The 57671-nt window shown below is 70.5% G+C and carries 51 protein-coding genes and 1 riboswitch (1 of these 52 running past the window's edge); of the genes, 16 read left to right on the top strand and 35 right to left on the bottom strand.

All coding sequences use genetic code 11. From position 1 onward, the window contains the following. The 13 genes from VF092_22095 to hutH all read right to left on the bottom strand — a co-directional run. Positions 1 to 1126: the 5' portion of a tyrosinase family protein gene (locus VF092_22095; GenBank protein ID HEX6750001.1), read on the bottom strand. Its footprint begins 347 nt before the window's first position; the window shows 1126 of its 1473 coding nt (coding positions 1-1126); the start codon lies at positions 1124 to 1126; its stop codon lies off the left edge, out of view. 451 nt (positions 1127 to 1577) lie between these two features. Further along, positions 1578 to 2372 (bottom strand): ADP-ribosylglycohydrolase family protein, encoded by a 795-nt coding sequence (locus VF092_22090; protein ID HEX6750000.1) that lies wholly within the window; start codon positions 2370 to 2372, stop codon positions 1578 to 1580. Next, a complete protein-coding gene (locus tag VF092_22085; protein ID HEX6749999.1) occupies positions 2369 to 6019 on the bottom strand; it encodes a M1 family aminopeptidase in 3651 nt (1216 codons plus the stop codon). Before VF092_22085 ends, VF092_22090 begins: the two co-directional genes overlap by 4 nt. Continuing rightward, complete coding sequence (locus tag VF092_22080) at positions 6016 to 7344, bottom strand: ATP-binding cassette domain-containing protein (protein ID HEX6749998.1); 1329 nt, start codon at positions 7342 to 7344, stop codon at positions 6016 to 6018. Before VF092_22080 ends, VF092_22085 begins: the two co-directional genes overlap by 4 nt. 111 nt (positions 7345 to 7455) lie before the next feature. Further along, entirely contained in the window at positions 7456 to 8166 is a 711-nt protein-coding gene (locus tag VF092_22075) for a hypothetical protein (GenBank protein ID HEX6749997.1), read from the bottom strand. Between the two features lie 134 nt (positions 8167 to 8300). Then, a complete protein-coding gene (locus VF092_22070) occupies positions 8301 to 9083 on the bottom strand; it encodes a methyltransferase domain-containing protein (GenBank protein ID HEX6749996.1) in 783 nt (260 codons plus the stop codon). A 14-nt stretch (positions 9084 to 9097) separates the two neighbouring features. After that, positions 9098 to 10042 carry an alpha/beta hydrolase gene (locus VF092_22065; GenBank protein ID HEX6749995.1) on the bottom strand — a complete coding sequence of 315 codons (945 nt, stop codon included), beginning with the start codon at positions 10040 to 10042 and terminating at the stop codon, positions 9098 to 9100. A gap of 285 nt (positions 10043 to 10327) precedes the next feature. Then, positions 10328 to 10603 (bottom strand): hypothetical protein, encoded by a 276-nt coding sequence (locus VF092_22060; protein HEX6749994.1) that lies wholly within the window; start codon positions 10601 to 10603, stop codon positions 10328 to 10330. Between the two features lie 233 nt (positions 10604 to 10836). Continuing rightward, positions 10837 to 11043, bottom strand: coding sequence for a hypothetical protein (locus VF092_22055; GenBank protein ID HEX6749993.1), 207 nt, complete (start codon positions 11041 to 11043; stop codon positions 10837 to 10839). A gap of 149 nt (positions 11044 to 11192) precedes the next feature. Continuing rightward, positions 11193 to 12869: a urocanate hydratase gene (hutU, locus tag VF092_22050; protein ID HEX6749992.1), complete on the bottom strand. Its 1677-nt coding sequence runs from the start codon at positions 12867 to 12869 to the stop codon at positions 11193 to 11195. 79 nt (positions 12870 to 12948) lie between these two features. Next, the gene (locus VF092_22045; protein ID HEX6749991.1) at positions 12949 to 13512 is read right to left on the bottom strand and encodes a Uma2 family endonuclease; all 564 of its coding nucleotides are present in this window, start codon (positions 13510 to 13512) and stop codon (positions 12949 to 12951) included. Between the two features lie 175 nt (positions 13513 to 13687). Further along, positions 13688 to 14260: a Uma2 family endonuclease gene (locus VF092_22040; GenBank protein HEX6749990.1), complete on the bottom strand. Its 573-nt coding sequence runs from the start codon at positions 14258 to 14260 to the stop codon at positions 13688 to 13690. 99 nt (positions 14261 to 14359) lie between these two features. Further along, complete coding sequence (gene hutH, locus VF092_22035) at positions 14360 to 15883, bottom strand: histidine ammonia-lyase (protein HEX6749989.1); 1524 nt, start codon at positions 15881 to 15883, stop codon at positions 14360 to 14362. Between the two features lie 407 nt (positions 15884 to 16290). Here hutH and VF092_22030 point away from each other — a divergent pair, with 407 nt between their 5' ends. Then, positions 16291 to 16413, top strand: a complete 123-nt coding sequence (locus tag VF092_22030) for a hypothetical protein (GenBank protein ID HEX6749988.1) — start codon at positions 16291 to 16293, stop codon at positions 16411 to 16413. Between the two features lie 77 nt (positions 16414 to 16490). Then, positions 16491 to 17384: a hypothetical protein gene (locus tag VF092_22025; GenBank protein HEX6749987.1), complete on the top strand. Its 894-nt coding sequence runs from the start codon at positions 16491 to 16493 to the stop codon at positions 17382 to 17384. Between the two features lie 104 nt (positions 17385 to 17488). On the opposite strand, the gene VF092_22020 is transcribed toward VF092_22025, so the two are convergent. The 7 genes from VF092_22020 to VF092_21990 all read right to left on the bottom strand — a co-directional run bounded on the left by VF092_22020 (position 17489) and on the right by VF092_21990 (position 24836). Beyond that, the gene (locus tag VF092_22020; GenBank protein ID HEX6749986.1) at positions 17489 to 18145 is read right to left on the bottom strand and encodes a TonB family protein; all 657 of its coding nucleotides are present in this window, start codon (positions 18143 to 18145) and stop codon (positions 17489 to 17491) included. A 134-nt stretch (positions 18146 to 18279) separates the two neighbouring features. Continuing rightward, entirely contained in the window at positions 18280 to 18714 is a 435-nt protein-coding gene (locus VF092_22015; protein ID HEX6749985.1) for a hypothetical protein, read from the bottom strand. Between the two features lie 119 nt (positions 18715 to 18833). Next, a complete protein-coding gene (locus VF092_22010) occupies positions 18834 to 19880 on the bottom strand; it encodes an MBL fold metallo-hydrolase (GenBank protein HEX6749984.1) in 1047 nt (348 codons plus the stop codon). 129 nt (positions 19881 to 20009) lie between these two features. Beyond that, positions 20010 to 20498, bottom strand: a complete 489-nt coding sequence (locus tag VF092_22005) for an HXXEE domain-containing protein (GenBank protein HEX6749983.1) — start codon at positions 20496 to 20498, stop codon at positions 20010 to 20012. Between the two features lie 191 nt (positions 20499 to 20689). Next, complete coding sequence (locus VF092_22000; GenBank protein HEX6749982.1) at positions 20690 to 21115, bottom strand: hypothetical protein; 426 nt, start codon at positions 21113 to 21115, stop codon at positions 20690 to 20692. Between the two features lie 13 nt (positions 21116 to 21128). After that, positions 21129 to 23801: a hypothetical protein gene (locus VF092_21995; protein ID HEX6749981.1), complete on the bottom strand. Its 2673-nt coding sequence runs from the start codon at positions 23799 to 23801 to the stop codon at positions 21129 to 21131. Positions 23802 to 24065: 264 nt separating this feature from the next. After that, a complete protein-coding gene (locus VF092_21990; GenBank protein ID HEX6749980.1) occupies positions 24066 to 24836 on the bottom strand; it encodes a glucose 1-dehydrogenase in 771 nt (256 codons plus the stop codon). A gap of 366 nt (positions 24837 to 25202) precedes the next feature. Between VF092_21990 and VF092_21985 the strand changes: the two genes are divergently transcribed. Further along, positions 25203 to 26162 (top strand): class I SAM-dependent methyltransferase, encoded by a 960-nt coding sequence (locus VF092_21985; GenBank protein HEX6749979.1) that lies wholly within the window; start codon positions 25203 to 25205, stop codon positions 26160 to 26162. Beyond that, positions 26159 to 27589: an AMP-binding protein gene (locus VF092_21980; GenBank protein ID HEX6749978.1), complete on the top strand. Its 1431-nt coding sequence runs from the start codon at positions 26159 to 26161 to the stop codon at positions 27587 to 27589. Before VF092_21985 ends, VF092_21980 begins: the two co-directional genes overlap by 4 nt. A gap of 130 nt (positions 27590 to 27719) precedes the next feature. Here VF092_21980 and VF092_21975 read toward each other — a convergent pair whose 3' ends face one another. From VF092_21975 to uvrA, 5 genes are all read right to left on the bottom strand, one after another. Then, positions 27720 to 28352, bottom strand: a complete 633-nt coding sequence (locus VF092_21975; GenBank protein ID HEX6749977.1) for a hypothetical protein — start codon at positions 28350 to 28352, stop codon at positions 27720 to 27722. Positions 28353 to 28435: 83 nt separating this feature from the next. Next, the gene (locus VF092_21970) at positions 28436 to 28645 is read right to left on the bottom strand and encodes a hypothetical protein (GenBank protein HEX6749976.1); all 210 of its coding nucleotides are present in this window, start codon (positions 28643 to 28645) and stop codon (positions 28436 to 28438) included. Between the two features lie 216 nt (positions 28646 to 28861). Next, on the bottom strand, positions 28862 to 30517 hold the full coding sequence (locus tag VF092_21965) for a caspase family protein (GenBank protein ID HEX6749975.1): 1656 nt from the start codon (positions 30515 to 30517) through the stop codon (positions 28862 to 28864). A gap of 32 nt (positions 30518 to 30549) precedes the next feature. Continuing rightward, complete coding sequence (locus VF092_21960; GenBank protein HEX6749974.1) at positions 30550 to 30915, bottom strand: hypothetical protein; 366 nt, start codon at positions 30913 to 30915, stop codon at positions 30550 to 30552. Between the two features lie 200 nt (positions 30916 to 31115). Next, positions 31116 to 33995 carry an excinuclease ABC subunit UvrA gene (gene uvrA / locus VF092_21955; GenBank protein ID HEX6749973.1) on the bottom strand — a complete coding sequence of 960 codons (2880 nt, stop codon included), beginning with the start codon at positions 33993 to 33995 and terminating at the stop codon, positions 31116 to 31118. 517 nt (positions 33996 to 34512) lie between these two features. Then, positions 34513 to 34587, top strand: a riboswitch (cyclic di-GMP riboswitch). Positions 34588 to 34645: 58 nt separating this feature from the next. Between uvrA and VF092_21950 the strand changes: the two genes are divergently transcribed. Next, complete coding sequence (locus tag VF092_21950) at positions 34646 to 36106, top strand: S8 family serine peptidase (GenBank protein HEX6749972.1); 1461 nt, start codon at positions 34646 to 34648, stop codon at positions 36104 to 36106. A 116-nt stretch (positions 36107 to 36222) separates the two neighbouring features. On the opposite strand, the gene VF092_21945 is transcribed toward VF092_21950, so the two are convergent. The 4 genes from VF092_21945 to VF092_21930 all read right to left on the bottom strand — a co-directional run bounded on the left by VF092_21945 (position 36223) and on the right by VF092_21930 (position 40070). Further along, entirely contained in the window at positions 36223 to 36720 is a 498-nt protein-coding gene (locus tag VF092_21945) for a DUF4149 domain-containing protein (protein ID HEX6749971.1), read from the bottom strand. A gap of 273 nt (positions 36721 to 36993) precedes the next feature. Continuing rightward, positions 36994 to 37449, bottom strand: coding sequence for a hypothetical protein (locus VF092_21940; GenBank protein ID HEX6749970.1), 456 nt, complete (start codon positions 37447 to 37449; stop codon positions 36994 to 36996). Between the two features lie 44 nt (positions 37450 to 37493). Further along, the gene (locus VF092_21935; GenBank protein ID HEX6749969.1) at positions 37494 to 38618 is read right to left on the bottom strand and encodes an ATP-binding protein; all 1125 of its coding nucleotides are present in this window, start codon (positions 38616 to 38618) and stop codon (positions 37494 to 37496) included. Positions 38619 to 39065: 447 nt separating this feature from the next. Then, on the bottom strand, positions 39066 to 40070 hold the full coding sequence (locus VF092_21930; GenBank protein HEX6749968.1) for a cation diffusion facilitator family transporter: 1005 nt from the start codon (positions 40068 to 40070) through the stop codon (positions 39066 to 39068). 446 nt (positions 40071 to 40516) lie between these two features. Here VF092_21930 and VF092_21925 point away from each other — a divergent pair, with 446 nt between their 5' ends. From VF092_21925 to VF092_21885, 9 genes are all read left to right on the top strand, one after another. Then, positions 40517 to 40744 (top strand): hypothetical protein, encoded by a 228-nt coding sequence (locus tag VF092_21925; GenBank protein HEX6749967.1) that lies wholly within the window; start codon positions 40517 to 40519, stop codon positions 40742 to 40744. Positions 40745 to 40863: 119 nt separating this feature from the next. Beyond that, positions 40864 to 41388 carry a 2-amino-4-hydroxy-6-hydroxymethyldihydropteridine diphosphokinase gene (gene folK, locus VF092_21920; protein HEX6749966.1) on the top strand — a complete coding sequence of 175 codons (525 nt, stop codon included), beginning with the start codon at positions 40864 to 40866 and terminating at the stop codon, positions 41386 to 41388. A 115-nt stretch (positions 41389 to 41503) separates the two neighbouring features. Then, positions 41504 to 42661 carry a YbdK family carboxylate-amine ligase gene (locus tag VF092_21915; GenBank protein HEX6749965.1) on the top strand — a complete coding sequence of 386 codons (1158 nt, stop codon included), beginning with the start codon at positions 41504 to 41506 and terminating at the stop codon, positions 42659 to 42661. Continuing rightward, a complete protein-coding gene (gene aroB / locus VF092_21910) occupies positions 42658 to 43785 on the top strand; it encodes a 3-dehydroquinate synthase (protein ID HEX6749964.1) in 1128 nt (375 codons plus the stop codon). Before VF092_21915 ends, aroB begins: the two co-directional genes overlap by 4 nt. 438 nt (positions 43786 to 44223) lie before the next feature. After that, positions 44224 to 45153, top strand: coding sequence for a hypothetical protein (locus VF092_21905; GenBank protein HEX6749963.1), 930 nt, complete (start codon positions 44224 to 44226; stop codon positions 45151 to 45153). A gap of 357 nt (positions 45154 to 45510) precedes the next feature. Next, entirely contained in the window at positions 45511 to 46353 is an 843-nt protein-coding gene (locus tag VF092_21900; GenBank protein ID HEX6749962.1) for a methyltransferase domain-containing protein, read from the top strand. Between the two features lie 306 nt (positions 46354 to 46659). Then, on the top strand, positions 46660 to 47880 hold the full coding sequence (locus tag VF092_21895; protein ID HEX6749961.1) for a M24 family metallopeptidase: 1221 nt from the start codon (positions 46660 to 46662) through the stop codon (positions 47878 to 47880). Beyond that, a complete protein-coding gene (locus tag VF092_21890) occupies positions 47877 to 48665 on the top strand; it encodes a GvpL/GvpF family gas vesicle protein (GenBank protein HEX6749960.1) in 789 nt (262 codons plus the stop codon). The genes VF092_21895 and VF092_21890 overlap by 4 nt, the downstream gene beginning before the upstream one ends. Positions 48666 to 48957: 292 nt before the next feature. Beyond that, positions 48958 to 49989: a dipeptide epimerase gene (locus tag VF092_21885; GenBank protein ID HEX6749959.1), complete on the top strand. Its 1032-nt coding sequence runs from the start codon at positions 48958 to 48960 to the stop codon at positions 49987 to 49989. A gap of 78 nt (positions 49990 to 50067) precedes the next feature. Here VF092_21885 and VF092_21880 read toward each other — a convergent pair whose 3' ends face one another. From VF092_21880 to VF092_21870, 3 genes are all read right to left on the bottom strand, one after another. Further along, positions 50068 to 50265 (bottom strand): hypothetical protein, encoded by a 198-nt coding sequence (locus VF092_21880; GenBank protein HEX6749958.1) that lies wholly within the window; start codon positions 50263 to 50265, stop codon positions 50068 to 50070. Between the two features lie 106 nt (positions 50266 to 50371). Further along, complete coding sequence (locus VF092_21875; protein HEX6749957.1) at positions 50372 to 50569, bottom strand: hypothetical protein; 198 nt, start codon at positions 50567 to 50569, stop codon at positions 50372 to 50374. A 51-nt stretch (positions 50570 to 50620) separates the two neighbouring features. Continuing rightward, entirely contained in the window at positions 50621 to 50800 is a 180-nt protein-coding gene (locus tag VF092_21870) for a hypothetical protein (GenBank protein HEX6749956.1), read from the bottom strand. A gap of 203 nt (positions 50801 to 51003) precedes the next feature. Here VF092_21870 and priA point away from each other — a divergent pair, with 203 nt between their 5' ends. Further along, the gene (priA, locus tag VF092_21865; protein ID HEX6749955.1) at positions 51004 to 53487 is read left to right on the top strand and encodes a primosomal protein N'; all 2484 of its coding nucleotides are present in this window, start codon (positions 51004 to 51006) and stop codon (positions 53485 to 53487) included. Positions 53488 to 53782: 295 nt separating this feature from the next. On the opposite strand, the gene VF092_21860 is transcribed toward priA, so the two are convergent. From VF092_21860 to VF092_21850, 3 genes are all read right to left on the bottom strand, one after another. Continuing rightward, complete coding sequence (locus tag VF092_21860; GenBank protein ID HEX6749954.1) at positions 53783 to 54256, bottom strand: hypothetical protein; 474 nt, start codon at positions 54254 to 54256, stop codon at positions 53783 to 53785. Between the two features lie 541 nt (positions 54257 to 54797). Then, on the bottom strand, positions 54798 to 55598 hold the full coding sequence (locus VF092_21855) for a hypothetical protein (protein HEX6749953.1): 801 nt from the start codon (positions 55596 to 55598) through the stop codon (positions 54798 to 54800). Between the two features lie 105 nt (positions 55599 to 55703). After that, the gene (locus tag VF092_21850) at positions 55704 to 56501 is read right to left on the bottom strand and encodes a carboxypeptidase regulatory-like domain-containing protein (GenBank protein HEX6749952.1); all 798 of its coding nucleotides are present in this window, start codon (positions 56499 to 56501) and stop codon (positions 55704 to 55706) included. 487 nt (positions 56502 to 56988) lie between these two features. Between VF092_21850 and VF092_21845 the strand changes: the two genes are divergently transcribed. Next, a complete protein-coding gene (locus tag VF092_21845) occupies positions 56989 to 57573 on the top strand; it encodes an HNH endonuclease (GenBank protein HEX6749951.1) in 585 nt (194 codons plus the stop codon). Positions 57574 to 57671 lie beyond the last annotated feature (98 nt).

Here is a 57671-nt window from a genome sequence, read left to right as displayed (position 1 = left end):
CGATCAGCGCGTTGCCGCCGTTCGAGTCGTTCGCGAACGCCTGCAGCGCCTTCTGTCCGTCGGCGGAGACGGGGATGGTCACCTGCACGGGGTTCGACGCCAGCGTGACCGGCCCCTGCACGCCGACGGGGATCGGGTCGGGAAGCACCGGGCGCGAGCGGATGGGGTCGAGCACCATCATCGTCGATCCGTCGGGCTGGTAGGCCAGCGTCTCCGGCGTAGCCACCGTCAGGCAGGGGACCGAGCCGTAGCGGTAGCAAAGCTGCATGGCGGTGTCCACCACCTGCGCGCCGGTCAGCTTCACGATGTGGCCGAACTCGTCGTAGAACTCCCAGCTCGTGTTCAGCCAGGTGGGATCGGTGGGGTTCGCCCGCCCGCCGCCCATGGCCAGCCACACGTTCCACAGCCGGTCGATCTGCGCGTGGTGCAGCCAGAAGATGGGGTCCTGCGCCGCGGTGTTGACGAACCCCATCAGCCCGCCCACGGCCACGTGCACCGCGCCGTGCGGCGTGCCCTCCAGCAGCGACGAGAAGCTGTTGAACGCGATCTGCGCCAGCGCCACGCCCGGATCCACGATGCCCGCGGAGAGCGGGTTGCCGGCGTTGACGCTGGGGTCGCGGCTGGACTCGTACAGCACGTTCGACGGATCGGCCGGCACGCGGAACGGCTTGGGAAGGTTGCGCGTCCCCGACGGCGTGTAGCCCCAGAACGGGAGCGCGAAGTTCGGCTGCCCCGACACGCAGCGGATGATGCGCTCGAAGTAGTAGAGGTACATCCGGTGCCAGGAGAGGAAGAAGAAGTTCCCGTGCTGGCAGAGGTTGGCCAGCATCCCCGGCGGGGGGCTGCTGGTACCGTGGATGTTGGCCTGCGCCATCCAGCTGGTGGGGAAGGTGGCGGGCCAGGTCTTCATGGTGGTGATGGCGTTGCGGTACGCCACCAGGTCCGGGTGCGTGTCGCCCAGGCAGTAGATGTTCTGCCGGATGTGGATGCCCGCCGCATCCACGTCCGCAAGCAGCCCCGTCTGCGGGCCGAAGATGCGCGGCACGTCGTCGCACCCGGACAGGGCCGCCCCGCCCAGCCCGCCGAGCGCCGCCAGCACGAAGCTCCTGCGATCCATGTTCGCCATCGACGCGCCCTCCTGCCGTGGGTTGCCGAGCCATGCCGCCCACGCACGCGGGCGGCGGCGGAAATGAGCCGTGGATATCCTGCCTTCCGCGACTCAATAGGATCTATGCACAGGATGGTCAGGGAGATGCCGAGTTCCGGCGCGCTCCACGACGAAGCACGCCCGCACCCGGGTCAGAAGTTCATGGAGAGCCGGGACGGAGTCAAGCAGATTAATTGATCGTGCTGACGATTATCGGCTGGAAAGATGGATTACGATCTACAACCGCGCCCTTCGAATCGTCCCCACGATCATCCCACGGCTCATATTTCCAATTTCGCATTCAGGATCACACGGAGGAAACGGAGGGAGCGGAGGACTGACAGAAGTTCCTCCGTTACCTCCGTTTCCTCCGTGTGATGCCAATTCTGTTGAGGAATTCGGAGTGCACGGTCAATCGGCCGAAACGGTATCACTGCGATGTGCTTTGCGCGGGACGGACGTATCGCGTCTCGAACTCGTCCAGCACCGCGCGCAGATTCGGCGTGAGCCGCTCGAGCACGGGCACACGCACCGGTTCCGGGATGCCGCGGTAGAACGCCTCTGCGACGGAGCCGGCGATGGCGGCCTGCGTGTCCGCGTCGCCGCCGAGCGAGATAGCGAGGCGGATGGCGTGCTCCGCGTCGCGGGAGTCGAGGAACGCGACGAGCGCCTCGGGGACGGACTTCATGCAGGAGACGTGGAATCCGTACCCGGGCCGGATCTCGTCCACCGTGCGCGAGAGGTCGTAGCCGAACCGGCCCGCGATCTCCCGGCGGATGTCCTCCTTCCCCGCCCCGCGGCGCGCCAGGAAGATCGCCAGCGCGACCGCCTGCGCGCCCTTGATCCCCTCGGGATGATCGTGCGTGACCGCGGCGCTGCGCCCGGCCTCGCGGAGCACGTCCGACTCCGAGTGGAACGCCCAAGCGACGGGGCTGACGCGCATCGCGCTCCCATTCCCCCAGCTGTTGTAGGGTCCCGCGCCGGGGGTGAGCAGCCACTGGCGGAACGTGCCCCCGTACCCGGCGAGCGGATGCCTGAGCCCCCATTCGCGGTACGCGGCCGCGTAGTCGCCGCCGCGCAGGATGGCCTGGGCGGTGGCGGCGGTGAGCACCGTGTCGTCGGTGAACACCGCATCGTCCGCGACCAGCGGCTGGAAGCCCGGGTCCTTGCACGGACGGGCCTCGTAGACCGAGCCGATCACGTCTCCCGCGATGGCGCCGATCATCGCCGCCGCCCGGCCGGGGAATCGGCGCGCGCTGGCGTGGGCCGCCGCCGCGGCAGGACGGGGGCGGGAGAGCCGTTCTCGCCCGTGACCCGGATCACGTTGTTCTTCAGGTCGCGGTCGATGAGCTTGTGCTGCGGGTCGATGCCGGCGCTGTCCGGGGGCGTGGGCACGACGATGCGGAAGGTCTCGCGCGGGCGCGTGAGGTGCTGCTTCGCGAGGTACGCCACCCGCGAGCCGGCGAACACGCCCACGTCCACCCAGTCGTCCACGCGCAGGGGCTCCTGCGCGCCCAGCGAGTCGGCCAGCAGCTTCTTCGCCTCCACCGTCAGCGTCACCTCGTACCCGCCACCGGGAAGCGGGCGCGAGCGCGCGGAGACGGCGCGGTTCTCCCAGAGCGTCACCTGCTCGAACAGGTTCGTCACCACGTACTGCAGCGAGTCGGGTGTGGCCGCGCGCAGGTGGCGGACGAGGTCGATCGACGTGGGGTACGGCGGTCCGCGGAAGCGCCACTCCGCGAGAAATGCCCGTAGCGCGCCGTTCACCGCCGCCTCGCCGATGTAGTCGCGCAGCGCGTACATCGCCAGCGCGCCCTTGTTGTAGTAGATGTACTGCTGGTTCTCGACCAGGACCAGCGGCTCCTCGGCGCGCCCCTCGAATCCCCGCCCATCGAGGTACTGGTCCAGCTCGTAGCGCAGGAAGCGGCCGATCTTCTCCCGCCCGTACTCCTTCTCCATCACCATCAGCGCGGTGTACTCGGCCAGCGTCTCGCTGAGCATGGCCGCGCCCTGCACGTCGGCCGGCGCCTCCTGGTGCCCCCACCACTGGTGCGCCACCTCGTGCGCGGTCACGAAGTACGGATAGTCGATGTCGTCCCTCCGCACGTCGGCGATGAAGCCGATGGCCTCGCTGTAGGGGATGGTGTTGTCGAAGCTCTGCGCGAACTCGCCGTAGCGCGGGAACTCGAGGATGCGGACCTGGCGGTGCTGGTACGGCCCGAACTCGCGCGTGCAGTAGTCCAGCGCCGCCTTCGCCGCGCGGATCATCCGCGCCACGTTGTACCCGTGCGGGGGGTGGTGATAGACCTCGATGGACACATCGCGCCAGCGGTCGCGCCGCACCGCGTAGCGCGCGGAGAGGAAGGCGTAGAAGTTCAGGATCGGCGCGTCCATCGTGTAGCGGAAGTAGCGCCGATCCCCCTCCCTCCACGTGCGGCGGAGATACCCCGGCGCGATGGCCGTCTGCTCCGCCGACGTCCCCAGCGTGACGTCGAACGCGATCCAGTCCGCGTCGCTGCTGACGAAGTTGCGCGTCCGCGCGCGGGGATCGTGGATGTTCGCGGCGCGCGGGCGCGTCCGCAGCCCGTACTTCGCGCGCACGCCCTCGTCCATCAGCTCGCCCTCGGCGTTGTAGCCGATGTGCGGAAGGAACTGGCTGTTGAAGAAGGTGCCGTTGTTCACCGCCGGCTGATACGACGGCTCGTTCTCGAATCCGCGGTTCACCTGCCGCAGGTCGAAGCGCAGCCTCGTCGAATCTCCCGGCGCCAGCGGCGTGGCGAGGCGGAAGACGTAGTAGCCGCGCGCGGAGTCGGCCACCACGCGCCGCGCGGGCCGCTCCGGCGCCAGCAGCCGCACGCCCAGCGAGTTGGGGATGTCGACGTGCAGCGAGTCGATCCGGCGATCCGTCCGGTTGACCAGCGTGTAGGCGCCGCGCAGCCGCACGTCGCGCGTGCCGGGATAGACGTCGATGTTCAGCGCCGCGGCGGTGATGCGCGGCTGCGGCGCCCACTCCCACCGCTTGTACAGCTTCTCGTAGTCGGCCTGGACGCGCTCGCCCTCCTTCTTGCTCTCGAAGTGGTTGAGGACGTTGGTGTTGTAGAAGATGAACCCGCCCGTGGCCGCGACCAGCGCCATCACCCCCGCGGCCACGCCCAGCAGCCCCGGCGTCAGCCGCCGCCGCGCGAGCCGGAGGCGCCACCGCAGCCCCGTCTCCTGTCCCCGCACCCAGAACAGGCTCGCGATCACCAGCAGCAGCACGCCCACCAGCAGCCAGTAGAGCGCGAACCACGCCCACGCGCCCTCGGCGTGGCCGAAGCCGTTCATGTCCGAGTAGACCAGCGTGGGCGTGCTGCCGTACATCAGCAGGTTGTGCTGGATGCCGAGCAGGAAGTAGACGAGCCCCTGGCCCACGAACACGAGGATGACCACGAGGTGGCCCACGTACTTGTGGTTCACCAGCGTCTGCACCAGCAGCGCGAGGAAGACGACCGGCAGCAGCGTGCCGAACAGCTGGTGCACGAAGAGCGAGCGGAGATACAGCCCCGGCTCGAAGCGGAAGTAGCCGTATCCCGCCTGGATGGCCATCCCGCACGCCATCGATGCCGCCTGCAGGCCCAGCACGACGGCGAGAAGCGCGAAGAGCCGGGCGAGGAACGGCACCCAGGTGGGCACGGGGAGCGCGTCGTGGATCCCCGCCGCGCGGCTCTCGCGCTCGTTCCACACCAGTTCGCCCGCGTAGAAGGCGATGATGACGACGATGAAGAGGAGGAAGGTGCCCGTCACCAGCTCCAGCACCTTGTAGGTGACCGGAAAGGTGCGCGTGCCGTAGATGCTGCCCACCTGCGTGCCGCCGATGGCCACGAAGGTCAGGCAGATGCCCAGCAGCAGCGGGAACCAGACGTTGAACACCACCTCGCGGATGGACCTGCGCGTCTCGGCCGCCAGCTGCTGCAGCCGCGCGCGGGCGGTGAACGCGCGCGTGGCCGCGGGAACAAAGAGCGGGTGCGGCGGCGGCGCGTCGTCGATCCCCGGGCGGAAGGCGGGGACGCGCCCCTCGCTTCCCGTCTGGCGGAAGCGGAAGGTGAGCGCGCCGAGCAGGAACATCAGCGCGCCCAGGCCCACCCAGATCGCGCGGTTGGCCACGAGGACGCCGTCGATCGGGATCGGCGACAGGTTCTGCTCGACCACCGTCCAGTAGCGCGTGGCCTTGACCACGGTGGTGAGCGCGAACGGGTCGGCCAGGCGCTGCACCGTGTCGTCGCCCACCAGGCTGACGAACGCCTGGGAGACAGCCCAGCCGAGGAGCAGCGTCACCCCGCCCACGTACGCGGGGAGCATGCGCCGGGTGAGCGCCGTCAGCGTGGTGAAGATGGCGGCGGTGGAGAGGAGGTTGGGGACGACGAGGAGGGCCAGCGGGAGCACGAAGTCCATCGCGTGCAGCGGGCCGATGCGGTCGCGGTGCACGGTCGGCCACACGCACGCCAGCAGCATCCCCAGGATACCGCCGGCGAAGCAGACGAGGTTGGCCAGCACCGCCCCCAGCCATCGCCCCGCCAGGTAGCTCACGGGCTTGATGGGGGTGGTGAAGAAGAGCGGATACGCGCCCGTCTGGAAGTCGCGGTAGACGGAGTTCCCCGCGAACGCGGCGGTGACGGGGACACCCATCACCGACAGGAGCAGGAGGAGCCGCGCGATGCGCATCGGCGAGTTGACCACCATGATGGCCGAGCCCGTGTCGCCGCCGAAGGCGCCGCCCGCCGCCGCCATCACCGTGAACGCGATGGCGCCGAAGATGGCGAAGTACACCCAGGTGGCCACGCGCCGCAGCTGGTAGCGCAGGTCGAACCACGCCAGCCGGAAGACGGTGATCACGGCGCCTCGCCGCGCTCGGTATCGGCATCCGCCGGCGGCACGGCGTCGCGGTTCTCGCGCGAGACGCCAGCACGCGGATCGCCGAAGAAGGGCACGTGCGCCGCGCCGGGTCCGGCGCGCTCAGGAGCGGGCGGCGGCGCGTCCGACGTCACCTCGGGCGCTGGTGACGATGACATCGGCGCGGGCGGGATTACCTCGGGCGCTGGTGATGATTCCACCGCCGCGGTCGGCGTCTCCATCCCCGGCGAGGATGGCATCTCCGCGCGCGCCGCATCCGTCATCTCCGGAGAAGGAACGTCGCGCGCCTCCTCCGGCGGTGGTGCGGATGACATCTCCGTCGCCCCAGCAGACATCTCCATCGCCCCGCTATCTTCATCCCCCATCACGCGGGAGACGAAGGGCGGCGGCGGCATCCCATCTCCCGACGGCTCGACCCTCAGGCCGCGCGCGTCGACGGGAATCCCCCGGATCACGGTGAAGTAGACGTCCTTGAGGTCGGGCTCCACCGGCTCGAAGGTGGGGTCGGGCGGCGCGTCGCCGTGGACGTGGATGACCGTGCGCCCGCCGACCAGCGTGGTGGAGATGACGGGGAGCGCCTGCTCGAAGACGGGGAGCTCCGTGCGGTCGACCTGCCGCCGCCAGATGCGGCCGCGCACCGCCTCCACCGCGCGCGCCGGCGCGCCCTCCAGCAGGATGCGGCCGCCCTGGATGACGGCCATGCGCGTGCACAGGTCGCTCACGTCCTCCACGATGTGGGTGGAGAGGATGACCACCGCGTTCTCGCCCAGCTCGCTCAGCAGGTTCAGGAAGCGCGCGCGCTCGGCCGGGTCCAGCCCCGCCGTGGGCTCGTCGACGATGATCAGCCGCGGCTGCCCGATCAGCGCCACGGCGATGCCGAAGCGCTGCCGCATCCCGCCGCTGAAGCCGCCCAGCCGCTGCCTGCGCGCGCTCCAGAGATTCGTCTGCTGCAGCAACGCGTGCACGGTCTCGCGACGCTGGCCGCGGCTGGTGATCCCCTTCAGCAGCGCGAAGTGGTCGAGCATGGCCTCGGCGCTGATGCGCGGGTACAGCCCGAACTCCTGCGGGAGATATCCCAGCGTGCGGCGGACGGCGTCGCGGTCGCGCAGCACGTCGATCTCGCCGAGATGCGCGGTGCCGGTGTCGGCCTCCTGCAGCGTGGCCAGGATGCGCATCAGCGTGCTCTTCCCGGCGCCGTTGGGCCCCAGCAGCCCGAACAGCCCCGGCGGGATGGTGAGCGACACGTCGCGCAGCGCCACCACGCCGTTGGGATACGTCTTCCAGAGATGCTCGATGACCAGGTCCATCAGGCGCGGCAGCGGAAGGAGGGACGGGAGAGGACGACGGGGGATGATAAACGGCGGCGCGCGGGATGTCACCCGCCGCCGCCGTTTCGTGCGTGATGAGGACAGACCCGCTCAGTGCGGGAATGGAAGCGGGAACGACAGCAGGCCGCGCGGCGACATCTGCCCCGAGATGCCGATGACCAGCATCCGCACCTTCTTGCGTGCCACCACGGTATCGACGCGCTCCGGACCGTAGCGCAGCTCCCGGTCCACGTAGTGCCCGATCGCGCCGGATGCATACGCGGTGAGGTTGCGCCCGAGGATGTGCCCGTGAAAGCCCACGCCCGGCGCCCAGTAGCGCGGCGCCTGCTGCATCCTCGTTGCGTCGTCGCTCAGGAAGTAGCTGCGCGGGTCGGCGAAGAGCCAGGCGTATCCCCCCGTGACGAACCATCCGTCGCCGTTCGGCCGCGAGAGCCCGGCCTCGACGTACGGCTCCAGGTGGTGCGGCGAGGCCAGCGCGCCCGCGCCCGCGGCGAACAGCCCCGGCGCCGGCGCCTGCACGTACGCGTCCAGCTCCGGCGCCGCGGGGTCGAAGACGGGGAGCGACAGGCCGAGCAGGAACGCGGGCCCGCGCGCCGACTCGGCCACGAACCCGCGGCGCACGCCGAAGCTGAACGCGGGGGCGATGCCCGTGCCGCACCCGTTTCCCTTCCCGCACTCCAGCGCGGGAAGGCCGAAGTTCGCGGTGACGGTGGTCCCCGGCTCCACGCGCGGGCCGTGCGTGATCACCGGCGCGCAGGCGAAGAGCGCCGGGAGTGCGAACAGCGGGAGTCGCTCGAGCACGGACGGTGCTTCGGAGAAGGAAAGCGGGACGGTGGGGCTGGACTTCCGGCGGGTACAACGTCCAAACGCCCGTTTCTGCGACATGCCGGCCGATCCCGAACGAAATCCCGGGACAGCGATCTTCCCCTCCCGGATCATCCCTTGATCCCCGCCACCAGCATCACCGTGGTCGAGGCGAAGAAGGTGCCGGCGGCGTCCTTCTCGCGCAGGGAGTCGTCCAGCCGCCGCGCCTCGTCGTCCGTCATCGCCCCGGTCCGCACCGCCTCCTCCAACGCCATCTCCATGCGCGAGAGCAGGCGCCAGAGCTCGTAGTCGTCCACGTGCAGGGGGACGAGGTCGACGGTGAGATCCGTCACCCCCGCGCCGCGCATCAGCCCGTACAGGCGGCGGCCGGAGTAGCCGTTGGCGAGACACGTCTCGGTGAGCACGCGCGCGATCTTCCGCTCGGCGTCGACTTCGGGCGTGTCGACCGAGCGCGTCCCCCAGTCGGTGTCCATCAGTACCACGCGGCCGCCGGGTTTCGTCACGCGCACCATCTCCGCCGTGGCCTTTTCGGGGTGATGGAGATGGAGGAAGAGGCGCTCGCTGCGCACCGCGTCGAAGGTGGCGTCGGCGAACGGGAGCGCGTAGACGTCGCCGCGGCGGTGCTCCACGCGGCCGGAGAGGCCCGCCTCGCTGGCGCGGCGCTCCGCCTCCTCCACCATCACCTCGTCCCGGTCGACACCGTGGACCACGCCGCCGGGGCCGACGAGTTCCGCCAGCGCCAGCGTGTCGCTCGCCGGCCCGCAGCCCACGTCCAGCACCACGTCGCCCGGCGACAGCCGCATCCGCTCGTGGCTCAGCCGCTTGCCGCGGGCCACCAGGCGGGCGGCCGCGTCGAGGTAGGTGGGATCGACGTACCCCATTCCGATCGTCATCAGGCCGTTTCAGGTCAGGTGGAGTGCAGGAAGGCGCGGATCTCCGCCGCCGTCTGCCGCGGCGCGGAGAGGAAGAAGAAGTGGTTGCCGGCGACCTCCGCCACGCGCGCGTTCGGGGCCTCCCTGCGGAAGCGCTCGGCCGAGAGCCGGCGCCAGGGCGCGCGCGTCTCGCGCACGAACTTCTCCGCGGCGGGGCGGCGCGGATCGTCGGGCGCCAGCCAGGGGAACTGCGCCTCCACCGTCTCCGCCGCCATCAGCGCCAGCGCCGGGCAGCGCAGCGCCGGGAACGGCTCGCGCGAGTGCACGGCCACGTCCATCAGCTCCGCCAGCAGCTCGCGGCGATGGGCCCGCGCCTGCGACGTCGCCGGACGCGCGCGCCAGTCCGCCTCGAGCGCGTCGTCCCACAGCCCGTAGACGTAGGTGCGGTGCCACGCGCGCTCCGCCGCGTCGTCCGCGCCGGGCTCGAGCGCGGGCGGCCGCGCGGGGTTGCGATACTGGATGTGGCTCACGCCGCGGTAGTCGGTCAGCGAGTCCAGGTAGACGATCGCCGCGACGCGGGCGGGGCGATCCACCGCGAGACGCGTGGCCACCGCGCCACCGAACGAGTGGCCGACGACGGCCGCGCGTCCGATCTCCAGCGCGTCCATCACCGCCGCCACGTCGCCCGCGAAGCCGGCCAGCGTGTATCCGGCTTCCGGCGTGTCGCTCTCGCCGTGCGCGCGCGGGGTGACGGCAATGCAGCGGAAGCCGGCGCCCAGCTCCGCCGCCAGCGCGCGGAAGACGTGCGCGCTCTGCCCCAGCCCGGGGAGAAAGACGACCGGCCGCCCTCCGCCGTCCCAGTCCAGCACGTGCAGCCGCGTGCCGCCGACGCCGATCCAGTGCACGCGGGGGACGGCCTTCGCGCCCGCGTTCTCGTCTCGCTCGTCTTTTCTCGATGGGGCGATGGGACCTTGAGCCATGACCATGCTCCCGTCCGAATAGACTGAAATGATGAGGATACAACGAGATAGCCGATCCTCGACGCACCGGTGGCGCGGACGGATCGGATTGGGTGCTGCGCGAATATGCGCGGTGGGGCTGTCCAGCGGGGCGGGCGTACAGGTGGGACTTCGCCGGCCGAGCGGCGATGAAGATAAAGCGTCGGGGCCGGCTTGTCGAAGGTCCGGCGCAGATCGAGCACGGCGAACGAGACGCCGCCCACCCGCGGATGCGGGCAGGCGGCGGAAGTCAGCCGCGCAGTCCCGTCACGGCTCCGTGATGCAGACGCAGACGCCGGTGGCCTGCGTCGGCTCCGGACAGGTGTAGCTGCAGTCGTCGCTGCACGCGCAGGTACAGTAGTCCAGCGAGTTGTCGCAGGTGTTGGGGCAGGTGGCGATGCAGCGGCTGGCATCGCAGGTGTAGCACCCGTTGGTGCCGAAGATCGTCGCGGCGGCCGCCACGGTGCCGCGGAGCGCCTCGCCCTCGTGCACGGGGAACGATTCCACGCACAGCTCGCCGACGTCCAGCTTCAGCTTTTTCATGGCAGCCTTCCGGAGTGGGGGGATGGAAAAGGAGGGATGCACTCGCGGATCAGCGTCGCACGGACGTCCTCGCGGGTGCGATCAGGCCCGGGGCGGGGATGGCGATGGAGTGCCGCTGGACGCGCCAGCGCCTCGGCGGCCGAACCGCATCGCCCCGTCCCAGGATGATCGTACGGTGAACGCACGGCGCCCGTTTCGGGTGACACCCGCCGGCCGTCATTCCCGGTCGTGGATCAGCACGCGCAGGTGCAGAGGTCGAACGAGTTGTCGCAGGTGTTGGGGCACGTCTCGATGCACGCCGACGGGTTTTCGCACGAGTGGCAGCCGGTACCCGGGAAGGTGCGGCCCGCACCGTTCACCGTCCCCCGGTCGCCGACGCCCTCCGCCGTCGGGAACGACTCGACGCACAGCTCGTCCATCCTCAGCCTGAGCTTCTTCATTGCACCCTCCCGTGTGAAACGCGTGAATACGGTGGCCGGTCCATGCACCGGATCGTCCAAATATACGATTATCACGCGCTTTGAGTCACAACAGGATCTCTCATCCAGCTCCGCCGGGGCGCGCGAACGCGCCGCGGCGTGACGGGGGATCAGAGCATCGGCAGCTTCAGCCCCTCGCGGCGCGCCGTCTCGACGGCGTCCTCGTACCCCGCGTCGGCGTGGCGGGCGACACCCATCCCCGGATCGTTCGTCAGCACGCGCTCCAGGCGGACGCGCATCTCGGGCGTGCCGTCGGCCACGATCACCTGCCCGGCGTGCAGCGAGTTCCCGATCCCCACCCCGCCGCCGTGGTGGAACGACACCCAGCTGGCGCCGCTGGCCACGTTCACCATCGCGTTCAGGATGGCCCAGTCGGCGATGGCGTCGCTGCCGTCCTTCATCCCCTCCGTCTCCCGGAAGGGCGAGGCGACCGAGCCGGTGTCGAGGTGGTCGCGGCCGATGACGATGGGCGCCTTCAGCTCGCCGCGCGCGACCAGGTCGTTCAGCGCCACGCCGAACCTGGCCCGCTCGCCCTGCCCCAGCCAGCAGATGCGCGCGGGGAGCCCCTGGAACGCCACCTTCTCGCGCGCCTGGGTGATCCAGCGGCGCAGGTGGTCGTCGTGCGGGAAGAGCTCCAGCACGAGGTCGTCGGTGCGGTGGATGTCGGCCGGGTCGCCCGAAAGTGCCACCCAGCGAAACGGCCCCTTCCCCTGGCAGAAGAGCGGGCGGACGTACGCGGGGACGAAGCCGGGGAAGGCGAACGCGTCGGCATACCCGGCATCGAGCGCCTGGGTGCGCAGGTTGTTGCCGTAGTCGAAGGTGATGGCGCCGCGGCGCATCATCTCCACCATGGCCTCGCAGTGCGCGCGCATCGACGCCATCGAGCGCCGCTGGTACTCGGCGGGATCGGACTCGCGCAGGCCGGCCGCCTCGTCGAGCGAGAGCCCGGCGGGGACGTAGCCGTTCAGCGCGTCGTGGGCGCTGGTCTGGTCGGTCAGCGCGTCGGGGGTGATGCCGCGCCGCACCAGCTCCGGCAGCACCTCCGCGCAGTTGCCGACCAGGCCCACGGAGAGGGGGCGGCCGGCGTCGCGCGCCTCGAAGGTCCAGCGCAGCGCCTCGTCCAGGTCGTGCGTCATGCGGTCGCAGTAGCGCGTCTGGATGCGCCGCTCGATCCGCCACGGATCGACCTCGACGACCAGGACGGCGCCCTCGTTCATGGTCACCGACAGCGGCTGCGCGCCGCCCATCCCGCCCATCCCGCCGGTCAGCGTCCAGGTGCCGCGCAGGGAGCCGCCGAAGTGCCGCCGCGCCACCTCGGCAAAGGTCTCGAACGTCCCCTGCAGGATCCCCTGCGTGCCGATGTAGATCCACGACCCGGCCGTCATCTGGCCGTACATGGTCAGCCCCAGCCGCTCGAGCTCGCGGAACTTCTCCCACGTGGCCCAGCGGGGGACGAGGTTGGAGTTGGCGATGAGCACGCGCGGCGAATGGCGGTGCGTGCGGAGGACCGCGACGGGCTTGCCGGACTGGACGATGAGCGTCTCGTCGTCGGCGAGCTGGCGGAGCGTGGCGACGATGGCGTCGAATGCCTCCCAGCTGCGCGCGGCGCGCCCGGTGCCGCCGTAGACGACGAGGTCTTCGGGGCGCTCGGCCACGTCGGGGTCGAGGTTGTTCATGAGCATGCGCAGCGCGGCCTCCTGCGGCCATCCGCGACAGGAGATCTCCGTCCCGCGCGGCGCGCGGATGGTGCGGCGCGCCCCCGTCGGCGCCTCGGCGATGGTGGTCATCTATGGCTCGATGGGATTCCCGTTATGGTCGTCGGACCTTCGTATCACGTCGGAGAAGCGGCGGCCGGCTCCGGGACGATCAGCGGAAGTCGCGGAGCAGCTTGTGCACGTCGAGCGTGAGGACAGGGCCATCCGGAACCGGCTGCCATTCGAGCCGCTCGGAGGCGATTTCCGCCGGCCGCTCCGCATCCTCCCGCAGACGATACACCTCGATCCGCCGCCGCGTGGGATCCACGATCCAGTATTCGGGGACGCCGAAGTGCGCATACCGCTCGCGCTTGATCCCGCGATCGCGGATCGCCGTCTTGGGCGAAAGCACTTCGATCACGAGATCGGGCGGACCTTCCGCTCCCCGATCCGTCACGATGTCGATCCGCTCGCGACGCACGAACACGAGATCCGGCGCGATATAGTCCTCCTCGCCGAACAACACGTCCAATGGCCCGAACACCTCCCCGACGCCGTGCTCGACCGCGAACACCTCGAGCGCGGCCCCCAGGCGCATCAAAATCTTCTGGTGAATCGCTTTTGGCGTGGGCGACACGAAAAGCTCCCCCCCGATGACTTCGTAGCGCTGGCCATCGTCCGGAAGACGCGCAAACTCCTCGTAGGTCCAAGGACGGGCTGCGGGCTGTGTCGACATCGTGCACCTCCGTGCGGCTCCCAGCGAGCGGGAGCGAGTCGTGCGTAAACCGCTCTACGTTCGGATACAAGCTCCGCCCCTACCCGACTTCCGGAACCAGCTCCGGCACCTCGGCGTCGGCGTCCACCCGTCTCCGCCGCTCGCACAGCTTTGATAGCGTGGATTGACCACCGCGCTATTCCAGCAGCTCGTCGAGGTCGCTGAAGAGCTCGACCACGTCGATCGTGAGCTTCGGACCGTCCGGGACGGGCTGCCAATCGAGGATATCGGTGATGAGCACCGATGGCGCCTCGGACTCGGGGCGATACACCTCGATCCGCTCCGCGGACGGATCGACGATCCAGTATTCCGGAACGCCGAAGTGCGCGTACCGCTCGCGCTTGATGCTGCGGTCGCGCAGCCCCGTCGTGGGAGAGATCACCTCGACCACCAGATCGGGAGCGGATTCGAGACCGCGCTTCGTATACACGCCTCTCCGGCCGGCGCGGATGAACACGAGGTCGGGTTCCATGTAGTCGCCATCACCGAAGAGCACGTCGATGGGAGCGGACAACACACGGCCGAGTCCGTTCTTGCGTGCGAACGGCCTCAGCAGCTCGAACAGGCGAGCCGAGATCTCCTGGTGAAGCGGTTGCGGAGCAGGAGACACGTACAACACTCCCCCGATGACTTCGTAGCGCTGCCCATCGTCCGGAAGACGCGCGAACTCCTCGTACGTCCAGGGACGGGCTGCGGGCTGTGTCGACATCGTGCACCTCCGTGCGGCTCCCATCGCGCGGGAGCGAGTCGTGCTGCTGGGCGTTCGTCGTTCAGGAATATCCCGCTCGCCCTTCGCGGATGGCGAGCGTCACCCCTTCCAAATCTCTGCGAAAATGCCGCTGTGCACCAGCGTGGCGGCGGCTTCGATGTCGGGCGCGAGGATGCGGTCGCGGTCGAGCGGGGGGATGCGCTCGCGCAGGATGGCGTATGCGCGCTCCACGCCGCGGCCGGGGCGCAGCGGCTTGCGGTGCTCCAGCCCCTGCGCGGCGATCATCAGCTCCAGCCCCAGCACCGTCTCCACGTTGCGCAGCACCTGACGCAGCTTGCGCGCGCCCGTCATCCCCATGCTTACGTGGTCCTCCTTCCCCGCGCCGGTAGGGATGGAGTCCACGCTCGCCGGCGTCGCCAGCGCCTTGCACTCGTTCACCAGCGCGGCGGCGGTGATCTGCGCGATCATGAAGCCGCTGCTCACCCCCGCGTCGTCCGTGAGGAACGGGGGGAGATCGCCGCTCAGGTCGGGGTTCACCAGCCGCTCGATCCGCCGCTCCGAGATCGACGCCAGGTCCGCCAGCGCGATGGCCAGGAAATCGAGCACCTGGGCGACGGGCTGGCCATGGAAGTTGCCGCCGCTGATCACCAGACCGCCGTCCTCGCCGGGGAAGATGAGGGGGTTGTCGGTGGCGCTGTTGGCCTCCGTCTCCAGCACCTGGCGCACGTAGGCGAAGGCGTTGCGCGCCGCGCCGTGCACCTGCGGCATGCAGCGCAGGGAGTACGCGTCCTGCACCCGCGGGTCGCCGTAGCGGTGGCTCTCGCGGATCTCGCTGTCGGCCAGGAGCGCGCGCAGGCGCTCGGCGCTGGCGGCCTGGCCGGGGTGCGGGCGTGCGCGCATGATGGCCGGGTGGAAGGCGTCCGGCGTCCCCCGCAGCGCCTCGAGCGACATGGCGCCGGCCACGTCCGCCGTCTCGGCCGCGCGCTCGGCGCCGAGGAGGGCCAGCGCGCCGATCCCCGTCATCACCTGCGTGCCGTTGTTCAGCGCCAGCCCTTCCTTGGCCTGCAGCCGCAGCGGCTCCAGCCCGGCGCGTCGCAGCGCCTCGCCGCCGGCAACGGTCTCGCCGCCGACTTCCGCCTCGCCCTCGCCGACCAGGACGAGCGCCAGGTGCGAGAGCGGCGCCAGGTCGCCCGACGCGCCGACGGAGCCCTGCTCGGGGATCACCGGGTGGACGCCGCGGTTCAGCAGGTCCAGCAGCCGCTCGACCACCACGGGGCGGACGCCGGAGAAGCCCTTCGCCAGCACGTTCGCGCGCAGCAGGGTGATGGCGCGCACCTCGTCGCGGGGAAGCGCGGGGCCGGTGCCGCAGGCGTGGCTGCGGATGAGGTTGATCTGCAGTTCCTCGATGCGGTCGAGCGGGATCACCGTCTCCGCCAGCCGCCCGAAGCCGGTGGTGACGCCGTAAACCACCGCGCCGCGGCGGATCGCATCCTCCACCACCGCCCGCGAGCGCACGATGCGCTCCTCCACCCCCGGCGCGAGCGCCACCTCGGCGGAGGCATCGCGCGCCACCCGCTCCACCTCCTCCAGCGTCAGCCCGTCGCCGTCGATCTCGACCCGCATCCCGCCTCCGCGTTGAGAGTTTGGGCGCACAGAATAGCCGCGCGGTGCCGGGCGCGGCAACGAGGCGGCGCGATCGGCAGCTCCGTATCATCGAACAAACGAAGCGGTTCGACGATCGGGAGGCCAGAGGTCCTGAATTCCTGCTCGAAGGTGGATAGGGGGATGTTTCAACCCTGCGGACGCGCGTGGAATGAGACAGAGAATCCTGCCCCGTCGTGGATCATAACGAGCGTTGCAACGTGCATCTCGTCCAGGTACCGATCTCTCTGCAACACTGGCCTGATGCAGCACGAAACGGCGATTTCGGCGCCCTTGACGCATCCCCAACGTAGTGTGATAAGTTGCGGATAACGGGTGCCGATTCTGCGCGGTAGCGGCACCCATAACCGCACACAGGGAGGCGCCCGATGCTCGGCACTAAGACGCAGGCCTGCGGCGAGGACACGAACCCCACGACCAACCGCGGGTGCGAGGAAGACCTGTTCGCTCCGTCGCCCACGCCGGTGGACAACCCGTTCGGCTCGTTCTGAGCCCGGCAGAGCGGGCGGGCGGCCTCGTTCCGGGGCCGCCCGCCCTGTTTTCCACCCTGTCGCAGGAGATCCGGACCGTGCTGCTGATCGCCGGGGGCGAAGCGGATTTCAACGTCGATTCCATCGTCCGCCGCATGGAGCAGCGCGGGCTGGGCGCCCGGGTGCTGCGCGTGGGCGCCGCCAACCCCGCGCTCACCTGGGACTTCCAGTCCGAGCGGCTGGCCGTCGACGGCGAGGAGGTGTGCCCGGGCGGCGTGTTCCTGCGCTACGACGTGTTCTCGGTGCTCGCCGACAAGCGCCCGGTCACCCAGCTGCGCTCGCAGGCGTGGTACATGACGCTGCTGGGTTGGCTGCTGGCGCACCCCGGCGTGCGGATGCTGAACCGGCGCTATCGCGGCGAGGGGAACAAGCCGTTCATGCTGGACCTGGCGCGCCGGGTGGGGCTGCCCATCCCCCGCACCCTCATCACCAACGAGCTGGACGCGCTGGAGCGCCGCGCGGGCGAGCTCGGGCCGATGATCGCCAAGCCGGTACCGGGCGGGGGGTTCGCGCAGAAGATGGAGGACCTGCTGGAGAAGACGGAGCGCCGCGAAGGCCGCTCCGCCGCGCCCGCGTTCGTGCAGCAGCGCCTGGTTCCGCCCGAGGTGCGCGTCTACGCCGTGGGGGTGGGAGCCGGGCGGCGGTTCGAGGCCTTCCGCGTGGAATCCGACGAGCTGGACTACCGCGTCGACGAGCAGAGCCGCGTCGTTCACCTGGCCCCCGGCGAGGTGGACGCCGGCGTGTTCGCCGGGCTCGGGAGATTGATGGACGCGCTGGAGATGGACTACGGCGCGGCGGACTTCAAGGCCGATCCCGAGACGGGCGAGCTGCGCTTCATGGAGGTCAACTCCAGCCCGATGTTCGCCGCCTTCGACGCGGTGAGCGACTACGCGGTCAGCGACGCCATCCTCGACTGGCTGTCATCGAAGTAGACCGCAAACAGACAGGGTCTCACGCGGAGACGCGGAGGCGCGGAGAACGGCGAGAGACCTTCTCCGCGTCCTCCGCGCCTCCGCGTGATGCTTGTTCCGAGCCCTCAGGCTTCTCCCACGACGAAGTGGAGGGGGAAGGTCATCGTCGTGTCCACCGGCCGGCCGCCCGCCTCCGCGGGGGTGAAGCGCATGGTGCGCGCGATCTCCAGCGCGGCGGCGTCGACCTGCGCGTTGCCGCTGGAGCGCGCGACCTTCGCCCACGCCACGTCGCCCTCCTGCGCCACCACCATCAGCAGGTCCACGCGCAGCCCGCGCCGCCCCTCGAAGATGCTGGCGAAGTGCTCGGCCACGTAGCGCAGCACCCGCGCGCGCACCTCGGCCGCGTTGCGGATCGCGGGCTGCTTCGCCGGCCCGTTGGCGCCGCCCGCGGCCGAGTCCAGCCGGAAGTGCCAGACGACAGACGCCGCCGCCGCCAGCGAGCCCAGCCCCGCGCGCGCCCGCTGCAGCACCGGCGCCAGCGCGCTGTCCGCGACCGTCGCGTGCGCCAGCTTCAGCTCCGCGCGCCCCGCCGCCGGCTCCGCGGTGAACACGACCAGCCCCTTGGCGCCGGCGCCCGCCGCGGCGCGCGCGTCCGCCGCCAGCCGCTGCAGGAACGCCGCCGACGCGGAGTCGCGCGGCGCGGGGGCGGCGGTCTGCGCGTGCACCCCGCGCGCGGAGATCATCGCGGCCAGCGCCAGCGCTGCGATCCGGAGGAGCCTCATCGGGTCGGATGGATGGAGATGGCGAACGAGGGGCGCACGCGACCGGCCTTCGGGAGAAGGTGATCCGGGGCGGGTCTCGGCGGCTGGGAACGGATGGAGTTTCGGGAGATTCGCGGCGGCGCGCAAGCGCGGCATCAGCCCAGCTCGCGCCGCCGGGGGACGAACGCCAGGCAGCAGCCGAGGATCACCAGCTGCACGAGGAACGTCCACGCGACCAGTATCAGCGACCAGACCAGCACCGTGTTCCCCGGCTGGCTGGCGAGCGACGCCAGGCGGCCCAGGCGCACGATCCCCGTCAGCACCCACGCCGCCAGTACGATCGCCAGCAGCCACGCCCAGGTCTTCTTCCTCCCCAGCCCCACGAACACCGCCACCGCCGCGAACGCCTCCGCGACCAGGATGGCGTACGTCACCATCTCGCCCGCGCTGGTGACGGAGGGAACGGGGAGGCTCAGCAGCATGAAGCAGACGACGGGGAAGAACAGCAGCTCGGCGATGCGGATCGCGCGCAGGAGGCCCGGAAGGCGCGCGGCCGGCGGCGCGTGTGGACGGCGGCGGCTCTGCGCCATCAGCGGTCACCCGGCGCGGCGGCCGGACGGGTGGAATGCATGTCGGATGCGGCTCGGCGGATCGATGGAGTCGGGACGGCGCGCAATCTCCGCATCGTCCACCCTCGCCGCAACCGCGCTCAGGGCGGGGACGCTGCGCGCAGCGTGCGGACGGAGATCTGCCGGCCGGTGGCGTCCACGTCCACGATCACGTCGCCGTCCCAGCAGGTGCAGTAGATGGCCTTGGAGACAACGCGCGCGCGGCGGATCGCCCGTACGGCGTCCATCGACCAGACGGTCGCGGGCGACGTGCGCGTGTCGAGAACGGCGCGCTCGATCGCGGCCAGCGCCTGCTCGCGCGGATGGCCGTAGGCGTAGGCGTTGAACAGCGGCGGCGTGTCGATGCTGTCCCCCGCGGAGATGACGGCCACGCGCGGCGAGAGCGCGGCCAGGTACTCGTCGGTGGCGCCGTTGTCGGAGCCGTGGTGGTCGGCCACGTACGCGTCCACGTTCAGCAGCGTGGTGCCGAAGCGGCGCAGCATCCGCTGGATCGCCGGCGTGCAGTCGCCGTCCTCGCTCTCCGCGTCGCCGGGGACGAGCATCGAGAACGCCTGGTAGCGCACCAGCACCGCCACCGAGTTGTTGTTCTCGTCCGCGCACGCCGTCGCGCCGTTCAGGAAGCGAACGTCGGCCTGCGACGCGCCGGTCTTCAGCCCGCGCAGCATCATCGGCTGGTAGCCGCCCTGGCTGATCCGCGCATCGGGCACGCGGTTGTAGACGATGTCGTGCTCCGTCGCCCACCGGCGCGCCTGCCGCACCTGCGGGAGTCCGCTGGCGCTCGTCGACCGCCCGCCGTCCACCAGCTCGCGCACGGTGTAGCCGCGCATCACCTCCATCAGGAAGCGCGTGTGGTCGATGTGCGGGTGGGTGACGATGACGGCCGCGAGCGTGCGGTTGAGATCCGTGCGGCGGGCGAAGAAGGCTTCGAGATAGGACTTGAGATGCTGCCGCGCGGCGGTGCCCGGATCGCCGCCGGCGTCCACCAGCACCGCGTCGCCGGCGAACTCCAGCAGCACCGACTGGCCCTGGCCCACGTTGATCACGTGCGCGTGCATCTGCGCCCGCGCCGCGGCCGGCGCGCAGGCGAGCAGCACCGCGGCGGTCGCGGCGATCGATCGCATCTTCATCGGGAGCACTCCATCACGGGGAGGGGCGATTTCGAGGTGGGCCGAAGGACGGGACGGTGGGGGCGATCACCAACGCCATGCCCTCAATGTTAATTGGGATCGCTCGAAAACTGGAGGAAACGTGTGGCGTCACCCGCGCGCGAGCTGGATCACCCCGAAGATCAGCGGCCCGTGCAGCAGCACAGCCAGCGGGAGGAATACGAGCAGCGTGCGGCGGCGGATCCACTCCTCGCGGTACGCGCGGCGCAGCAGGTAGATGGAGAAGGGTAGATTGAATGCGATGGCGGTGACGAGGCCCGGCGCGTAGCCGCGCAGGAAGACGGCCGCCGCCGCGTGCCAGGCGACGTTCACCAGCACGATGCACTGCAGCAGGAGGAGGAGGGCCACGCCGGCGCGCGTCCCGAACCGCGCGATGAGGAAGATCACCCACGGGATCACCGTCGCCAGCGCCAGCGCGAAGTACATCTGCTCCAGCGTCGGGACGAACGCCGCTAGCGACGCGGGGAGATGCTCCACGACGCGCGGCAGCGCCCGCTCGATGGTCAGCATCTCCTCGTAGTTGTGCACCATCAACAGCACGGGCACACCGAGGAATGCGTGCTCGCGGTCGGGTCGCATGGGATCTCTCATGCCAGATCGGGCAAACGACCGTGCATTCCGATCCAGAAAAGAAGGATCACACGGAGGGAACGGAGGAAACGGAGGGAATTGAGAACTCGATCGTCTTCCCTCCGTTCCCTCCGTTTCCTCCGTGTGATGTCATGTTGTTGACCGACTCGAGAGTGCATGGCTAGTCGACCAATAGGGTATCATCCCCCCCGCAGGCTGTCGAAGTACGCGGCCACGTTCGGCTCGCGGTAGAGGTACCACCACGCCGCGCCGCCGATCACCCCCGCCTCGGCCACCGCGCGCCACGCGAGCGCCGCCGGCATCGTCCCCGCGAGCAGCCCGCCGAGCGCATACACCGCCACGGTCGCGAACGCGGCGACGACGCACGCGCGTCCCCATCTCCGCCCACGCCAGAGTCCCACCGCCGCCGCGCCGAACCATGCCGCCGACGCGGCGAAGAGCGGCGCCGCCAGCCGCATCCACTCACCGCGCGTGACCGGCCGCCCGCCGACGGAGTAGCCGATGCGCCGCGGCACCACGTCGAGCGCGGCGGCGAGCAGCGCCAGCGCGAACACCGGCGCCAGCACCGTCACCGCCACGCGGATCGCGCGCAGGCCCCGCGGCATCGGCGCGCGCATCCTACGTCACCGCGGGCACGCCGCTCTGCTGGATGAGCTTGGCGACCAGCGCGGTCCATCCCGTCTGGTGGCTGGCGCCCAGCCCCGCGCCGTCGTCGCCGTGGAAGTACTCGTGGAAGGGGATCAGGTCGCGCCAGTGGGGGTCCTGCTGGAACTTCTCCACCCCGCCGAAAACGGGGCGCCGACCCTGGTGGCGGATGAAGATGGAGATCAGCCGGCGCGAGAGCTCCACCGACACCTCCCACAGCGTCAGCATCCGCCCCGAGCCGGACGGGCACTCGACGGTGAACGACGGGCCGTAGTACCAGTCGAACTTCTGCAGCGCCTCCACGATCAGGTAGTTGATGGGGAACCACACCGGCCCCCGCCAGTTGCTGTTCCCCCCGAACAGCCCGCTGCGGCTCTCCGCCGGCTCGTAGCGCACCTCGTACGTCTGCCCGCCCAGCTCCATCCGGTACGGGTGCGCCGCGTGGTGGCGCGAGACGGAGCGGATCCCGTGCGGCGACAGGAACTCGCCCTCATCCAGCATCCGCTGCAGGATCGCCCGCAGCCGCTTCTCGCTCACGACGGCGAAAAGGCGCCGGTCCATCTCCCCCGCGCGGGTGACAGAGGCCGCGTCGCCTACCAGGTCGGGGCGGTTGCGCAGGAACCACTCGAGGCGGGCGCGGAAGCCGGGGAGGCGGTCGAGCAGTTCCGCGTCCATCGTCTCCACCGCCAGCAGGGGGATCAGCCCCACCATCGACCGCACCTTCACGTACGACATCCACCCATCGTAGTGCAGCAGGTCGTAGTAGAAGCCGTCGTCGTTGTCCCAGAGATCGACGCCCTCGTCGCCCATCGTGGCCGGGCGGTCGTTGATGGCGTGGGCGATGTGGAAGAAGTGCTCGAGGAATTTCGTGGCCACGTCCTCGTAGCAGGCGTCCTGCCGCGCCAGCTCCAGCGCGATAGCCAGCATGTTCAGGCAGTACATCGCCATCCAGCTGGTGCCGTCGCTCTGGTCCAGGTAGCCGCCGCCGGGAAGCGGCTCGCTGCGGTTGAACACGCCGATGTTGTCGAGCCCCAGGAATCCCCCCTGGAATACGTTGCGCCCCTCGGCGTCCTTGCGGTTCACCCACCAGGTGAAGTTGATCAGCAGCTTGTGGAACACCCGCTCCAGGAAGCTCGTGTCGCCCGCGCCGCGCAGCCGCCGGTCGATCTGGTAGACGCGCATGGCCGCCCACGCGTGCACCGGTGGGTTCACGTCGCCGAACGCCCACTCGTACGCGGGGAGCTGCCCGTTGGGGTGCATGTACCACTCGCGCAACAGGAGGACGAGCTGCTCCTTGGCGAAGTCGGCGTCCACCAGCGCCAGGGGGATGCAGTGGAAGGCCAGGTCCCACGCCGCGTACCACGGATACTCCCACTTGTCGGGCATGGAGACGACGTCGTGGTTGTTGAGATGCAACCATGTGTGGTTGCGCCCGCCCCAGCGCGCGCCCGGCGGCGGCGGCCCGGCGGGATCGCCGTCGAGCCAGCGATGCACGTCGTAGTGGTAGAACTGCTTGCTCCACAGCAGCCCGGCGAGGGCCTGGCGCTGCACCCGCCGCTCGTCGTCGCTCGCCTCGGGCGGCAGCAGCGTGGCGTGGAACTCGTCCGCCTCGCGGATGCGCGCCTCGAACACCGCGTCGAAATCCCCATACGCTTGCGACGGCGGCGCGTACATGTGCGCGGAGAGCCGCATCCGCACCGACGCTGCGCCGCCAGCGGGGACGGAGAGGCGGTACCACGCCGCCGCCTTCGTCCCCGTGCGCGCGGGGTTCACCGCCTCCTCGCGCCCGTCGACGACGCGCGCGTGGAAGGCGTCCTTCACGTACGGCTGCGCGTTGGGCGAGCCGAACAGGCGCTCGGTGTTGGTCTCGTTCTCGGTGAAGAGGAGATCGGGCTGCCCCTCGCACGTCCAGTGGTAGCGCCCGAGCGCGTGGTGGTCGGCGAGCACCTGCAGGCACGTCCCATCGCCGCCGTCGGGCGGGAGGAGGGTGAGCGTGGGATGCGCGCCGTGGCTGCTCCACGTCCAGTTGTTGCGGAACCAGAGGGTGGGGAGAAGATGGAGCGTCGCTTCGTCCGGCCCGCGGTTGAAGGCGGTGACGCGCACGAGGAGGTCGTCCGCGGCGGACTTGGCGTACTCCACCTGCACGTCCCAGTAGCGGTCGTCGTCGAAGATGCCGGTGTCGAGCAGCTCGAACTCGGGGTCGTCGCGCGTGCGGCGGCGGCTCTCATCCAGCAGCCGGTCGTACGGAAACGCGCGCTGGGGATACTTGTAGAGCGCGCGCATGTACGCGTGGGAGGGGAGATTGTCGAGGTAGAACCAGTATTCCTTCGCGTCCTCGCCGTGGTTCCCCTGCGGCCCCGTCAGCCCGAAGAAGCGCTCCTTGAGGAACGGGTCCGCGCCGTTCCAGAGGGAGAGGGCGAAACAGAGGCGCTGGTCCTCGTCGCAGATCCCCAGCAGCCCGTCCTCGTTCCAGCGATAGGTGCGGCTGCGGGCGTGGTCGTGGGGGAAGTACTCCCAGGCGTCGCCGCGCTCGCTGTAGTCCTCGCGCACGGTGCCCCAGGCGCGCTCGGCCAGGTACGGCCCCCAGCGACGCCAGGGCGCCGTCCCCGCGCGTGCCTCGTCCAGCCGCCTGTGCTCCTCGGTCATGGCATCTTCGGAGATGGAGATCGCGATGGAGAGGGGGATGGTTCCGGTTCGGACTACAGGGATTCTCGCGGCCGCAGGGGGGCCCCCTCCCCCCGGCCCCCTCCCCCGCTTCGCAGGGGCGGGGGAGAACTCAGCGCCGTGGATGGCTTCCGCGCTGAGGTCTCCCCTCCCCCCGATGACTGGGCGGCTACCCCTCCCGGTACGGGAGGGGTGGCGAGCCTGGGCGAGCCGGGGAGGGCGCCACGCGGGTGCAGCCCTCCGCCGTCAGTACATCGTCACCTGCTGCGTCAGCCCGCCGTCGACGTAGTACGTGCTCCCGGTCACGTACGCGGCCTCGTCGCTGGCCAGGAACACGGCCACGGCGGCCACGTCGTCCGGCTTCCCGAATCTTCCGAGCGGGATCTCGCTCACCGCGTTCTTGAAGGCGATCGGGTTGTCGAGCACCGCCTGGTTGATGGGCGTGGCGATGGCCCCCGGGGCGATGTTGTTGGCGGTGATCCCGTGCGGCGCCAGCTCGATGCACAGGTTGCGCATCATCATGCGGATGGCGCCCTTGCTGGCGCAGTACGAAGTGTAGCCGGGAAACGGGATGTCCTCGTGCACCGACGAGATGTAGATCAGCCGCCCTCCCCCGCCCTGCTTCACCATCTCGCGCGCGGCGGCCTGGCTCACCACGAACGAGCCGTAGAGGTTCACGCCGAGAACGCGGTTCCACTCATGGTCGTCCGTCTCCAGGAAGGGCTTGTTGATCTCGATCCCCGCGTTGCACACGGCGATGTCGATCCGCCCGAAGGCGCGCACCACCTCGGCCACCATCTCCTCCACGTCGTCGCGCTGCGACACGTCGGCCTCGATGGCGATGGCGTGGGTATCGAAGCCGTGCGCGGCGGCGAGGGCAACCTCGGCGTCCTTCGGGCTGCCGGGGCGGTAGTTGACGGCCACGTGCGCGCCCTCCGCCGCGAAGCGCGCCGCGATCCCCGCGCCGATGCCGCTGCTGGCGCCGGTCACGAGCGCGACCTTGTCCTTCAGACGCATGGATCCTCCCGGTGAGGTGAACCTGCTGGGGAGTATGGATGCGCGCGAAGCCGGCACGGTTTCACGCGCCGGCGCGGGTGGGCGGGCCGGATGGGGAGAACGGTGGAGAGTACGTTCGGCGAACCGGGGGCGCAAATTCCCCGTCACCCGGATACCCGCGGACCACGCGGGACAGCCCCGGCGAGCACGGTGCCGGTGGAAACCGCCGGTGCGCCGGGCCACCCCGGCCGACGGGGATAACGAGCAGAACGCTTCCCCGCGCGTGCCGACCCGGACATATTCGTGGACACGGGCGCCGGTCGTCGTTTCCCGCTGCCGGCGTCCCTCGCGATCCCGCTCCCGCGCCCCATCGCGCTCCCGCTCACCATGCCCGTCCTCGCCCGGCGCATCGCCAGCTGGTCGACCCTTCTCCCCGCGCCCGTGCGCACCGGGCTGCGCAGGAGCGGCGTGCAGTACGTGGCCAGCTACCTGGCGCGCTACCGGCAGGTGCACGCGCCCGACCGCTTCGCGGGCACGCTCGTGGGGCTCGCGGAGCGCTACGCCGCGGCCGGGCCGGCCGAGCGGGAGGCACTGCTGCGGCGGTTCGACGCCGTGCTCGACAGCCTGGTGCTTCCCAACGGTGTGGCCAAGACCACCTACCGGCGGCGGCAGAACGCGGCGCTGGCGGCGTTCCTGGAGCGCCCCGAGCGCCCGCCCGACGGATCGCCGCTGCGGGTGCTCGACCTCCCGTCGTCGAGCGGCGCTTCCAGCCTCGACACCCTGGCGCTGCTGCGGACCCGCTACCCCATCGGCGCGTACGTGCTGGGCGACCTCTGCCAGGAGGTGTACCTCGACCCCGAGACCGGGTGCGTCTACGACGCCGCGGGACGGCTGCTGCAGGTGCGGACGCCCGGCGGGTTCTTCAGCCTCTACCGCTCGTTCTCGGGGGGCGACGCGTACTCGCCGCTCACGCGCGCCGCGCTGCTCCCGCTGGCTCTGCGCGCGCGGCGGCTGCGGCGCCGGCACGCGCTGGCGCCGGGGCGCGGCCTCGTGCCCCTTCCCCTCGTCCATCCCGGCGTGCAGGAGCTGGCCCGCGGCGGCCAGGTCACCATCCGCGACATGGACGTGTTCGCGCTGGACGCCGAGGGCGAGTTCGACCTGGCCATCAGCTTCAACCTCCTGCAGCGCAGCTACTTTCCGCCGGAGCGGATCGCCCTCGGCACCCGCAGCCTGGCGCGCGCGCTGGCCGACGGCGGGTTCCTGCTGACCGGGAACAGCGAGTCGTTCGGGATCGCCCGGAAGCGCGGCGGCCGGCTGGAGTGGCTGCACCGCGAGGGCGAATGGTGACCCGCCCCCTCGCCCACGGCGGTCGCGGCATGATGGGCCCGCTCGCCCACGCGCTGCACCGCAGCGTCGTGTATCCCCTGGCCACCCGGCTGAGGGGAGAGGGGCGCGTTGCGGCGTACCTGCGCGAGCTGCGGGAGGTGGAGCGCCTCGATCCCGCGGCGCTGCTGCGCCGTCAGGACGAGAAGCTGGCCCGCCTCCTGGCTTGGGCGGCGGCCGAGTCGCCCTGGTACGGCGCGCGCATCCCCGCCGGCGTCACCGCGGCGAACGCCCGCGAGGTGCTGGCGGCGCTCCCGCTGCTGGAGAAGCGCACGGTGCAGGAGCACGGCGCGGAGCTCCGCTGCCGCGGCTTCACCGGCCGCGTCACCGCCAAGTCGACCGGCGGTTCCACGGGCGCGCCGGTGCGGGTGGACAAGGGCGCCGACGGCGTGGCGCGCGAGCGGGCGGTGACCTGGATGGCGCTGGGCTGGTTCGGGATCGGGCCGGGCGACCGCGTGGCGCGGTTCTGGGGAACGCCGCTCACGCCGGACCGGCGGCTCCGGTCGGCGCTGGCCGACCTGGCCTCGCACCGCATCCGCTTTCCCGCCACCCAGCTGGCGCCGGAGGAGCTGGACCGGCACTGGCGCCGGTGCCTGCGCTTCCGCCCGGCCTGGCTCTACGGCTACGCCTCGCTCCTCCACCTGCTCGCGGAGCACGTGGAGCGCCGCGGATGGGACGGGCGCGCCGCGGGGATCCGGCTGGTCGTTCCCACGGCCGAAGGGCTCTCGCCCGTCCAGCGCGAGGCCGTCCGCCGCGTGTTCGGCGCCCCGGTGCAGAACGAGTACGGCTGCGGCGAGCTGGGGGTGATGGCGTACGACTGCCCCCGGGGCGGCCTGCACCTGATGACCGAGACCACCCTGGTGGAGGTGCTCGACGACGAGGGACGCGAGGCGGAGCCGGGCGTGACCGGCGAGGTCGTGGTCACCGACCTGGTCAACACGCACACCCCGCTGATCCGCTACCGCCTGGGCGACCGCGCCTCGAAGGCCGCCGCGCCCTGCTCCTGCGGGCGCGGCTTCCGCACGCTGGCGAGCGTCGACGGACGGATCCAGGACGTGGTGTACACCCCGCTGGGCCGCCGCTGGCACGGCGAGCGGATCGACTACGTGCTTTCGCGGCAGTGGAAGGAGCTCGGGGGGTTCCGGCAGTTCCAGGTGGTCCAGACCGGCCCGGCCACGCTCGAGGTGCGGCTGGTCAGCGACGAGCCGCTCGCGCCGGTGCTGCAGGAGCGCATCCGGGCCGAGGTGGCCGAACAACTCGACGGGATGGAGGCCGTGGTCCGCCGCGTCGACGCGGTGGAGCGCGAGCCGAACGGCAAGCTGCGCACGGTGCGCAACGACTGGATCCGCGCGCACGACCCCGCGCGCCAGCCTGCCGACACCACGAAGTGACGGGCCGACAGGCGGATCACGTGATCGCGGCCCGCCGGCATCTCTGCCGGCGGGCCGCATCCGCTCCCGCGATCCACGGCACCACGCCTTCCGCCCGCGCCGGGGCTTCGAGCGGACCTTGGGCAGGTGATCAGAACCGGAAAGCGAGACCCACGCGCGTCCCGCCCTCGCGGGCGGCGCCCACGGTCACGTGCTGTGCCGCGGGCTCCCAGACCTCGCGCGAGCGGCTCCCCGCGAGCGCGCCGACCGTTGCACCGAGGATGGCGCCTCCGGCAACGTCGCGGACCACAGACTCACCGTCCGTGGCCAGGATTCCCGTCCAGATACGGTTGCGACAGCCGCCCTCCGAACCGCAGTTGTCGTTGTCCATGACCTGTTTCATCCCGGTGAACACCCCACCGACGAGCGCCCCGATCAGCGTCCCGCGCAGGGCGCCGCGCCCCGCGCTGCCGGGCACGTCGCGCTTTCCGCGGCTCACCTCCACCGCCTGGATCAGGTCCAGCGGGATGGAGACGGTCGCGTCGGGATTCGCCGCGCGGGTCCGGATGACGAGCGCGTCGGACGCAACCTCGTGCACGGTGCCCACCGTCCAGCGCGTGCTCGTGGTGCGGCGCTCCATCTCGCGGTCCTCCGCGGCGATGGCCGACACGCGCACGCGCGTCCCCGGGGCCAGGCCCTGCACCTGCGCGACCGTGACCTGCGCCAATGCGCGCGAGCACGCGAGCACCGCGAGGGCGGCGGTCAGCACAACCTGTGTTTTCATCGAGGTTCCTACGATGAGATGGGATGAGGAGAAAATCTGGAGGGTGCTGGTCGCACCCTCCACACGCATCCAAGAAGCACGATCTACGTCTTCGCCTTGCGCCCGCGCCGCGGCTTGGGTGCGGCGGGCGCGACCGACGCCACGCGCCCGTCCAGCATCGGCCGCAGGTACTGGCCGGTGAACGACTCGGAGACCGCGGCCACCGCCTCGGGCGGGCCCTCGGCCACGATGCGCCCGCCGGCGGGGCCGCCCTCCGGGCCCAGGTCGATCACCCAGTCGGCCGTCTTGATCACGTCGAGTTGTTCAGATACTTGGATAAGCGAGTGCGACACGAGCTAAGGACTGCGGATGTGCACGATCCGGAACTATTGCATACGCCGGTCCGGGTGGGCGAGCCAAGCGGGAGACGGGCGGCAAGAGCGCCTGAAGAAGCCAACCAACAACCGACATTAACGTGTGGCGCTTTCAGGCACCACCCGGAGTTTTTGGTGCGACTGGTAACACTGTACTTACATTGGGTCACCCTGAACGTACACCTTACCTTTCATCCCCGTCGGAGCATGCGGGTCACACTGGAATCTGTACACTCCTGGATCCATGCCAATTGCAATGTCGTATGTCTGCCCGGCATACGTGAGATATGGACCCGGTGAAGGAGGTAGATTGCCCGCACCCGGATTTTCGTTCGACGGAAACGAAACATTATGCACGGATACCCCGTCAGTCCTGAATCGAACGATGTCACCTCTATGGACGATAACACTGTCCGGCTCGAATCGGCCGGAAGCGCCGTCAGCCGTTGTAATCATCTGCACGTCATACACAATCGGTCTGCGAGAAGTCGACGTGGGTATCGTCTCAATCACCGTTTCCGCAAGCGCGGTATCTTGAGAGCCGTCGCGTAGAGGCGTGTTGGTGTTACGAGGCAATTCGATCATTCCCGACTTGAAGGCAACCGCCAGCATGAAGAGCAGAAGCACTAGCGCAACAATGGTATTTTGAACCCGTCGATCGGGCTGCTGCTTGGCTGCGGGGCTCTCGACCAGCGCTGTCCCCCCAAGAACCTGATGACCCTGATGCTGCTGGAGTTCGAAAACTGACTGACGCTGCTGGCTGCCAGAAATCGGTCGATACTGGTGGTCATCGAGGTCCTGTTTCGGCTCGAAACCGTGAGACACAGGAACTGTGTGAGAACTATACGAATGGAGGTGTTCCCAAGTGGTGATTACCTGCTTCGGGCTGATTCTCTCACTTTCCAGCAGTTCTAATATCTGAGTCCGGGAAATCGGTGGTGGTGTGCCCGAGGGGTCTTCATCCATCCAGGTAAGGAAGCTGCTATAGACATGGGTGGGAATCGCCCCTTCTCGAAACCACGAGGCAAGCAAGCCCTGTGCGCTCCGAAGTCGTTGTTTCTGTTCGTCATTCTGGCGCTGTAGCGCGATGTTGTATGCGATGACGGGATCTACTTCGGAATCAACACCCCAGTACTTGGGCCGCTGAGACACCAATCGTTGCTGGACATACTGCCTGAGATTACTGACGGTGACTGCACCGTCGCCATCTACATCAGCATCGCCGCTTCGTAATCCCTCGACTACACACCTTGTGAATGCGCCAAGCACTTCCCCATCTTCCTCCTGATCTTCGAAGGAGGCTTGGATCGCCGTTGACGAGGTCAGGATATGAAAGCCTGCGGTTTGCGCAACGCTCGCGCGTAGTTGGTCTTCCACCGCACCTCGAATCATCGCTCTCCCGACCGCACCACTAAAGCAGCAGTCCAACAAGAGGATGACGTTCCGGCACGGGGTGTTATCGACCAACTCCTTGATTTGTGTCAGTGGAAGTGAAGTCGTCTGTAGCGCATCGGAATTCGTGTTACGGGCAGCCAAGCATAGTTGGCCCCGCAGATTTAGTTTACCGTGACCGGAGTAGTAAATGAGAACCAGGTCATTACGCTCTGCTTGCTGTAATGTCGTGTCGAGCTTGAAAAGAAGATCGAAACTTGACCAATTCAAAAAGGTGGTGACGGAGAATGCTCCAACCGACGGATCTCCCAAGATATCACGGAGACGCAGGACGTCGTTGGTCGGACCGCGCAGGTCCGGTAGCGTCTCTTTATGGACGAATTCGGAATTCCCGATGAGCAGGGCGATTCGACGAGCCATCGCTGGCAAGAGTCGCTTTCAGTTGTCCAGGGCTACTCGAGAAATCGTTCAAGGCTGCTCAGAGTGGCGGTGACTTGGGAACCGGCCAAGTTGTTGGCATTTAGTTCCAACTTTGCGCCATCCTTGCGCTGCAGCTTGATTTTGATGGTTCGGTCACGTTCTATATAGCTGCGGATCACACGGATGAGAGCCAACCCGCCTGCTCCGCTCAGAAATGAGATAACAAGATGGCCGAGTTCTTCAACGCCTTTAGTTTGCGAATCGTTATCTGCAGGCGCGTCCATCGAAACGGAAAATGCTCCTGTTTCGCGTAGCGCCATCTGCAGGTCGTGCGAAAGTTCGCCCTCCACGTCGGGCCCCATCTCCGAAATGAGCGCAAGTTTGAACGTCGCTGCCATAGAGCCACACGTGATCGGAGGATGAGCTGGTTTCCAGCGGCAAGCTAAACCGCACATGTAGACAGGACAAGATTTCCGGCACCGCTGTTTTGTGCGGGCCGCGCGCCTAACCATGCGGGCGGGCAGGGTCAACGCGCTCGCGCGCAGGTACCTGCTGATGCGTAAAGCGTACGGCCGCCGAGCGCACGCGATGACGGAGCTTACCCCCGCCCCGCCTTCCGCCCCCGCCGCGGCTTGGGCGCGGCGGGGGCGACGGCGGCCACGCGGCCGTCCAGCATGGGCTTCAGGAACTGGCCGGTGAACGACTCGGAGACCGCGGCGACGGCCTCGGGTGGGCCCTCGGCCACGATGCGGCCGCCGGCGGGGCCGCCCTCGGGCCCCAGGTCGATCACCCAGTCGGCCGTCTTGATCACGTCGAGGTTGTGCTCGATCACCAGCACGGTGTTGCCGCGGTCCACCAGCTTGTGCAGCACCTCCAGCAGCATCCGCACGTCCTCGAAGTGCAGCCCCGTGGTCGGCTCGTCGAGGATGTAGAAGGTCTGCCCGGTGGCGATCTTCGACAGCTCGCTGGCCAGCTTCACCCGCTGCGCCTCGCCGCCGGAGAGCGTGGTCGCCGACTGGCCGAGGTGGATGTAGCCGAGGCCCACATCCGAGAGCGTCTGCAGGTGGCGGCGGAGGCGCGGCACGGCCTCGAACAGCTCCAGCGCGTCGTCCACCGTCAATTCCAGCACGTCGGCGATGGAGTGGCCCTTGTAGAACACCTCCAGCGTCTCGCGGTTGTAGCGCTTCCCGCGGCACACGTCGCAGGGAACGTACACGTCCGGCAGGAAGTGCATCTCGATCTTCACCAGCCCGTCGCCCTGGCACGCCTCGCACCGGCCGCCCTTCACGTTGAACGAGAAGCGCCCCGGCGTGTAGCCGCGCATCTTGCTCTCCGGCAGCTCGGAGAAGAGGTCGCGGATGATGGTGAAGAGCCCGGTGTACGTGGCCGGGTTCGAGCGCGGCGTGCGGCCGATGGGGCTCTGGTCGATGTCGACCACCTTGTCCAGCAGCTCCAGCCCGTCGATGCCGTCGTGCAGCCCGGGGATGGTCTTGGCGCGGTAGAAGCGGCGGCCCAGCGCGTTCCACAGGATGTCGTTCACCAGCGTCGACTTCCCGCTGCCGCTGACCCCCGTCACCGCGACGAAGCAGCCGAGGGGGATGCGCACGTCCAGCCGCCGCAGGTTGTGCTCGCGCGCGCCGCGGATCAGCAGCTCGTGCCCCGGCTGCGGCTCCTTGCGGTGCGCGGGGATGCGGATCTCCTGCTCCCCCCGCAGGTAGGCGCCGGTGAGCGAGTTCGGCGCGGCGATCAGGTCCTCCACCGTTCCCTCGGCGATCACCTCGCCGCCGTGGCGGCCGGCGCGCGGGCCGAGATCGACGACATGGTCGGCCGCGCGGATCGTCTCCTCGTCGTGCTCGACGACCAGGACGGTGTTCCCCAGGTCGCGCAGCTGGATCAGCGTTTCCAGCAGCCGCCGGTTGTCGCGCTGGTGCAGGCCGATCGACGGCTCGTCGAGGATGTACAGCACGCCGCACAGCCGCGAGCCGATCTGCGTGGCCAGGCGGATACGCTGCGCCTCGCCGCCGGAGAGCGTCTCCGCGCTGCGGCCCAGCGTCAGGTACTCGAGGCCGACGTTGACCAGGAACGACAGCCGCTCGCGCACCTCCTTCAGGATCGGCCCCGCGATCTCGCGCGAGATGTAGGGGAGCCGGTCCACGCCGTCGAAGAACGACAGCGCGTCGGACACCGGCATCGCCACCACCTCGCCGACGGAGCGGCCGTCCACCGTCACCGCCAGCGACTCGGGGCGGAGCCGCGCCCCGCCGCAGGTGGCGCACGGCAGGGTGGACATGTACTCCTCCAGCAGCTCGCGCGTGGACTCGCTGGTGGTCTCCTTGTAGCGCGCGGCCACGTCCTTCAGGATCCCGCCCCAGCGCAGCTTCGGCTGCCCCTTCTTCCCGTCGCCCGCCGGCGCGCCGTAGAGGAGGATCTCGCGCGCCTGCTCGGGGAGCTCGCGCCACGGGGTGTTCAGGTCGAACCCCAGCGCCGCCGCCAGCCCCTCGAGGATCGTCCCCCGGAGATGGCCGCGGGGGACGCCCCAGGGAAGCACCACGCCCTCCAGGATGGAGAGCGAGGTGTCGGCCAGCACCAGCTCGGGGTTCGGCTCCTTGCGCGTGCCCAGCCCGCCGCAGTCGGGGCAGGCGCCGAAGGGCGAGTTGAACGAGAACTGGCGCGGCTCCAGCTCGGGGATGCTCACCCCGCACACGGCGCAGGCGTACGCCTCGCTGTACAGCTGCCGGTCCGGCTCGCCGCTCTCGCCGTGGGCGATCACCTCGACCACGCCCTCGGCCGCGCGCAGCCCCTGCTCCACCGCGTCGGCGATGCGCGCGCGGTTCTCCTCGTCGACCTCCACCTTGCGCTCGACGAAGATGGAGATGTCGTGGTTGGCGCGGCGGTTGAGCGCGGGCGGCTCTTCCAGCCGGTGGTTCTGTCCGTCGGTGCGGGCGTGGGTGAAGCCCTTCTTCCGCATCTCCTCGAAAAGGTCGCGGAATTCGCCCTTGCGGCCGCGCACGACCGGGGCGAGCACCTCGACCCAGGTGCCCGCGGGGAGCGCCATCACCCGCTCCACGATCTGCGACGCGCTCTGCCGCTCGACGGGGAGGCCGCAGACGGGGCAGTGCGGCACGCCCACGCGCGCCCAGAGGAGGCGCAGGTAGTCGTAGACCTCGGTGACGGTGCCGACGGTCGACCGCGGGTTGCGCCCGGCGGTCTTCTGCTCGATGGAGATGGCGGGCGAAAGGCCCTCGATGGAGTCGACGTCGGGCTTCTCCATCATCCCCAGGAACTGGCGGGCGTACGCGGAAAGCGATTCCACGTAGCGCCGCTGCCCCTCGGCGTAGATGGTGTCGAAGGCCAGCGAGCTCTTGCCGCTCCCCGACAGGCCGGTGATCACGGTCAGCCGGTCGCGGGGGATGGCGACGTCGACGTTCTTGAGGTTGTGCTCGCGCGCACCGCGGACGATCAGGCTTTCTTCAGGCATCCCGAAAAGTTACCGCAGAAAGCCCCATCATTCAACCGTCCGGGGTGAGCGTCGAGCAAGACGAAGATGAACAGCGGGACGCCCGAGTGCGAGAGTGCGAGAGTGCGAGAGTGCGTCCGGCATGCGCGAGACGCGGCGGCACACCAGGCCAGCGCACTTTCGCACTTTCGCACTCTCGCACTGTTCTTTGGGCCTCCCCCGCGGCGCCATGCCCGGCGGCGTGGCGGTCGCGCAACATCCGTGGCGCGGGGCGGCAGGACGGCACGTGCAGGACGGGCGCCGCACCGGGGGCGCCGTGGCATCTCTTTGGGCACCCAACTAAATGGGAGACAAACACTTAGCGCCGACGGAAGCATTGACCGGCATCCAATTCGCTGTTATGATGTGTGCTTACCCGCGCGACGCAGCGCGGACGGGTCGATAGTCTCTCCAGTTCAGCCAACTTCCGAGCAGCCAGCGTGCGCCGCCCCCACCCCGGAGTCCGGGGCACAGGCGCCGTTCGCACTGACCAGTACCCACCGACCAAAGGCACCCCGGCCGTGAGGCCGGTCCGCAAAGCCAGGAGTCTCTCCGAGACCGTCCGGCCGCCGAAGACGGGTTCCCCCGTCGGCGCAAGCGCGCCGACCCCCACCTATCGTGATGGAGGTCCGATGAAGCGGTACGGAATGTTCTCGGCGGTGCTCGCGGTCGTCCTGGCGGCGGGCGCCTGCTCCAACGACGCCACCGCCCCCCTGGCGCCGCGCGCGCCGTCGCTCGACGCCGCGGCCGATGCCGGGCAGTACCTGGTGCTCTTCAAGGGCAACAAGGTCCCCGCCGAGTTCGCCTCGCAGGTGCAGGCGCTGGGCGGCACGGTCGTCTTCGCGCACTCCGGGGTGGGGCTGGCCACCGTGTCGGGGATCGACGCCGCCGGCGCGGCGCAGATCGGCGCGCTGGGCGCGGTGCAGCAGGTGGCGGCCGACGCCGCGTTCACCATCGACCAGCCGCAGGCCGCGGCCGAAGCCGACGCCGGCGAGATCGCCGCCGACGTGGCCAACAGCCAGACGAACCCCACCACGGCCGCGCGCTACTCGTGGCAGTGGAACATGCGGCTGATCCACGCCAACAACGCGTGGGCCGCCGGCAAGCTGGGCTCGGCCTCGATCACGGTGGCCATCCTCGACAGCGGGCTGGACTACGACATCAACGACCTGAACGGCCTGGTCGACCTGTCGCGCTCCACCTCGCTGGTAGCCTCCGACAACGCGCTGCGGGCCACCTACTTCCCCACGCGCAACCCGGTCACCGACTTCAACGGGCACGGCACCAACGTGGCCACGCAGGTCAGCAGCAAGGCCTTCGCGCTGGCCGGCGTGACCTCGCGCACCACGCTCATCGGGGTGAAGGTGCTGAGCCGCACCGGCGGCGGCACGGTGGGCACTACCCTGAACGGCGTGCTGTGGGCGGCCGACCACGGCGCCAACGTGGCCAACATGAGCCTGGGCGGCGGCTTCGCCAAGGCGGGCAACGGCCAGCTGGTGTCCATCATCAACCGCGTGTTCAACTACGCCAACCGCCAGGGCATGCTGATCGTGGTGTCGGCGTCGAACGACGCCGCGGACCTGGACCACGACGGCAACCTGATGGTCACCTACTGCAACACGCCGCACGTGATCTGCGTGTCGGCGGTGGGGCCCGAGACGGCCACCGCGAACGGTGACCACTTCTCGTACTACAGCAACTTCGGCCGCTCGGCCATCACCGTGGCGGCCCCCGGCGGCAACGCCGACGCGGCGCACGCGTTCGCGGCCTCGGCCTGGCCGTGGGGCACCGACATCGCGTCGTGGGTGTGGTCGTACTGCCCCAAGAACCGCATCGCGGGGCTCACCCCGGCCGGCGTGCCCATCCTGACCACCTGCGCGGCGGGGAACCGGCTGAGCGGCTTCATCGGCACCAGCCAGGCGTCGCCGCACGTGGCGGGGCTGGCGGCGCTGCTGATGGCCGAGACCGGCAACACCAACCCGGCCTACATCAAGAACCGCCTGGTGTCGTCGGCGCTGGACCTGGGCGAGCCGGGCACCGACCCGTTCTACGGCCACGGCCGCATCGACGTGGCCAGCGCGCTCGGCCTGTAGCCGCGGCGTAGCTCGGTAAAAGATTGGCCTCACGCAGAGCAGCAGAGGCAGCAGAGAGCTCATCTCCGCTGCCTCTGCTGCTCTGCGTGAGGCCTGTTTTTTTCCTGATTCTTCCCTCACCCCCCGCGCGCCAGGCGCACCGCCGCGGCCACGATGGCGATGCCGAGCAGCGCGTTGATCCGCGCCAGCCACGACGCCCATCTCCGCGCGCGCAGGGCGTCGGGCGATCCCGCGGCCAGGCGGCCGGCCCGCGGCCCCAGCCAGAAATCGTGCATCGCGCTCACCCCGACCATCGCCAGCACGGACGCGAGCTTCCACGCGAGGGCGTGGCCGTACGGCGTGCTCCACATCTCCGCGTGCAGGATCGCGTCGCCGCGCAGGGCGCCCGCGAACGCCAGGTTGCCGATCCCCGTGGCCACCAGCATCGCGATGGCGATCCATCCCACCGCGCGGAACTGCCGCCCGATGCGCCCGAACAGCCGCGCGCGCAGCTCCGGCGGGTCGATCGAGCGGAGCACCGGCGCGCCGACCACGGCCAGGAAGAACATCCCCCCGAGCCACAGCATCGCCGCCAGCACGTGGATCGTCACGTTGAGGAGATAAAGATTCCGCATCGCCCCTGATATCGACTCCGGGTGAAGTGTGGGTGTGTCCGACCGGATCTCGTGCTGCCGCAGTTATAGATCCTTCGGCCTGCAAACGCTTGCACAGACGCTGATTACGGTCTGTCCGGCCTCAGGATGACGTCGGCGCGGACCGGTCCGGGTGCATCAACCGGATTCACGGATTTCGCATGAGATGAAGGTCGCGGAGACGAGCCGATCCCCCCCGCGCAACCGCCGATCCCACCTGTCCGGTCCCGAACCCGCTATCTACGTAGACACCGATCAGAACCGCTCCCCCCTGGCCTCGCGGAGGTGGCTGCCGACGGGGCGGATGCGTCCCCACATGGTCCAGAAGTAGAGGACGAGCCCCGCGGCCTGGCCCACGCCGCCGGCCAGCACGATCCATCCCAGCCAGGGCGCGTGCACCCACGCGCGCGCCGCCTCGGTCACCAGCCGCACGGCGGTGGAGACGGCGAGGAGCCAGTACGCCGCCTCGATGCGTTGCGGGCGGTAGCGCGCGTCGTCCTTCTCCGGGCGGGGGAAGAGCCAGAGCGCCACGCCCAGGATCAGGAACATGACGAAGCCCACGAGCACCGCGTGCGCGTGGGCCGACACCAGGTACGGGCTGGGCCAGCGGCCGCCGACCTCGCGCTCCGCCAGCATCCACACCCCCATCACCAGCCCGGCGGCGCCGAACCCCAGGCCGGTCTTGATGAACCTCCGCACCAGCGAATACACCCGTGCCCCTCCCTGCCGTCAGTCGCGGTGCGGCACAGCAGGGATCACGCCGCGGTGGCCGGCATGGTCGCCAGCGCGGGGCGGGCGGCGAGCGGCGCCGCGTCTCCCGCGGCGGGGATGCGGACTGTCACCCGCGTCCCCACGCCGGGCGCGCTGTCGAACTCCACCGTGCCGCCCACGTACATCGCGCGCTCGCGCATCCCGAAGAAGCCCAAGCAGGGCTCGCGCGCCTCCGTCGCCTCCACCTCGAAGCCGCGGCCGTCGTCGCGGACGGTGGCCACCACGACTCCCTTCTCCGCCGCCACCTCCACCTTGGCCTTCGCGGCGCCGGCGTGGCGGAGGACGTTGGAGAGCGCCTCCTGCACGACGCGGTACAGCGCCAGCTCGCCGTCGGCCGCCAGCAGCCCGTCGGCGTCGCCGCCGTGCACGGTGATCTCCACCCCCGAGTGCGCGGAGAGACGGCGGCAGTACCCCTCCAGCGCGGCGAGGAGGCCGACCTCGGCCAGCGTGGGCGAGTGCAGCATCCCCGCGAAGTCGCGGATGCGGTCGGTGAGGCCCACGATGTCGTCGCGCAGCGCATCCAGCAGCTTGTCGCGCGACGCCGCGTCCGTGGCGCGGCGGGCGATGCGGAGCCGCAGCAGGAGCGCGGAGAGCGTCTGCGCGGTCTCGCCCTCGAGCTCGTGCGCCATGCGGACGCGCTCGCTCTCCTGCGCGCGGAAGGCGCGGGCGGCCACCTCGCGCAGGCGCTGGCGGTCGGCGGCCAGGCCGTCGAGCAGGCGGTTGAACACGCGGATCACCCGCTCCAGCCGCGGATCGGCCATGCGGGGGAGCGGCGCGCGCGCGTCCATGCGGCCGCCGGCCACCTTCTCGGCCGCGTGCTCCAGCGCGTCGAGCGGGCCCAGCGCCAGGCGCAGCACCGCGGCGTACAGAGGCAGCGTGAGCGAGGCGCACACCGAGCCGATCAGCAGGAAGAGCGCGACCGACGCCAGCTGGGGCGCGCCGCTGAGCAGGCGGTGCGCGGCCGCGGCGCTGGCGGTGGCCACCAGCACCACCACGGCGGCGTTGGCCAGCAGCACCTTGTAGAACACCGGCATCCGCAGCAGCACCCGGCCCAGCCGGAGCCGCGCGGCGCGGCGGGGATGCTTCGTCTCGTTCTGCGGCCAGCTCATCGCCGCGCCTCCTTTCTTCGCGTCGCCTTCGCGCCCGGGCACACCGTTCCGGGTGACGTCGAGGAGGAAAGCTACGCCCGGGGATGATGCCGGTCAGTCCGCGCCCGCCTGAAACCGTTGTGGGGCACCTCCCTACCCCGCCTCTCCCCACACGCGGGGAAACGATCTCTCACGGATGAGGGAGATGGGTGGGAGCGATCGGAGATCGCGTCGGGCCAGAGGGGACCGGCGAATGAATTCACTGCAACAAGAGCACAAAGTCGCTGCGCGACTGCGGCCGATGCATCTTCTCGTATTGCCGGCGCATGCGTGGTCGAAAGTGAGCCGCCAGTTGCAGGGCGCCCTCCCTTGGGGAGCCTCCGTGCCGCGGCCGCGATAATCCTGAGTATTCGCCCGGATGCGTCCCCAGCAGTCCCGCAGGGACTTCGTGCAGTTGTTGCCGCGAATTCATTCGCCCGGCGGACCCGGCGGCGGACTTGGCGAGCCCAGCGGCCCCGGCGAGCCCGGCAATCCCGGCGCGGACGGCCCGATCCCCCCACCCTCCGCCCGCCGCCGCTCGATCTGCTGGTCCTCGAACGAGACGGGGTCCTCGATCGGCTCCAGGTGGGTGAACACGGTCGATTGGGGGATGGCGGCGCGGATCTCCTCCTCGATCCGCTCCAGCAGCTCGTGGCCGCGCTGCACCGTCCACGCGCCGGGCACCAGCACGTGCACCGAGACGAAGCGCCGCATCCCCGCCTGGCGCGTGCGCAGCGCGTGGTACTGCACGCCCTCGGCGGCGAAGCGCTCCAGGATCTCCAGCACGATCGCGCGGTCGCGCCCGGGGATGGCGGTGTCGAGCAGCCCCAGCGCCGAGCGCCGCATCAGCCCGATCCCGATGCGCACGATGTTGAGCGCCACCACGATGGCCATCACCGGGTCCAGCCAGTTCCACCCCGTCACCGCCACGGCGGCCACGCCGATCACCACCGCCACCGTGGTCCACACGTCGGCCAGCAGGTGGTGCGCGTCGGCCTCCAGCGCGATGGAGCGGTATCTCCGCCCCGCGCGCAGCAGCATCATCGCCACCACCAGGTTCACCACCAGCGCGAGGAGCGCCACGGCCACGCCGACGGCCGGCTCGCGCACCGGCTGCGGGTGCATCAGCCGCACCGCCGACGAGTAGGCGATGCTGGCCGCGGCCACCATGATCAGCGCGCCCTCGAAGCTGCTGGCGAAGTACTCCGCCTTGCCGTGCCCGTAGGCGTGCTCCTCGTCGGGCGGGCGCGCGGCCAGGGTCAGCATCGCCAGCGCCATGACGGCCGCGGCCAGGTTCACCAGGCTCTCCAGCGCGTCCGACAGCAGCCCCACCGAGCCGGTAACCACGAACGCGCCGAACTTCAGCGCGATGGTCACCACCGCGGCGGCGATCGACAGCCAGGCGAAGCGGGTGAGCTGGGGCTGGTCGCTCAAGCGGACCCTGCGTCAGGACGTGAGTGGCGTCAGGTTCGGGAGACGCGCGAAGCTGGCGAAGCCGCCCCGCCTCCGCAATGCGCGCGCCCCCGGCGGCGCGTGGGAGGTCGCCGCACCGGCGGCGGCGCATCGGGCACGGAGCAGTTCGCCCGTTTCCGAACAACTGCACATCGACTTGCAAATTAAAGAGATAGCTGGTGATGGAGATGGCACGCGCGTTGCGTTCTTCCTCTACTGCCGACGACGGCTCCGGTGCCCACGCACCGGAGCCGATTTTCGTTGAGGGAAGGCCCCCAGCCGTGGTCCACGAGACCTCGAGGGGCGCCCGCGGGTCCCGACGCCGGGACCGCCGCGCGCAGGCCAGCGCGCGGAGCACGGGCGCCGGTGGCGAGCGGGAGCAAGGGCCCGAGGACGACCGCGAACTCGAACGCCACCGGAGGTCCGTCATGCGCCGTATTGCCATCTCCCGCACCTTCGCCATCGTCGCGGCAGCAGCGGCCGCCGCCGCGTGCTCCAGCCCCACCTTCGCGCCGGGCGGGCAGCTCTCCGCCAACCAGGTGGTGCCCGCGTGCGTGTACTGCGGCGGAGGCGGACGGTCGTACGTCCCGCCCTTCCTGACCGACCAGGCCATCAACGTCCCGCAGGAGCAGTCCGTGATCCTGCAGGCGCACTGATCCCGGGATGCCGGGCGCGGCCTCGCCGCGCCCGGCCGCGCCTTCCCCCATCCCCCCGCCCCGGCGAGATTTCCCCCGTCACGGAGATCTCGCGCTCACGAAACGGTTTCCAGCGACCGATGCCGAACGGCAAACATCCGCCCGTCGAGGTGCTGCTCGGCCTGGGCGCCAACCTCGGCGACCCGCGCGGGCAGCTGGCGCGCGCGGTCGAGGCGCTCGGCGCGTTCGTCGGCGAGGTGCGCGCGTCGTCGGTCTACCGCACCGAGCCGGTGGGCCACCGCGACCAGCCCGACTTCCTCAACCTGGTGGTGCGCGGCGTCACCGCGCTGGCGCCGGAGGAGCTGCTGGACCGCATCCTCGGCGTGGAGCGGGAGATGGGGCGCGAGCGCACCTTCCGCAACGCGCCGCGGGTGATCGACATCGACCTGCTGTCCTATGGAGACGAGGTGAGGGACGATCCGCGGCTCACGCTGCCGCATCCCGGCATCCCGCACCGCGGCTTCGTCCTCCATCCCCTCGCGGAAGTCGCGCCGGAGTGGGTCCACCCGGTGCTCGGGATGACGGCGCGGGAGTTGCTTTCGGCGGCGCCGCCGCTGGAGCGCGTCGAGCGTGACGAAGAGGGCGCGGGCCGGCGGCGAGGTTGATGACGCGCGGAACGGAATCGAGATCCAGCGGCCCGGACTTCCTTTGTACGTTCTTGCACGTTCACACACGCTCCGCTAACTCTCAAACGGGCCACGGCAGGCCCGAAACGGACGGATGACAATCTCGCCGCGGGACTTCACCATCGGCGTGGAGGAGGAGTACCAGCTCCTCGACGCGCGCACGGGCGACCTCCGCAGCCGCGCCCGCTGGGTCATCGCCGGAGACTGGACCGGCGAGGTGAAGCCCGAGATGCAGCAGCACACCATCGAGGTCGAGACCCGGGTGTGCGAGGGTACGCACTGCGTTCGCGACGACCTGGCGCGGCTGCGCTTCCAGGCCGCCGCCGTGGCCGCGGCCGAGGGGCTGCGCATCGCCGCGGCGGGAACGCACCCGACGGCGCCCGACGCGGGGCACGACTTCACCGACGCCGAGGTCTACGCCGCCATCCGCGACGAGTACCGCGAGCTGGCCGAGACGCAGACCATCTTCGGGATGCACGTGCACGTGGGCGTGCCGGCGCACCTCGACCGGGTGCGGGTGGCCAACGCGGCGCGGTTCCATCTCCCGCTCCTGCTGGCGCTGTCGGCCAGCTCGCCCTTCCACGCGGGGCGCGACACGGGATACTCGTCGTTCCGCACCCTGCTCTGGCGCCGCTGGCCGCGCACCGGCGCGCCGCCGCGCTTCGACGGCGCGGGCGAGCTGGACCTGCTGCTGCGGTGGCTGACGGAGACGAAGTGCGTGGACGCGCCGGGGCGCATCTACTGGGACCTGCGGCCGCACCACCGCTACCCGACGCTGGAGTTCCGCGCGGCCGACGTCACGCCGCGGCTGGAGGATGCCGTGGCCATCGCGGCGCTGGCGCGGGCGGTGGTGGCGGGGATCGCCGCGGGGGCGATCGGCGAGCCCGCGCTCCCCGGCTCGGTGGCGCAGCCGCTGCTGGGCGAGAACGCGTGGCGGGCCGCGCGCGACGGGACCGAGGCGGAATTCGTCGACGTCTTCAGCCGCGAGCCGCGTACGGTCTCCGCGCGCGACGCGGTGCTGGGGCTGGCGGAGCGGCTCCGTCCGCTTGCGCGCGAGCTGGGCGACGCCGAGTCGCTCGACGCGCTGGAGGAAGTGTTCGAGCGGGGATGCGCGGCGGCGCGGATGCGGCGCGCCGCGGCGGAGCTGGGGGGCGACCTGCGGCGGCTGGCGCTGTGGGCGGCGGACGAGACCGTGCTGGGGCTGGGGATGGACCGGCGCGGCGAGCAGCGGCTGGAAGAGACCACGGTATGAGCATCAAGCAGCGCATCGCCGTTCAGCTTCCCGAGAAGGGCGCCCGGGGATACGAGATCCTGGTGGGCGGGGGTCTCTTCGCCTCCATCGCCAGCATCCTCTCCAAGTTCTGCCCCGCGCACCGCTACGCCGTGGTCACCGACGACCGCGTGGCCGAGCTGTACGCGGTGCGCCTGTCGCGGATGCTGCACTCCGCCGGCTACCGGGCCGACGTGTTCGCCTTCCAGAACGGCGAGGAGCGGAAGACGCGCGAGACCTGGGCGCTGGTCACCGACGCCATGCTCGAGGCCGGCATCGGCCGCGACGCCGCGCTGATCGCGTTCGGCGGCGGCGTTCCCGGCGACCTGGGCGGCTTCGTCGCGGCGACGTACATGCGCGGCCTCCCGCTCGTGCAGGTGCCCACCACGCTGCTGGCGATGATCGACTCGTCGGTCGGCGGGAAGACGGGGGTCGACACGCCCGCGGGGAAGAACCTGGTGGGCGCCTTCCACCAGCCGCAGGTGGTCGTGGCCGACCCCGAGCTGCTGGCGACGCTGCCGGACGCGCACGTGCGCGCGGGGCTGGCCGAGGCGGTCAAGCACGGCGCCATCGCCGACCCCGAGTACCTGGACTGGATCGAGTCCGCCGCCGCCGAGCTGCTGGCGGGCGACAGCGAGGCGCTCTGCCGGCTGATCGTGCGCTCGGTGGAGATCAAGGCCGAGATCGTCAAGCGCGACGAGACGGAGAAGGGCCCGCGCAAGCTGCTGAACTTCGGCCACACCATCGGCCACGCCATCGAGGCGCTGAGCGGCTACGCGCTCCTGCACGGCGAGGCCATCGCCATCGGGATGGTGGAGGAGGCGCGGATCGGCGAGCGCTGCGGCATCACCGCCACGGGAACGGCGGCGCGGCTGCGCAAGGTGCTGTCGCGCCTCGGTTTGCCGACGTCGCTGCCGCTGGAGATGAACGTCGACGAGGTGATCGACGGCACGCGCACCGACAAGAAGGCGCGCGAGGGGCGCGTGCAGTACTCGCTGATCGAGGCGGTCGGCTCGCCCGCGGTGGGCCGCGACGGGCGCTACGGCTCGCCCGTGGCCGACGAGACGGTGCAGGAGGTCCTCGCCGGCGTCGGCAACCGCACGTAGACCCTCCCCCGCGAGGCCCTCCCCCCGCGGCTGGGGCCGCGTACCCCCTCCCGATAACGCCCCGATAACGGGAGGGGGTAACTTCATTTGCGCCGCGCAGCCACGCCGCACGCCTCGACGTCCGCCCGACGCATTGCCCAGATCATCTCACACCACGCTCGATGTCATCCTGAGGGAGGCGCCGCACCCGGCTCTCGTCCTCACCAAACGTGGCGCCGACCGAAGGATCTACTCGCCCCCACGGAAGCGCCGGCCTATCGCACGGACATTCGTGCCGCATCGAGTAGATCCTTCGGGCGCGCAACCATCGGCGTGGACGAGAGTTGTGCGCATGCGCCCTCAGGATGACACCCTGGCGGGTGCGGGTCGCCATGGCGAACGGGGAATGGTAGACTGGTGCGGCTCGCCGGCACCCGCCCCCATCTCCCTGGAGCGCAGTTGAAGGCCACCGCGTACGTCAGCCACGAGGACTGCTCGCGCCACGACACCGGGTGGCACCACCCCGACCACCAGGGGCGGCTGCCGGCGGTCACGCGCGCCGTCTACCGCGACATGGTGGCGATGTTCGACCCGCTGCTGCAGGTGCAGGCGGAGCCGGCGACGGAGGCGGACCTGCTGCGCGTGCACACGCGGCGCTACGTGGACGACGTGCGGCGCACCGCCATCGCCGCGGCGGCGGAGGGGCGGCCGCTGGAGCTGGGCGGCGTCCCCGTCTCCGGCGCGAGCTGGGACGCGGCGCTGGCGGCGGCGGGCGGCGCCATCACCGCGGCGGACGTGGTGCTGGGCGGCGAGGTGCGCAACGCGTTCGTCGCCGCGCGGCCGCCCGGGCGCGGCGGTCGCGCCGACGCGCCCGGCGAGCACTCGCTGTTCAACAACGTCGCCGTCGCGGCGCGGCACCTGCGCGAGCGGCACGGCTCGTCGCGGGTGCTGATCGTCGCCTGGGGGATCCATCCCGCCACGGCAATCCGCGAGGTCGTCGCGGGCGATCCCGGCATCTCCGTCATCTCCGTCCACCAGCAGTTCGAAGGCGCGGACGAGCCGCACCGCTCCGACCGCGCCATCCCCCCGGGCAGCGGCGGCGACGCGTTCGGCGAGGCGATGCGGGACGCGCTGGGCGCCGTCGCCCCCGGGGAGTCGCCGGACTTCGTGCTCCTCTCCGCCGGCCTCGACATCGTCGCGGGCGACCCGCGCGGCGGCCTGGCCGTCACCCCGCGCGAGGTGTACGACCTGACGGCAGAGCTCGTGGAGTGGGCGGATGCACGCGCCGGCGGCCGTCTCGTCTCCGTGCTGGAAGGCGGCTACGGCACCGGCCTCGGCGCCGCCGTGGTCCAGCATCTCCGCGCGCTGGCCGGCCTTCCGCCTGCCTGACAATCGAAAAGAAGCCTCTAACAGAGGACACAGAGGGCACAGAGGAGACCTTCGCTGGCTCTTCTCTTTCTCTGTGTCCTCTGTGTCCTCTGTTAGAGATGAAAAGATCGCCTGAAATGCAAAGGAGCAGAGGTCCGGGTGATTCCCCGAATCTCTGCTCCTTTGCCGTGACTGCGGGCGCCGCCCCCCAACACGTGCACCGCCGCCCCGCGTGGGCGACGCCCCTACAGATGGTCTCGGAAGATTAGCCGGGGATGAAGGTGCACGCGGCGGACGGGCCCCGCAAGGGGTACGTGCGAATCGTTACCGTGCGCGGTCTCTCGCGCCCGCCTGCCGCCGCTCGTATACTCCATCTCCATGCCCTCGCCCGCCCCGGACGCGTTCCACCTGCCGCCCGACCGCGAGTCCGGCCCGTCGATGCTGGACCTGGTGCGGCTGAGCCGCGAGGTCGTGTTTCCGCCCGGCGGCCAGGCGCTGTACCGCCGCATCGGCACGCTGGTGGAGATGCACGAGGGGATGGAGGTGCTGGACTGCGCCTGCGGCCGCGGCGTGACCACGTCGTTCCTGGCGCAGCAGTACGACGTGGGATGCGTCGGAGTCGATCCCGACCCCGCGCTGGTGCGCGAGGCGCAGCGCCGCGCGCGCGACGAGGGGCTGGACGCGCGGGTGACGTTCGAGACCGCGCAGCTCGACGACCTGCCCTACCGCGACGGGATCTTCGACGTGGCCATCGGCGAGCTGGGGCTGGCGTCGTCGGCCGACCCGGCGCGCGCGGTGGGCGAGCTGGCGCGCGTGACCAAGCCGTTCGGGTGCGTGGTGCTGGTGCAGCTGATCTGGACCGGCAACGTCGACCCGGCGCGCCGCGAGGTGCTGGTGGCGCACCTCGGCGCGCGGCCGATGATCCTGGTGGAGTGGAAGCAGCTCCTGCGCGACGCCGGCGTGGTGGAGCTGACGGTGGAGGACTGGTCCGACGCGCCGTCGCCCTTCCGCCCGGCGGCGGGCGGGCCGTTCCCCGACTTCGCGGAGATGTTCACCTTCCGCGAGAAGGTCGGCATCCTGCGGCGGGCGCTGAAGCGGTGGGGATGGCGGGGCGTGCGCGGCGCGCTGGTGCGCGAGCGCGAGATCCACCGCCTCCTCACCCGCGAGCGCGTCCTGGGCCTGACGATGATCAAGGGCACCCGCTGGTCGCAGGAGACGTAGGGGACAGGAGACAGGGGTCCGGCGGGAAGGATCTGCGCGGAGAGCGTCGGCCGGCGCCGCGCGGGCCACCCTCACCCCGCGCCTTGGAGCGCTCGCCCTCTCCCGATAACGGGAGAGGGTGAGGCTTCCGAGCAGGGCCTCGCCCCAAGCGTCACGAGCGCAGCGAGCCCGTCCCTCCCCCAGTCGGTTTTGGGGGAGGGACAGGCGCGAAGCGCCAGGGAGAGGGCCACGGAGCCGGCGCGACGCACCGAAACCCGGCCCCGAGCCGAATCAACTCAGCACTCAGCACCCAGCACTTCGGTAGATATGGCCATCACCTCCGAAACCGTCTCCCTCACCCCCGACACCATCGAGCAGGTGCGCGGCGAGCTGCGCGCGCGCGGGCTGGACGGGTGGCTCCTGTTCAACTTCCGCGGCGGCAATGACATTGCCTCGAAGGTGCTGGGGATCCCGGCGCTCACCCGCCGCTACTTCGTCTATCTCCCCACCGACGGCGAGCCCACCGCCATCACCCATCGCATCGAGCAGCAGCCGTGGAGCACCTGGCGCGGCCGCAAGCTCGAGTACTCCAGCTGGCGCGAGCTCGACGCCGCGCTGGCCGACGTCCTCCGCGGCCAGCCGAAGGTGGCGATGGAGTACGCCGAGGGCGACGGGGTGCCGTACGTGGACAAGACCCCCGCCGGCGTGCTCGAGATGGTGCGCGGCGCCGGCGCCGCCGTCGTCTCCTCGGGCGACCTGGTGAGCACCTTCTACTCGCGCTGGACGCCCGAGGGCGAGGCCAGCCACCGCCGCGCCGCCATCCACGTCTACGAGGCCGCGCACGACGCCTTCCGCCGCATCGCCGACGCCGTCCGCGCGGGCGAGCGCGTCACCGAATGGGACGTCCGCGGCTGGATCGCGGCCGATTTCGACCGTCGCGGACTCAAGGTCGGCGCGGACTCCGACGTCGCCGTGAACGCGAACGCCGCCAATCCCCACTACGCCGCCAGCGCCGAGAGCCACGCGGTGATGAAGCCCGGTGACCTGGTGCTGATCGACCTGTGGGGGAAGGAGAACGACGACGCCGTCTACGCCGACCAGACGTGGATGGGGTACCTGGGCGACGAGGTGCCGGAGCGCCTGGCGCAGATCTTCCGCCTGCTGGCCGAGGCGCGAGACGCCGCGGTCGAGCACGTGACGCGGCGCAGCGCGGCCGGCGAGGCGGTGCGCGGCTTCGAGGTGGACGACGTGGCGCGCGGGGTGATCGAGCGCGGCGGCTACGGGCAGTACTTCATCCACCGCACCGGGCACTCCATCGACCGCGAGCTGCACGGCTCCGGGCCGAACATCGACAACCTGGAGACCAAGGACACGCGCACGCTGATCCGCGGCGTGGGCTTCTCCGTCGAGCCCGGGATCTACATCCCCGGCGACGTGGGATTCCGCACCGAGCTGGACATGTACATGGGCGCGGACGGCCCCGAGGTCACCACGCCCGATCCGCAGCGCGCCATCTATCCGCTCTTCCGGGAGAACCCCTTCGCGTGAGCGACGACCGCCCCCCCGTGCCGCCGCCCCTGTCCGAGTCCCCGCCCGCGGGACGCGCCCGCCCGCCGCGCATCGACGACGGGCCGGTGGAGGCGCCCGCGGCGCAGAACGGCGGCCGCCCCGACCGCCGACGCCCTCCGCGCGGGCTGGCGCTGCTGGCCGTGCTCCCGGGCGACCTGGACGACCCCGTGTGGGACCCGGTCGACCCCAGGCTCGGCGCGCGGCTCGTCCTCCACGACGACGTGGCGGCGCTGGTCGCCCCCGCGCCGCCGGAGGGCGCGGACCGCGACCCGCTGCACGTGACCGCGCGCCACTGGGAGGTGCACCGCGCGCTGCTGTCGGGCGACGTGGTCCCCGCGCCGGCGGGCGTCGTCTTCCCCGGCGAGGGCGAGCTGCTGGCGTTCCTGGCCGACAGCTACACGGCGCTGCGCGGCGCGCTGGCGCGGGTGCGCGGGCGGTGGGAGTACCGGCTGCACGTCGCGCTGGCGGACAGCGCGTTCCCCGAGAACAAGGCGCTGGACCTGGCCACGCACATCTACGCCGAGCTGCGGCGCCTGTCGCGCGCGGCGGTGCCCTTCCCGCGCGACCAGACGCGCGTGCTGAGCGCCGCCTTCCTGGTCGAGCGCGGCGCGTCCGAGGCCTTCCGCGACCGGGTGGACCAGCTCTCCGCGCTGAACTCCGCGCTGGAGCTGGACCTCACCGGCCCATGGCCGCCCTACGACTTCGTCTCCATGCTCACCCCCCCACCGATGACGGAGCCCGCGCCGCCGGGCCGCCCGAAGTAGGGGACAGGAGATAGGGGGCAGAGGTCCGGCGGAAAGGGATCTGTGCGGAGAGCGGCCGCCGGCGCGGCGCCGGCCGCCCTCACCCCGCGCCTTAGAGGCTCGCCCTCTCCCGATAACGGGAGAGGGTGTGGATTCTCGTCCGCGCGTCACGAGCGCAGCGAGCCCGTCCCTCCCCCAGTCGGTTTTGGGGGAGGGACAGGCGCGAAGCGCCAGGGAGAGGGCGGCGAGGCAGGCGCGACGCGCTACACCTCGTCCCCGCGCCGAACCCACTCAGCACTCAGCACTCCGTCGGATGAAGCTCACCTTCGAGACCATCGACCTCCCCACGAAGCACGCGTTCAACATCGCGCGCGAGGCGGCGCCGCGGACGCGCCGCTCCGTGCTCGTACGGATCGAGCACGACGACGTCGAAGGGTGGGGCGAGGCGCCCGCCACGCCCTACTACGGCGAGACGGCGGAGACGGTGACGGCGCTGATGCCGCACCTCTCCGCCGTGGCCGCGCGCGCGGCGGACGGCGACCTGTTCGCGCTGGAGCGGATCGAGCGCGCGCTGGAGCACTCCATCGGCCGCAATCCCGCGGCGCGCGTGGCCGTCTCCATGGCGCTGCACGACTGGGTGGGGAAGAAGCTCGGCGTCCCGCTCTGGAGATTGTGGGGATTGGACCCCGCCGCGGCGCCGCGCTCGTCCTTCACCATCGGCATCGACGAGCCGGAGGTGATGCGGCAGAAGGTGCGCGAGGCGGCCGGTTACCCGATCCTCAAGCTCAAGGTGGGCACCCCGCGCGACCGCGAGGTGCTGCAGATGATCCGCGACGAGGCGCCGGAGAAGACGATCCGCGTGGACGCGAACACGGCGTGGTCCGCGAAGGAGGCGATCCGCCGCATCCCCATGCTGGAGGAGTACGGGGTGGAGTTCGTGGAGCAGCCGCTCCCGCCGGAGGATCTCGAGGGATTGAAGCTGGTCCGCCGCCGCTCGCGCCTCCCCATCATCGCCGACGAGAGCTGCGAGGTGGCGGCGGACGTGGCGAAGCTCGCCGGCGCGGTCGACGGCGTGAACATCAAGCTCGCCAAGTGCGGAAGCCTGCGCGAGGCCATCCGCATCGTCCACGCGGCCCGCGCGCACGGGATGAGCGTGATGATCGGCTGCATGATCGAGTCGTCGGTCGGCATCGCCGCGGCGGTGCAGCTGACGCCGCTGGTGGACTACGCCGACCTCGACGGCGCCGCCCTCCTGGCGAGCGATCCCTTCTACGGCCCCGGCCTGGAGGGCGACGGCACCCTCCGCTTCAACGACGACCCCGGCCTGGGCGTCACCCGGGCGTAGCGGCGCCCGCGCCGGCCAGACGCAGACGAGGCGGCCGCGAGCGAGCGGCCGCCTCGTTTCGTCTCCCGATGGCGAGGCTCAGCAGCCAGCACCCGTCACGCAGGGATTGCCGGAGCAGTCCCACGTGTTGGGACACGAGAACCTGATGCTTCCCGAGATCACGCACGGGATCTTCGCGTCGTACGCCTCGACGGTCCCCTGCGCGTCCGCGGCATCTCCGGGCTCGAATGACTCGATCGACAGCGTTTCCGGGTTCAGCGTGAGCTTGCGAGGCATGGATTCCTCCCTGGTTCGGGGTGGCCGCGTGCCGGCCCGACGATCGGGCACGGCCGCGCAAGGGGCGGCCCCGCGTCTCGGCGGCCGCCCTGTTCTTGTGCGCGCCTCAGCCTGCCACTCGGCAGGAAACGTCGAACGAGGCGCAGGTGTGCACCGTGGCCGGGCACGAGAAGGGTTCCGACCACGGGCAGGGGCGCTCCTTCTCCTCCCGCGCGTTCACCGTCCCGCGCGCTTCGGCGCCGCCGCCTGCCTCGAACGAGGCGACGGCGAGCGTGTCGACATCCAGCGTGAGCTTGTGTTTCATCTTACCCTCCACGACGGCGTGTTGGGGGTGATGACGATCTCCGCCCCGGCTTCAGCAGAGGTTCGTCGTGCAGGTGTTGCGGGTGTGGCACGCGCCGTTCGGGTCACACGTGGTGAGCGTCAGCCCGAGCGCGTGGCGGTTCGCGGTGGCGTTCAGGGATGCGGCCGTCCGCTCCGTGGGGAACGAATCGACCGCGAGGGCGTCCGGATCGAGCGACAGCTTGCGTTCCATCGTATTCCTCCAGAAATGAGGGGGTGCCTCCCCGCCGGATGTATGGGCGGGGATACAGAATATTACGTCGCAAAGAGTGAGCCGCAACTCCCGCGACGCCATCGCCCCCGCCTCGCCTGTTCCAGTCTCCGCCGCGCCGTCTTGCCCGCGCTGTTACCTTTCCGCCCGCTGTTCCCTTTCCCCTGTCCCCTGTCTCCCGACAGTTGTACGTAGACGTCGCGCTCCCGCTGCCGCTGCCGCGGCCGTTCACCTACCGCGTGCCCGACGCCCTGCGCGCGCAGGCGCGGCCTGGGGCGCGCGTGCTGGTGCCGTTCGCCAACCGCGAGCGCATCGGGTGGATTGACCGGATCGCCGACGACGCCTCCGTCTCCGACCCCGAGAAGGTGAAGCCGCTGCTGGGCGTGCTCGACGCGTCGCCCAGCGCCACGCCCTCGGTGCTGCGCCTCTGCCGCTGGATCGCCGACTACTACCTGGCGCCGCTGGGGCAGGTGATCCGCACCGCGCTCCCCGCCGGGCTGACGGACTCGTCGACCGACTACCTGGAGCTGACGCGGGACGGAGCACCCGGGCGCGACGTGACCCAGCAGGAGCTGAAGCTGGTCGAGTGGCTGCGCGGGAGAGAGGGCCCGCAGCCGATGCAGCGCCTCCGCCGCGAACTGGGCGACCGCGTGTGGTGGCCGACCATTCGCCGGCTGGAGGAGATCGGGCTGGTGCGGGTGATGACGGAGGGCCCGCGCGTGGAGCCGCCGGTGCGCACCGTCCGCGTGCTGCGCGTGCGCGAGCTGCCCAGCCTGCTCGAGCGTGACCGCATCTTCGCGCGCACGCCGCGCCAGCGCGAGGCGTTCGAGACGGTGGAGGCCATGGGCGGCGCGGCCGACGTCCCCCACCTGGTGAACGAGCTCGGCTTCTCGCGTGAGATCCTGAACGCGCTGGTGAAGAAGGAGGTGGCCGACATCGCCGAGGAGGAGGTGGCGCGCGACCCCTACGCCGGCGTGGAGGCCTCCGCCGCGCCGCCGCACCGCCCCACGCCCGCGCAGGCCAACGTCATCCGCACGCTGGTCGCGGCCACGCGGACGCGCCGGCCGGGGACCTTCCTGCTGCGCGGCGTCACCGGCTCGGGGAAGACGCTGGTCTACATCGAGCTGCTGCGGGAGATCGTGGAGCGGCAGGGGAAGACGGCCATCGTGCTCGTCCCCGAGATCGCGCTGACGCCGCAGACGGTGGGGCGCTTCAAGGCCGTCTTCGGCGACCGCGTGGCCGTGCTCCACTCCGCGCTGTCCGACGGCGAGCGCTACGACGAATGGCGCAGTCTGCGGTCGGGGGAGAAGCGGATCGTGGTCGGTGCGCGCTCGGCCATCTTCGCCCCGCTCCCCGACCTGGGCGCCATCGTGGTGGACGAGGAGCACGAGAGCTCGTACAAGCAGGGCGAGGCGCCGCGCTACCACGCGCGCGAGGTGGCGGTCGTCCGCGCGCTCATCGAGGGCGCCGTCTGCGTCCTGGGCTCCGCCACCCCCTCGCTGGAGAGCTGGGCGAACGCGCAGGCGGGGAAGTACACGCTGCTGGAACTCCCCGAGCGGGTAGGCGGCCAGCCGATGCCGCCCATCCGCATCGTCGACCTGCGCGCCGAGCGCAAGCGCCAGCGCGAGACGAGCGGACCCGTGCAGGAGCGCGGGCCCGTGATCCTCTCCGACCTGCTGGTGGATGCGGTCGGCCAGCGCTTCGGGCGCGGCGAGCAGACCATCCTGCTGCTGAACCGGCGCGGCTACGCCAACTTCGTGCAGTGCCGCGAGTGCGGGATGGTGTGGCAGTGCCCCAACTGCAACGTCTCGCTCACCTTCCACCGCCGCCGCGCGCGGCTGACCTGCCACTACTGCCTGCACGAGGAGCAGGCGCCCAGCCACTGCCCCGCGTGCGGCTCGAAGGACCTGAGCTTCCGCGGCGTGGGCACCGAGCAGGTGGAAAGGACGGTGGCGGAGACCTTCCCCAGCGCGCGGATCGCGCGGATGGACGTGGATACGACGAGCGGAAAGTGGAGCCACCACGAGATCCTGGGCCGCGTGGAGCGCCGCGAGGTCGACATCCTGATGGGCACGCAGATGATCGCGAAGGGGCTCGATTTCCCCAACGTGACGCTGGTGGGGGTGATCAACGCCGACGTCGGGATCAATCTCCCTGACTTTCGTGCCACCGAGCGCACCTTCCAGCTGATGACGCAGGTCGCCGGGCGCGCGGGCCGTGGCCCCAAGGGTGGCGAAGTGATCATCCAGACCGCGCTCCCCAACCACTACGCGGTGGAGGCGGCCACCGAGCACGACTTCGAGCGCTTCGCGGAGAAGGAGATGGAGACGCGCCGCGAGCCGCGCTACCCGCCCTTCACGCGCCTGGTCAACGTGGTGATCAGCGGGCTGGAGGAGACGCCCACGCAGGAGGCGGCGACGGCCGCGGGCGACTGGGTGCTCGGCCTGCTGGAGCAGCGCCGCGTGCGCGACGTGACGCTGACGGGCCCGGCGCCGTGCCCGATCGACCGCATCCGCGGGCGGTGGCGGTGGCACTTCCTCCTCCGCTCGACCCACGCGGACACGCTGGGGAAGGTGTCGCGCTACTTCTGGGAGCGCTGGCGGCCGAAGAGCCCCCGGTCCGCCGACATCCGCGTCATCCTCGACCGGGATCCGGTGCAGCTGCTGTAGCAGCCGGGCGCGCCGCCTGGATCGTCGCGACGCCGCATCGCGCCCTCTCCGGCTCGCTGGGGCTCGCCACCTCTCCCGTACCGGGAGAGGTAGGGGTGAGAACATCCATTCGGACGGCGTGAGTTTGTGTGGCCGCGGGATGGCCCCCTCCCCCGGCCCCTCCCCCGCTGCGCAGGGGAGGGGAGAACTCAGCGCGGGTGCTGCATCGCGCGTGCGGGGCCCGTCGCTTTCGACGAGCCCCGCACTCAGCACTCAGCACTCAGCACTCAGCACTCAGCACTCAGCACTTCGCGATCTACGGCCGGGCCGGCGCCGCCATCCCCCCGCCGGTGGTCGTCTCCGTCATCGCTAGCTCGTACAGGTTGTCCTTGTGCTCGGTGCAGTGCTGCTCGAAGGTCTGCATGAACTGCGGCTGGCGCTGGCGCAGCGTGGTGAAGAACCGGTCGAACGTGGCGTGGAAGGTCGGGAAGTCGGGCGCCACGTAGTAGATCCCCCAGTTCCACTCGTCGCCCCACGCGTGCTCGAAGATCCCCCACGCCTGCAGCTTGTTCTCGCGCACGAACTGGTTCAGGATCGGCGCGGCGTTGGTGCGCCACCACTGGTCCAGCTCCTCCATCCCCACGAAGTGGCACTTCTGCAGGGATACGATCAGCACGCCCGGCGACTGCTGCATCTGCGGGTTGGCCGCGGCGCCGGCGGTCTGCTGCGCGTGCGCGAACGACGGGGCCAGGGCCGCCACCACCGCGGCGGCGATCAGCTTGCGGATCATCGGTGTCCTCCGGATCGGTTCGGATGGCGGCACGGGAGGGTCTTCGCGCCGCGGGTGCCGCGCCCGCGACACCGTGTCTACGCCGGAGGGATTGAATCGGATTTCGGTAGATGAGATGGGATGCGCGGGGCGGACCCGCAGCCCGATCCAGAATCGGAGAACAGAAAGTCTCATACCGAGTCTCAGGATCAACTGTGCAATGTCATTCCGAAGGCGCTGCGCCGGCCTGTCCTCCACGCAAAGCCGTGGCGCCTGAGGAATCTGTGGCCGGCTCCCGAGCCACAGGCCGCCTGTCGCTCGGACGCATGCCACAGATTCGGGCGCCGCCCGGTATCGGCGCGATTGAAGGTTCGGAGCAGCGGCGCCGCTCGGAACGACATCCGATCTGAATGCACAATCAATTGCAGCAACCGGTATCACTCCGAATCCGGAAAAAGATTTGTCTTACGCGAGCAGCAGAGGCAGCGGAGAACTTTCCCCTGCTACCCCTGCTGCTCTGCGTGAGACCTGGTGTTTCCGGGATTGGGGATGAGCGTGAGGATCATCCGCACAGGTTGCGCACCAGGCCCTCCAGCGGCGGCAGCATCCGTCCCCGGCGCGCCAGCCACTCCACGAAGCGCGTGGAGTAGCCGACTATGATGCCGGCGCGGCGATACGCCTCCAGCCGATAGAGCTCCCTCGGGTCGAGCGTGGTGAGCTGGTACATGCTCGACCGCTGCTCGTCCACGATCACGCAGAGGCCGCCGGGGCGCGCTGTGCGCACGCACGCGGGCACGTTGGGGGGCATCGGCGTTTCGACGTACTCCCTCGTGCGCGATCGGCGCACGGCGCCGCCGCAGAGCGTCCACCCCATGCGCGCGCTGGCCAGCAGGAACTGCGCGACGTTCGGCGAGTCGCTGGCCACCAGCGCGTCGCGCTCCCAGAGCTGCGGCGTGGTGCCCGAGGCGCGGGCACGGCGCGCAAGGCGCACGTCCTGCTGGTGCAGCGCCGCCATCATCGCCGAATCGACCGGCAGGCGGATGGTGCGCGGCGCGTCTCCCGCGGCCACCGTCAGCTTCCCTTCCATGGCCATGTAGCCGGGCCGCCCCACGAACGCGCTGTGCGCGCCCGCGGGCACGGGAATGGAGAAGCCGCCGAGCGAGTCGGTGAACGCCACGGCCCCCGCCGTCGTTACGCCGACGCGCGCGGCGCGCAGCGGCCGGCCCGTGCCCGCGTCCACCACGCGGCCGGACAGGACCACCACGCCGCCTTCGAGGGCCGACGCGGCCGAGTCGCGCTGCGCCAGCGCGGGGGATGCGGCGAGCAAAGCCAGCGCGGCGGCGGAGAGGAGCGGGCGCGTCATTCGAGGGGAGGCGGGCTGGAGGGGAGATGGATGCGGGATGGGGAGACCGGCGGATCACCGGGGCCGCGGGAGATGGCGCGGCCCCGGATTCGTCTGGCCGGGGGATCAGTTCAGCGTGGCCGAGCGGCGGCAGTACATCTGCACCTGCGACTCGATGGGCGGCGGGTTGTAGCCGCGCAGGGCGATGTCCTCGGCGAACGTCGTGGTGTACGCCAGGATCGCCTGCCCGCCCTTGTACACCTCCACGCGGTACAACTCGCGCGGGCGGTACATCGCCAGCTCGCCCCAGCTCGACGGCGTGTCGTTGATCAGCACGCACGGCACGGTGGCCACGCCGCGCACCCGCAGGCAGTTCAGGTCCGCGCCCGCCGTGGCGAAGGTGGCGCAGGGCACCGGCTGCACGTGCGCCATGTTGCGGACGAAGATGGCGGCGTCGCGGTCGTTCGACGCCACCAGGAAGTCGCGGCTGAACGCCATCGCGTTCGCGCCGCTCGCCCGCACCCGCCGCTCCAGCCGGCCGGTGGTCACGTTGATCGCGCGCAGCAGGATGGGGTTGGGCTGAAGGGACACCTGCGGCTCCGCCTCGTCGTCGGCCACCGTCCAGATCTGCGCCAGCTGGCGGTATCCCAGCAGCGACACGGAAACGCCGTACTCGCCCGCCGGCACGCCCTCGACGTAGAAGCGCCCCTCCTCGTTGGTGAACACGTCCACGTGCGCGGCCGGGATGCGCAGCCGCGCGGCGCGCAGCGGCTGCCCGTTGGTGGCGTCCACCACCACGCCGGTGAGCGTCACCCGTCCCTGCTGGGGGACAGGCTGTCCTCCGGATGTTTCCTGCTGCGCGGCGGCGGGAAGCGCCAGCGCAACGAGCATCGATGCGGCGAAAGTGATTGCGGAATATCGCATTGCAGGATGATGGGGAGGGTTTCTGCGGATCGTCGCAAACGCGGGAGATCTCCCGCTCACAGCGGTTGATGCAGCAACTCCGGGACCAACTATTTTGGCGCCCTTGCAACGGCCCGGGCCGAGTGCGTAGAACGTGCGAGCGGGAGAAAGATGGACGAACGGACGCATCCGGGTAAGTGGGGCGCGAGACTCTTGACACAAGATGTAGTGCGGGAGCTTGACCGTTTGCGGCAGATCTGGCTAGAATTCATGCGTATACGCAGGTTTCGGCGCCTCCCACCCCCACGCCAGCCCACCGTCCCCGGCCCGCCGGGGGCCGCGCCGTGACACGATCGTGGCACGGAAGCGGACGCGAACGGGTGCGCGCGCACGAAGCTTGAATCCCGTGGACCCACTGACACCGGTGACGTAAGAGGCAGGCGACCCACCCGAGACCACGAGGTGCATCCGTATGGGGTGTCTGGCGTTGAACGCATCCTTCGAGCCGTTGACCATCCTTCCCGTGGAGCGGGCCCTGCGGCTCGTGATCGACCGGAAGGCGGAGGTGCTGGAGGCCGATGACGCCCGGATCTTCCGCTCGGCGCGCGACCAGATCGCCGCGCCGCTGGTGATCCGGCTGAAGCGGTTCATCCACGTGCCGCGCCGGTTCCGCCGCCAGGTCACGAACACCTTCCTGTTCGCGCGCGACGGCTACCGCTGCCAGTACTGCGGGCGGCACCGCGGCGGACTGCGCGGGCGCGAGTTCCTCACGCGCGACCACGTGGTCCCCATGTCGCGCGGGGGGGACAACACCTGGGAGAACGTGGTCACGGCCTGCTCGCCCTGCAACAACCGCAAGGCCAGCCATCTGCCGGAGGAGTGCGGGATGCACCTGATGAAGCATCCGCACGAGCCCAACTACGTGGAGCTGGTGTGGGCGGTGCGCCGCGTCACCGACGTGCAGGCCAAGTACATCGCCATGTTCTACGGCGAGGAGATCCTCGAGGCGCTGCGCCGCCACGAGCACGAGGCCGAGCACCGGCACCACCATCACCACGGCGACGGCGAACGGCACGTGAGCCTCGTGAACTGACAGGCGGGTCGTCTCTTCGGTGAGCGGCCCGCCTCTTCGTTAGTGCGGAAGTGCGGAAGTGCGCGAGTGCGTTGGACCAGCTCGGATCCAACGCACTC

Source organism: Longimicrobium sp. (genome assembly GCA_036377595.1).
Taxonomy (GTDB): Bacteria; Gemmatimonadota; Gemmatimonadetes; order Longimicrobiales; family Longimicrobiaceae; genus Longimicrobium.
This window is presented reverse-complemented; position numbering and strand designations above follow the sequence as displayed.

Bases quoted from the DNA above. Each gene is read 5' to 3' on its own strand.
- VF092_22005 (HEX6749983.1), bottom strand. From the start codon at position 20,498: ATGCGACCCGACCGCGAGCACGCATTCCTCGGTGTGCCCGTGCTGTTG.
- VF092_22030 (HEX6749988.1), top strand. From the start codon at position 16,291: ATGCTCGGCACTAAGACGCAGGCCTGCGGCGAGGACACGAACCCCACG.
- VF092_21860 (HEX6749954.1), bottom strand. From the start codon at position 54,256: ATGATCCGCAAGCTGATCGCCGCCGCGGTGGTGGCGGCCCTGGCCCCG.
- VF092_22040 (HEX6749990.1), bottom strand. From the start codon at position 14,260: ATGTCGACACAGCCCGCAGCCCGTCCCTGGACGTACGAGGAGTTCGCG.
- VF092_21960 (HEX6749974.1), bottom strand. From the start codon at position 30,915: ATGGCAGCGACGTTCAAACTTGCGCTCATTTCGGAGATGGGGCCCGAC.
- VF092_22045 (HEX6749991.1), bottom strand. From the start codon at position 13,512: ATGTCGACACAGCCCGCAGCCCGTCCTTGGACCTACGAGGAGTTTGCG.
- VF092_22060 (HEX6749994.1), bottom strand. From the start codon at position 10,603: ATGAAAAAGCTGAAGCTGGACGTCGGCGAGCTGTGCGTGGAATCGTTC.
- VF092_22020 (HEX6749986.1), bottom strand. From the start codon at position 18,145: ATGAGGCTCCTCCGGATCGCAGCGCTGGCGCTGGCCGCGATGATCTCC.
- VF092_21880 (HEX6749958.1), bottom strand. From the start codon at position 50,265: ATGCCTCGCAAGCTCACGCTGAACCCGGAAACGCTGTCGATCGAGTCA.
- VF092_22000 (HEX6749982.1), bottom strand. From the start codon at position 21,115: ATGCCGCGGGGCCTGCGCGCGATCCGCGTGGCGGTGACGGTGCTGGCG.
- VF092_21885 (HEX6749959.1), top strand. From the start codon at position 48,958: ATGAAGCTCACCTTCGAGACCATCGACCTCCCCACGAAGCACGCGTTC.
- folK (HEX6749966.1), top strand. From the start codon at position 40,864: ATGCCGAACGGCAAACATCCGCCCGTCGAGGTGCTGCTCGGCCTGGGC.
- VF092_22015 (HEX6749985.1), bottom strand. From the start codon at position 18,714: ATGGCGCAGAGCCGCCGCCGTCCACACGCGCCGCCGGCCGCGCGCCTT.
- VF092_21925 (HEX6749967.1), top strand. From the start codon at position 40,517: ATGCGCCGTATTGCCATCTCCCGCACCTTCGCCATCGTCGCGGCAGCA.
- VF092_21985 (HEX6749979.1), top strand. From the start codon at position 25,203: ATGCCCGTCCTCGCCCGGCGCATCGCCAGCTGGTCGACCCTTCTCCCC.
- hutH (HEX6749989.1), bottom strand. From the start codon at position 15,883: ATGCGGGTCGAGATCGACGGCGACGGGCTGACGCTGGAGGAGGTGGAG.
- VF092_22080 (HEX6749998.1), bottom strand. From the start codon at position 7,344: ATGGACCTGGTCATCGAGCATCTCTGGAAGACGTATCCCAACGGCGTG.
- VF092_21900 (HEX6749962.1), top strand. From the start codon at position 45,511: ATGCCCTCGCCCGCCCCGGACGCGTTCCACCTGCCGCCCGACCGCGAG.
- VF092_21895 (HEX6749961.1), top strand. From the start codon at position 46,660: ATGGCCATCACCTCCGAAACCGTCTCCCTCACCCCCGACACCATCGAG.
- aroB (HEX6749964.1), top strand. From the start codon at position 42,658: ATGAGCATCAAGCAGCGCATCGCCGTTCAGCTTCCCGAGAAGGGCGCC.
- VF092_22055 (HEX6749993.1), bottom strand. From the start codon at position 11,043: ATGAAGAAGCTCAGGCTGAGGATGGACGAGCTGTGCGTCGAGTCGTTC.
- uvrA (HEX6749973.1), bottom strand. From the start codon at position 33,995: ATGCCTGAAGAAAGCCTGATCGTCCGCGGTGCGCGCGAGCACAACCTC.
- VF092_21855 (HEX6749953.1), bottom strand. From the start codon at position 55,598: ATGACGCGCCCGCTCCTCTCCGCCGCCGCGCTGGCTTTGCTCGCCGCA.
- VF092_21870 (HEX6749956.1), bottom strand. From the start codon at position 50,800: ATGGAACGCAAGCTGTCGCTCGATCCGGACGCCCTCGCGGTCGATTCG.
- VF092_21945 (HEX6749971.1), bottom strand. From the start codon at position 36,720: ATGCGGAATCTTTATCTCCTCAACGTGACGATCCACGTGCTGGCGGCG.
- VF092_21935 (HEX6749969.1), bottom strand. From the start codon at position 38,618: ATGAGCTGGCCGCAGAACGAGACGAAGCATCCCCGCCGCGCCGCGCGG.
- hutU (HEX6749992.1), bottom strand. From the start codon at position 12,869: ATGACCACCATCGCCGAGGCGCCGACGGGGGCGCGCCGCACCATCCGC.
- VF092_22010 (HEX6749984.1), bottom strand. From the start codon at position 19,880: ATGAAGATGCGATCGATCGCCGCGACCGCCGCGGTGCTGCTCGCCTGC.
- VF092_21850 (HEX6749952.1), bottom strand. From the start codon at position 56,501: ATGCGATATTCCGCAATCACTTTCGCCGCATCGATGCTCGTTGCGCTG.
- VF092_21915 (HEX6749965.1), top strand. From the start codon at position 41,504: ATGACAATCTCGCCGCGGGACTTCACCATCGGCGTGGAGGAGGAGTAC.
- VF092_21875 (HEX6749957.1), bottom strand. From the start codon at position 50,569: ATGAAACACAAGCTCACGCTGGATGTCGACACGCTCGCCGTCGCCTCG.
- VF092_21990 (HEX6749980.1), bottom strand. From the start codon at position 24,836: ATGCGTCTGAAGGACAAGGTCGCGCTCGTGACCGGCGCCAGCAGCGGC.
- VF092_21965 (HEX6749975.1), bottom strand. From the start codon at position 30,517: ATGGCTCGTCGAATCGCCCTGCTCATCGGGAATTCCGAATTCGTCCAT.
- VF092_22070 (HEX6749996.1), bottom strand. From the start codon at position 9,083: ATGACGATCGGAATGGGGTACGTCGATCCCACCTACCTCGACGCGGCC.
- VF092_21995 (HEX6749981.1), bottom strand. From the start codon at position 23,801: ATGACCGAGGAGCACAGGCGGCTGGACGAGGCACGCGCGGGGACGGCG.
- VF092_22065 (HEX6749995.1), bottom strand. From the start codon at position 10,042: ATGGCTCAAGGTCCCATCGCCCCATCGAGAAAAGACGAGCGAGACGAG.
- VF092_22090 (HEX6750000.1), bottom strand. From the start codon at position 2,372: ATGATCGGCGCCATCGCGGGAGACGTGATCGGCTCGGTCTACGAGGCC.
- VF092_21975 (HEX6749977.1), bottom strand. From the start codon at position 28,352: ATGAAAACACAGGTTGTGCTGACCGCCGCCCTCGCGGTGCTCGCGTGC.
- VF092_21950 (HEX6749972.1), top strand. From the start codon at position 34,646: ATGAAGCGGTACGGAATGTTCTCGGCGGTGCTCGCGGTCGTCCTGGCG.